This is a genomic window from Sphingobium sp. FW305-3-2-15-F-TSA7 (assembly GCF_058787155.1).
Window position 1 is genome coordinate 1 of the sequence record NZ_JBYSZM010000047.1, and the last position, 48,593, is coordinate 48,593.

Below are 48,593 nucleotides of genomic sequence, written 5' to 3' on the forward strand. Positions count from 1 at the left end.
GGCTGGGACGGGCGATGGCCGCGGCGTTTCATATCATTCCTTGCTGTCGTCGTGATAGCCGAACGGATCGGTCGGCGTGGGTTTGGTGGGGAAGGGCGGGCGCGGCAGCGATTCGGCGCGGTTCGCGGCATTGAGCAGCATGCTTGCCAGGATCACCGCATTCTGCCGCAGGTCTTCGGCTTTCAGATGGTCGAACGTGTCGACGCTCGAATGGTGGGTGCGGGTGCCATAGTCCAGCGGATCCTGGATGAACTGGAAACCGGGCAGGCCGACATATTGCATATAGACATGATCGGTGGCGCCGGTCTTCGCGATCGCCACCGTGTTCGCACCCATGCTGGCAAAGGGGGCCAGCCATTCCTTGAAGATCGGCACGACCGCCGGGTTGTTCTCGGCATAAAGGCCGCGGAAACGGCCCGAGCCGTTGTCCATGTTGAAATAGGCGCCAAGGTCCTTGTGGCCGGGCTTGGGCGTGATCGGCCAGGCCTGGCGCAGCAGGATCGCTTCCTCGCGCGTATTGATGCCGCTCTGCGTGATCGTCGGGAAATTGGCGAGATATTTGCCGACGTAGGAAAGCGATCCGCGCAGGCCTTGTTCCTCGCCGCTCCACAGCGCGAAGCGGATGGTGCGCTTCGGCCGCACGCCCAGCTTCGCCAGGATGCGCGCTGCCTCCATGATCACGGCGCTGCCCGCGGCATTGTCGGTCGCGCCGTCGCCGGCGACCCAGCTGTCGAGATGCGCGCCGGCCATCACATAGCCGGCCGAGGGATCGCTGCCGGGGATATCGGCCAGGATATTATAGGCGTTCAGATCCTCGTCGTGCCATTTCACCTGGCTGTCGATCGCGATCACCGGGGCGGGGCCGGCCTTGGCCAGCCGGGCAAGGCGCCGATAGTCCTCGGCGGCCAGCTCGATGCCGGGCACGGCGGGTGTCTGGTCGACGCGAAAGGCGACGCTGCCCGTGCCATGGACGAGCTTGCCGTCGCGATAGGCCATGCGGACCCAGGCGAGCGCGCCTTCCTGTTTCAGGAACGCGTCCATCTCGCGCGCGAAACGGGCCTGTTTCAGGTCGTCCTCGACGGTGTCGGGCGTGTATTTGGGCTGCTGGAACGCATCGAGCTTGGTCAGGTCTTCGGACGACAGCCGCTTGAATGGCGGCGAATCGGGTTCGGATCCGGTGTCGGGCAATGTGATCATCACGATCTTGCCGGCCAGCTTGCCGCGCCATGTATCGAAATCGCGTGCCTTGCGCAGCGGCGCCACGATCACCTCGGCGCTGATCGCGCCGTTGGTGCCCGGCGTCCAGGCCACCGGAATTGCGGTGAGCACGATGTCACGCGGGCTCGTCATCCGCACGCTCGACGCGGTGATCGACCAGCCGCGCCCGAATTCGAACGGATCGGCGCGCACGTTCGACAGGCCGTAACGGCGGAACTGTTCCTGCGTCCATTTCTCCGCCGCGCGCATCGCGGGCGAGTTGGTCATCCGCCCGCCGATGCGATCGGTCAGATATTGCGCGGTCTGCATCACCTCGCTGTGGTTCAGCCCCTCATCGATGATCCGGTTGGTTTCGGCCGACGCACCTTTGTCGGGCGCGGATTTCTGGGCATTTGCCGGGACGATGGCGACGGACGCAAGCAGCAGCGCGGCAAGAACATGACGCATGAAACGGGATCTCCCTCCTGGATGAGTGACCGGTAGGCCGCGGCACGGTTGACAGGCAAGCCCCCTTTCGTCATTGAGCCGCCTTCCTGACATCAGGCGCCCTGGACAGGTGGCCGAGTGGTTAAAGGCAGCAGACTGTAAATCTGCCCGTGCAAGCGTACGCTGGTTCGAATCCAGCCCTGTCCACCATCCTTTGAAATCGAAATGTTTCACCCTCTCCTTGAGGGTGAGTGGCGTGATGGCCATCCGCTCTCGGCGGTGGCGCGGGGCGCCTCCACTCAAACGGTCAGTCTCTCGGTCCTGCGCGCGATGATTGCCCCGGGGCCATTCACGTTTCCGACAGCCGTACGGCGCCAGGGTGACGTTTTACGAGGGAATGACCCATGATCCGGACCGTGGCCGCTGTGTTGTTGGCGTTCTGCGCGCAGGCCGTCCTGTCCTCGCCGGCCGCTGCACAGTCTGCGATCGCCCTGGGGGAACGCCCGATCAAACGGACCGAGGTCGTCGTCTTCGTCAAGCGACAGTTCGCCCAGATGGACACCAATCATGACGGGTATGTGGAGCCGGCGGAATTCGAGGCGTATCGCGCGGCCCAGGGCGACAAGGCCGGTGCCGGGCTCGGCTATATCGGTCGCCGCTGGTTCGAGCGTGCGGATAGCAATGGCGACGGTCGCGTGACGATCGAAGAGGCGCAGGTCCGGCCGCTGCAATTGTTCGACATGGCCGACGTCAATCGCGACGGCATTGCAAGCCTCCAGGAACAGTCGCTCGCAACGCTTTTCGTCGGCAAATAGAGCATTTTCGAGTTGACCGTTTACGGTCAACGGCTCGGAAAATGCGACCGCGAAAGATAGGAGCGTTTCCGCTCATTGTGGAAACGCTCTGGTCTCGGCCCGGCCATTTCGTTTGCGCTCCTTCCGGAGCGATGTGTCGTTCGGCGGACTCATCGATCGACTCGATAAGACCGTCAGCGGCTACCGGGCACCTGGACTGCTGGTGAGGCGGTTTCGACCAGCGGCTTTCCGGACAATGCGGCCTCGAAAAAGGCGATGCTCTCGTCCAGCACCGGCGCTCTGCCGCGGAACGGCTTCGAGATCGCCATGATGATGTCGTTGTGCGTGCGTCCGGGATAGATGCACAGGATTGTGGTCCGGTTGCCGAGCGCCCGTTCGCGTGCGGCGAGCGCTGTGGAATTGCGCGGCTTGACCTCCGTGTCGGCGTCGCCCGTCGCCAGCCACAGGGGCGGTGCGTTGCGTCGCGCGAAGCTGATCGGCTGGGTGAGGCGCGGATCCGGCGCATTCCCCATCGCCGCGATCGCGCGCGGTGAATCGAACGGGTAGAAATCATAGGGCCCCGCCAGCCCGGCCACGGCGCGGACACTCGCCGGATCGACCCCGGCCGCCGTCAGGTAATTGTGGTCGAGCGCGAGCATCACCGCGATATAGGCGCCCGCCGAATGACCGGCGAGCAGGATCCTGTCGGGATCGCCGCCGAAACGCGCGATATTGTCGCGTGTCCAGCGGATCGCGGCGGCGCCATCCTCGATAAAGCCCGGAAAACGGACCGCGGGAACTTTGCGATAATCGGCCAGCACCACGACGAAGCCGCGCGCCGCATAGGCCCTGGCGACGAAGCCATAATCCTCTCGACGCCCCTTCACCCAGGCGCCGCCATAGAAGAAGACGAGCACCGGTTTGGCGTGGCCGGCAACCGGACTTGCGGACCAGATATCGAGGCCGCCATTCTCGCCGGGCCTGAACGCGGCCGACGCCACACGGCTGACACCGGCGTCGCCGGGAAAGGCCATGTCGAGGACGTCGAGTGCCTTGGGCGGCGAATAAAGATAGATCGCCCCCGCTATGGCCGACAGGGCGAGCACAAGCCCGATGACGATGAGGATGATCATCCTCGCCAAGATATGCTGCCCATGATCCGCCGCATCGCCCGCATCTCCCCTCGCTCTCCACCCTATCCGAGAAGCGGTGTATGGAGCGAGGGCTATCGGGCGGAAATATGGGCCTTACCTGTGGTCGGCGCCGGTTTGGTCGACCGGCAATTGCTCCCGCTTATCGGGTTGCTGGCGCGGCCGGACCAGGAATGGGCCGACAGCGCTTGAGTCATATTCGAAAATAATATTTCGAAAACGAATATAGCGCGCTATGAGTCCGGCTCGAGCGGGCGTCTTCGGCACATTGCCGTGAAGATCCCGGAGCAAGGATGGTGAAGTGATCGATAGCGTCTTTTCGAAATCGAGCCGCTCTTATGGTTGAGCGGAAGCGTGTTTTGATCGTCGGCGGGGGCATAGCCGGCATGTCGCTCGCCTATGAGACGGCATTGTCGCATGACGTGGTGGTGGTCGAGGCGGAGCGCGCCGCGGGCTATCATGCGACCGGGCGATCGGCGGCGATGTACGTTGCCAATTACGGCAATGCCGCGATCCGCGGTCTGACCCGCGCGAGCCGGGGCTTTCTCCGGACTCCGCCGACCGGCTTTGCCGAGACCCCGATCCTGCGCCCGCGCGACACGCTCTATATTGCGAGCGAAGACCAGGCGGCGGCGCTGGCGCGGCCCGAATATGAGATGCTGGATCTGCTGTCCGCCGATGCGGTGAGGATATGTGCGCCGCTGCTGCGTCCGGGGGCGGCGGTGGCGGGCAGGATCGATCGCGAGAGCGCCGAGATCGAGGTCGATCTTTTGCATCGATGCTATGCGCGCGGCGCCAAGGCGCGCGGGATGCAGCTATCGGTCGATGCGCGCGTCGAGGCCGCGGACTGGACGGGCATGTCCTGGTCGGTCCGGACCTCGGCCGGCGTCTATTCGGCCGATATCGTCGTCAACGCTGCCGGCGCCTGGGCCGATACTGTCGCGCGCATCTTCGGTGCCGCGCCGCTTGGCCTTGTCCCGATGCGCCGCACCGCCATGCTCGTCGATCCGCCCCGGGGCCTCGATCTCGATGCATTGCCGATGGTGATGACGGCCGAGGAAGAGCTTTATTTCAAGCCCGATGCCGGGCTCCTGATGGTCTCTCCCGCCGACGAAACTCCGGTCGATCCGTCCGATGTCCAGGCCGACGAATGGGATGTCGCCGTCGCGATCGACCGGCTGCAGCGCTATTGCGACATCGAGGTGCGCCACGTCCGGCATCGCTGGGCCGGGCTGCGGACATTCGCGCCCGATCGGACCCCCGTCATGGGTTACGACACCATGCAACCCGGCTTCTTCTGGTTTGCCGGGCAGGGTGGTTACGGCATCCAGATCGCGCCCGCATTGGCTCGGCTGGGTGGGATGCTTCTCGGAGACGACAAGGTCGCGGACGCCGCCAGCCGCGAATGCCTCAAGCTGGCCGATTTCTCTCCGCAGCGCTTCGCCCAACCATAATCCGAAAATCCGTTCTGAGGAGATCTCCCGCAACCGGATTATTGCGAAAACGATAGAATATGCGAATACGAAAAAAACATTTCGTATAATGAATTCTCGGTGATATCGTCAAAATGACGGGACTCGGGAAGCGCCGATCGGCCCGTGCGCATTCGAAGCAAAAAAGGGGAGAAGCATGCGATCGAACACAAGCCTGACCGTGCGTTGCCGGTCGACGACATCCTTGAGCGCGATCCTGTTCGCGGCCCTGGCTGTGCCCGGCATTGCCCTGGCTCAGGATCCGGCCGCGCAAGCTGCCCGGGCGGCCGCGGATGACGAGGCCGAGCAGGCCCAAGAGATCACGGTCACCGGTTCGCGCATCGAGCGCAGCGGCTTCGTCGCGCCCACGCCGACATCGGTGGTCACTGCCGAGGAACTCGGCATGGCCGGCGTCACGACGATCGGCGATATCGCGCTGAAGCTTCCGCAATTTCGTTCGGGGCGCAGCTCCTTTGCCTCGCATACCGGCGGCAATGTCGGCGGCAATTATTTCAACCTGCGCGGCCTGAGCGGATATCCGGGGCCAAGCCGGACTCTCACTCTGGTCGATGGCCGCCGGCCGACCCCGACCGGAAATGACGAATCCTTCGACGTGAACGTGATTCCGTCGGGCATCATCGATCGCGTCGAGATCGTGACGGGCGGCGCATCCGCCGCATATGGCTCAGATGCCGTGGCGGGCGTCGTCAACATCCTGCTGCGCAAGGATCTGGTGGGTATCGAGGGATCGGTGCAGGCCGGCCAGACATTCCGCTATGCCGATGCGCGAGAGATCAAGGGTACGCTGAGCTACGGCACGCGGTTTGCCGACGATCGCGGCCATGTGATGCTGTCGGGCGAATATTACGACAATAAAGGCATCGGCCAGGTGAACTCGCGCAAATGGGCCAAGCCCAATTGGGGGCTCATCGCCAATCCCGCTTATGCGCCGGGCAATGGCCAGCCCGCGGTGCTGATGGGCCGCGACGCGCGCATGGCCAACGCCACCTATGGTGGACTGATCGTCAACGGCGCGCTGAAGGGAACCGAATTTCTGCCCGGCGGGATTCCGGCGACGTTCGATCCCGGTATCGCCAGCGTCGGTGCGGCGGGCACGTTCGGCGGTGACGGCCCCAATGTCGGCGCGACCTTGAAACTGCTGGTGCCGACCGAGCGGATCACGCTGTTCGGACGTGCATCCTATGATCTGAGCGATGATGTCACCCTCTGGGCCGAGGGCGGCTATGCCCGGCTCTATGGCGACGACCGCGCGACGATCCCGTCGTTCAATTTCGGCAATATCGTCATCCAGCGCGACAATGCCTATCTGCCCGAATCGCTGCGCACCGCGCTGACCGCCGCCGGCCAGACCAGCTTCGCGATGAGCCGGCTGAACTCCGATTTCGGCTTTTACGGCAACAGCGCGCTTTCGAAGCATCGCCAGGTTTCGGCGGGGCTCACCGGCAAGTTCGGCGGCAGCTGGAAATGGGATGTCAGCGCCAGCTACGGCAAATATGATCAGCGCCAGAATTATGTGAACGACACGATCACCCGCAATCTCGCGCTGGCGACCGATGCGGTGCTCGATCCGGCCAGCGGCCGCATCGTCTGCCGCTCGACGCTCACCGCACCCGGCAATGGCTGCGTGCCGATCAACCTGTTCGGTTCGGGCTCACCCTCGCAGCAGGCGATCGATTACGTCACCGACGATTTCACGCATCGGCAGCGCGTACGCCAGACGAGTGTCGCCGCCAGCATCCAGGGCGAACCCTTCTCGCTGTGGGCCGGTCCGGTCTCGGTCGCGGTCGGTGGCGAGTATCGCGACGAGACGGTGTCGCTGACCGTGGCGCCGCTGACCGCGGCGTTCGGCCACGGCATCTTCAACGGCCCTTCGGCGGGCCCGGGCACGATCAAGGTCAAGGAAGCATTCGCCGAAACCGTCGTGCCGCTGCTCCGCGATGTGCCCTTCTTCAGGCGCCTCGATCTCAACGGCGCGATCCGCGTGACCGACTATAACACGACGGGCACGGTCGCCACCTGGAAGGTCGGCGTCACCAACGAGATCACCAGCGATCTCCGTCTGCGTGCGACCTTGTCGCGCGACATCCGCGCGCCCAATTTCAGCGAGCTCGCGGCGACCGGCGCCGCCAGCTTCTTTCCGGTCATCGATCTGAATGGTGAGGCGGTGACGGTCGCCGTGCCGACCAACCCCAATCCGTTCCTGCGGCCGGAAATCGCCAAGACGCTGACGGTCGGCCTCGGCTATCAACCATCATGGGCGGGCAATCTGCGTATCTCGGTCGATTATTTCGACATCAAGATCGACGGTGCCATCACCACGCTGACCGCGCAGCAAATCATCAACGGCTGCGGCGGCGGTCAGGCCGATCTCTGTTCGCGCCTCGTGCGCGATGGCGCAGGCAAGCTGACCCGGGTGATCAATGGCCGGTTCAATGCGCAGACGCTCCAGACCAACGGCGTGGATATCGAAGTCGCCTATTCGTTGCCGCTGGAGCGGATTGCCGCCAAGATGGACGGAAAATTGGGGTTCCGGGGCAGCGCCAGCTATACCGACAGCTATGAATCTCGGTTGCTGGGACAGGTCATCCAGTCGGCCGGCGTCATCTTTCCGCACTGGAATGCGACGGGCGCGATCACCTATTCCAACGATAGCTGGGATCTCCAGCTTTCGGGTCAGTATGTCGGCAGCGTCCAGTATAATGGCACGCCGGGCAGCAGCCAGCCGATCGGTCTGAACGTCGATCGATTCCCCGATCGCTTCTATCTCGACGCCTCGTTCCAGCATCAGCTGGTCCCGGGCGTCCAGATCTTCGGCAATATCGAGAATCTGCTCGACAAGGACCCGCCGATCATCCCGACGTTCGTGGGCCCGGTCAGTCCGATCGCATCGAACTATACGCTTTACGACCCGATCGGCCGCCGCTTCACGCTCGGGGTACGGTTCAAGATGTGAGCGCGACCGGGACGGCCGGAACCCGAACATTCCCGTCATTCCCGCTCTCGCTGGAATGACGGGATTTGGTCCAATCCAGCCGGATCAGGCTCCGGGCGTCGGAGGCGGCGTCATACCGGGCCGCGAGGGGCGTCGATCGCCGGTTCGGCGGCGCGTGACGAGATCCAGAGGATTTCGGCTTCGGTCTCGCCGACCGAGGTGCAGGCATGACCGATCGTGCTGTCGAAATAGCAGCTGTCCCCCGCTTCGAGGCGGGTCGGCTCATAATGGTCGGTATGCAGTTCGACGACACCGGAGAGGACATAGATGAACTCTTCCCCGTCATGCCGGGTCAATTCGGGAAAATCGCGGATATCATGGGCGTTGATGGTCGCGCGCAACGGAATGAACTGCTTGCGCGCCAGATCGGGGCATAGCAGCTCATAGTCATATTGCGGCGACGAATAACGGCTGCCCTGATCGCTGCGCGTGATGCTGCGGCGTCCCGACATGGCGGGAAGGGTGGCGCTGCTGTCGAACAAGGCGGCGAGGTCGACGTTGAGGCCGTCCGCCAGCCGCAGGATCGTTTCATAGCTTGGCGAGAGTTGCGCATTCTCGATTTTCGAAATTGTCGAGGGCGCCAGCCCGCTTCGGTCGCCAAGGCTTTGCAGCGTGTCCCCCGAGCGGCGGCGAAGCTCCCGCACGATCGCCGCGAAACGTTCGGCTTTCTGGGCATATCGTGCGTCCATCGCGGCTTCGTTGCTCGCCATCCAATTTCCTAAACTAAAGATTGTTCGCTGATCCGAGTTTCTAATCAGCCTCTCGATCTTCCGCAATCTGCGCCCAGATCGCGATTTTTGAAGGATTTTTCGATCAGGCGCGGCCTGTCCGATAATTGACTATAGGAAAAATCATTCACTATACGATATTCGGCAGTGGAAGGAGTCGGGATGGCAGCTTTGTTCGAGCAGACGGTCAGAGAAAGCGCTGCTGCTGCGTCCAACGCCCCGGTGTCCGCCATTCTTTCGGCGGAGCATACCGCTGCGCTCTTGCCCTACCGGCAATTGGTGCCGGCATTGCGGCAGGCGGCATCGGACCTGCGCAGCGGCGCGCTGCTGGCGCCGCACCGGCTGACGGTGGCGGGCAATGATGGCGCGGTGATGTGCATGCCGGCGCTCGCCGGCGATATCGGTATCGTCAAGACGATCACCGTTCACCCGGAAAATCGCCATAAGGGGCTGCCGAGCATCCAGGGCGAAGTCGTCATATTCGACGCCGGGACGGGCCGTCGGCTGGCCTGGCTGGATGCGGCAACCGTCACGGCCCGGCGGACCGCGGCCCTGTCACTGCTCGGCATCGAACGCGTCGGACCGGCTAAGACCGATCGCGTTCTGCTGATCGGCACCGGCGCCCAGGCCCATGCCCATGCCGACGCCTTTGCTGAACATCTCGGCATCCGGCATTTCGGCATCGCTGCCCGGGATGTGGACAAGGCACGATCCTTCACGGCCGATCTGACCGCGCGTTTCGCGCATGTCGACGCGCAAGCGATCGACCTGAGCGCGCTCGATCGATCGGCGCTTGCGGGATATGACGTCGTCGTCGCGCTGACGTCGGCGCTCTCTCCGGTCGTTCCCGAGCATGTGCCGGCGGAGACGCTGGTGATCGGGGTCGGCGCCTATCGTCCGGACATGGCCGAGATCCCCGCATCGTTGCTGCACGGGCGCCGGATCATCGTCGATCACCTTCCCGGCGCACGCACCGAAGCCGGCGATCTGATCCGTGCGGGCATCGACTGGGATTCGGTGATCGATTTTGCCGAGCCCGAGCTGCCGGCCAGCGCGGGCAATGGCTGGGTCGTCAAGACCGTCGGCCATGCGAGCTGGGATCTCGCAGCGGCGCGCACGGCCATCGCATCACTGGCGGATTGACCGGGGCCTGAGCCCACAGCGCGCGCCGCCGATCGCGCCGCATATTACAGACCATCGCACGATCGGTCCGTCGCCATCCGACAGCATGGCCGGATCGATCGCGACGCGTGCTGCCCCGCGACCATATGCAAATTTTTTGAGCGTCAGCGGACGGTCATCGACAGCGTTGGCCGGGCGAACCGCATCATATCATAAGATTTTTTGTATTACTCAAAATTTGAGTTGACGTGAATGTTTGAGTTTGTGACTTTGATGCCCAGAGAGATCAAGAATCATCGCCAAGGGGGGTCAAATGAAACCATCAGTCCGGGTCGCGTGCCGTTCCGCCATGGCGGTCATGCTGTGCGGTGCTTCGCACATCGCCATCGCCCAGGAGCAACCGGCCGACGACGGAGAGATCATCGTCACCGCGCGATTGCGGTCTGAATCGCTTCAGGACGTGCCGGCCTCGATCTCGGTCTTCGGTGCCAAGGAAATCGAGAACGCCAAGATCGATCGCCCCGCCGATTTCGTCGCGCTGACGCCCAATGTGACGTTCAATACCGCGCAGGATGCCGGAACGACCTATCTGGTCGTACGCGGCGTGACCCAGGTGCCAAATGGCGAGACGCCCGTCGCAGTCTCGGTCGACGGCGTGCTTCAGACCAGCGCGTTCCAGTTCAACCAGGAACTGTTCGATATCCAGCAGATCGAAGTGCTCAAGGGGCCGCAGGGCGCGCTTTACGGGCGCAACGCCATTGCCGGTGCGATCAACATCACCACCAAGCCGGTCACCAACGAGTATGAAGGCCGCGTGGCGTTCGGTTATGGCAACGGCAATGCGACCCGCGCCGAGGCATCGGTTTCCGGACCGATCGTCAAGGACAAGCTGCTGTTCCGCGCCGCCGTCTCGCATCGTCAGGCGGATGGCTGGATCACCAACACCTTCCTCGACAAGAAGGTCGACGATTTCCGCAATTTCACCGGCGATCTGAAGTTGCTGTTCAAGCCCAGCGACGTGCTGAGCTTCGACCTGCGCGGTCATTATGGCCGCACCACGGGCGGGGCCGCCTATTTCGTGCGATCGAGCAACGCCAATCTGAACGGCACCGTCATTTCCGACGCGCATGGCGTCGCCAACACCGTCATCGCGCCGACCAGCAACAATCTCGGCTATAACCGCCGCACACTGAAGAATATCTCGCTGAAGGCGGAATATGACACGGGCATCGGCATGCTGTCGTCGATCACGTCCTATGACGAGATCGCGATGCTGACGACGTTCGACGGCTATGATTATTCGGACAATCAGAACTGTTTCGAACTGACCGCGCCGCTATCGACGCCCTATCGCTGCGCCGTGCCGCGGATCACATTCGGTGGGCTGGGCGGCGGAACGCCGTTCTTCGTCGCACCGTTCAACACGACGTTCCAAACCTATGGCCAGAAGAATTTCAGCCAGGAAATCCGTTTCACCAGCCCGTCGGACAAGCCGTTCCGCTACATCGTCGGCGCCTATTTCCTGAAGCGCAAGCGCAGCCTGGTCACCGCGACGCAGGAGGACAAGGGTTTCGGCATCATTCCGCAGCTCGATTTCAATCCGGCGACGCCGAACCAGACCCGCGCCTATTTCGAGGAACGCAACGACGACAAGGCCTATGCGGTCTTCGCGCAGGCGAATTACGACGTCACCGATACGATCGAACTGTCGGCGGCCATGCGCTATGATACCGATCACCGCGAACAGACCGATCCGCGCCCGGACATCTACCGGCTCGACGGGCTGGGCCGCCCGATCACCGATCCGCGCACCCGATCGCAGAAGTTCGATTCCTGGCAGCCGAAATTCACCGTCAATTATCGGCCGATGCGGACGCTGTCCTTTTACATGAGCTATGCCAAGGGTTTCCGCTCGGGCGGTTTCAATGCCGCGGGGACCGAGTTCGATCCGTATAGCGGCAGCCGTATCGCCGACCCCATCTTCCGCAAGGAAATCTCCGAGAATTACGAAGCCGGTTTCAAGGCGCAGCCGTTGGGGCGGACGCTCTCGATCAGCGGTGCCGTCTTCCGCACCGAAGCCGACGATCTCCAGGTCTTCAACTTCAACGGCGCGGTCAACGCGCAGATCGTCAACAATATCGACAAGGCGCGGATCACCGGCGCCGAACTCGAGCTTCGGGCCTTGCTGCCCGCCGGTTTCGAACTGGTCGGCGGCGTCGGCTACATCGATTCCGAGATATTGCGCTACGATGCGAGCCCGATCACCGAGGGCAATCAGCTGCCCAACATCACCAAGTTCAAGAGCAACGTCTCGCTACAATATTCGGCCGATCTCGGCGGCGGCCTCGGCCTGCTGGTCCGCGGCGACTGGGAGCATCGCGGCAAGACCTATTTCCACGAAGGCGGCACCGCGATCGGCGTGCCGGTGCGCGATGCGCTCGATCTGTTCAACGGCCAGATCCGCCTCAATCTCGACGGCGGCTGGAGCGCGTCGCTCTGGGGCAAGAACCTGTCGAACAAGAGATATTACGACAAGGTTGTCGTGCCCGACTATAATTTTCAGGCACGTCCACGCAGCTTTGGCATCGACGTCGTCAAGACGTTCTGAGCGCATGCCGGATGTGGAGCATGAACAGTTGAAAGGCCGCAAGACCATGGTGAAGGCAAATGCGTTGGCTCCGACAAGCGATCCGATGATGTCGTTCGGAGAGCTGCTGCGGAACCGCCGCAAGAAGCTGCGCCTCACGCTCAACGAGGTGGCGCTGCAATCGGGCCTGTCGGTATCCTTCATATCGCTCGCCGAACGCGGCAAGGCGACGCCGTCGATCGTGTCGCTGTCGCGGATCGCTCAGGCGCTCGACGTCAATATCAGCTATTTCCTGGCGCCGCCGCAGACCAACAACATCATGCACCGGGCGGCGGAACCGGAATATTATCCGCTCGACTCTCCGGTGACCTACATCCGGCTCAGTGCCGGGCATGCCAATCAGAAGATGGACAGTTTCATCTTCGTCATTCCGCCGGGGCCGATCTTTCCGCGCGTCCACCGCGACGGCGAATCCTTCTATTATGTGCTCGAGGGCGAGCTGCATTTCGAGGTCGGCGACGACGGTTTCGATCTCGGCCCGGGCGACAATCTGCATTTCGACGCGCGCCACAGCTACACGATGCAGAATCGCGGCGAACAGCCGGTGAAGGTCCTCTGGGTCGGCACGCCCGTGCTGTTCCCGCCCGGCGAGGATGCGGAGACCCCTGCGTGAAAGTGTTTCCCGCGATCCTGGCCGAGGATGGCGATGCGGATGCGGCCGATCATGGCACAGCGCGTTGCCGCACCATCATATCGAGCTTCGCTGCCGGGCTCCGCATCCCCGAGACCGGATTCAGCACCCATGACGTGACCGAGATATCGCTGATCCTGTCGGGCGTGTTCGATCTCGAAAGCGGCGGCCAGAGCGCGCGGCTGAGCGCGGGCGATCTCGTCATCGTCCCGCCCGGCGAACCGCATTTCTTCCATGTTCGTGCCGACACACGGATCTTCACTTTGACCATCGGCGACGCCTGACCGGCGCGTCCGCAAGTTCGGGAGTTTTACCATGCGCGTGGCCACCGACGTTGGAGGCACTTTCACCGACCTCGTCTGCTATGACGTCGATCCGTCGAGCGGACGCGTGGTGGGGCTCCGGACCGCCAAGACCGACACGACCTATCCCCAGTTCGACCAGGGGGTGATGAACGCGATCGCCAAGGCGGGACTGGACCCGGCCGGTTTCGATTTCTTCGCGCATGGCACGACGGTGGTCATCAACGCGCTGCTGTCGCGCAAGGGATCGAAGACCGCGCTGATCACCACCAAGGGGTTCCGCGACGTGCTCGAAATCGCGCGCGGCAACCGCCCCGACCTGTTCAACCTGGCGTTCCAGAAGCCCGAACCCTTTGTGCCGCGCTATCTGCGCCGTGAAGTCGACGAACGCAGCACCTATCAGGGCAATGTGACGACGCGCCTCGATCCCACCGGGCTCGACGCGATCCTGGACGATTTCCGCAAGGAAGGGGTGGAGGCCATCGCGCTGTGTTTCCTCCATGCCTATGTCTCGCCCGAAAACGAGGTCATCGCGCGCGATTATATCCGCGCCGCCTGGCCCGAAGTGTCGGTGATCGCGTCGCATGAGATCTCACGCGAGTGGCGCGAATATGAACGGACGTCGACAGCGGTGCTGACCGCCTATGTCCACCCCGCCGCCAAGCGCTATCTCGAAACGCTCGGGCGCAGCTTGGGCGAAGCGGGCTATCCCCATCCGCCCTATATCATGCAGTCGAACGGCGGCATCGACACCGTCCAGGGTGCGGTGCGCAATCCGATCGCCATGGTGGAATCGGGCCCGGCCAGCGGCGTGCTCGGCGCGGCGGCGCTTGGCCGGCTGCTCAGCGAAAACAGGATCATCGCGCTCGATATCGGCGGCACCACCGCGAAATGCTCGCTGATCGAGAATGCACAGACACGGATCACCACCGAATATCGGATCGAATGGACCCGCACCAATCCGGGCTACCCCATCCGCACGCCGGTGATCGAGATCGTCGAGATCGGCAATGGCGGTGGATCGATCGCCGGCATCGACAAGGGCGGACGGCTTTATGTGGGGCCGGAGAGCGCCGGCGCTTCGCCGGGGCCGGCGGCCTATGGACGCGGCGGCACGCGCCCGACCACGACCGACGCCAATCTCGTCACCGGCCGGATCAACCCCGCCAATTTCCTGGGTGGAGAGATCGAACCCGACATGGTGAATGTGAAGCAGGCCTTCGCACCGCTGGTCGAGGCGCTGGGCGGCGACATTGCCGAAGTGGCACGCGGCATCATCCGGATCGCCAATGCCAATATGGTCAATGCGCTCAAGCTGGTCTCGCTCAACAAGGGCTATGATCCGCGCGAGTTCACCTTGGTCGCTTATGGCGGCGGCGGCGCGATGCACGCGGTGATGCTCGCCGAAGAGCTGCAGATTCCCAAGGTGATCATCCCCACCAACTCGTCGGTCTTTTCGGCCTGGGGCATGTTGATGACCGATATGCGGCGCGATTTCGTGCAAACGCAGGTCGTGCCGCTCGCCGTCCAGAATAGCGAGCGGATCGAGACGCTGTTCGTCGAGATGGCCGACGCGGCGAAGGCCAGCTTCGCGGCGGAAGCGAACGCGGGCAAGCTGCCGCTGCGGCTGCAGCGTTTCGCGGACATGCGCTATCTCGGCCAGGAGCATACGGTGAAGGTGGAGCTTCCCGATATCGCCTTCGACAGCGCGACGGTGGCGGAAGCGGCGGAACGCTTCCACGCCACCCATGCGCGGGAATATACCTTCCGCCTCGACCTGCCCGTCGAGATCGTCAATTTCCATCTCGTCGCGCTGGGCGATGTGCCCAAGCACGAACCCGAGAAACTGACCGCCACCGGCAAGGTGCCCCAGGCCGCGATCGTCAGCCGGCGCACCGTCGATTTCGACGAGCATGGCGTCCATGACGCAGACATCTACGATCGCGATCAACTCGAACCGGGCATGGCGTTCACCGGCCCGTGCATCGTCGAGGAAGCCGCGGCGACATTGGTCGTCACGCCCGGCCGCCGCGTCGTCGTCGACGATTATGGCAACCTCCATGTCCATCTGAACGGATGAAGGGTCTTCCCATGAAAACCGATCCCTATACGCTCGAGATCATCAAGAGCGCGCTGGTCGCCATCGGCGACGAGATGTTCCTCACCATGGCGCGGACCAGCATGAGCCCGATTATCTACGAGGCGCTCGATTTCTCCGTCGGCATCACCGATGCGAAGGGCGAGTTGATCGCGCAGGGGCAGGGCACCACCGTCCTGCTCGCGATGATCGACAGCTTCGTCCGCGATATCCTCGAAAAATTCGGCGAGGGCCGGATCTGCGACGGCGACGTGTTCATCGGCAACGATCCCTATCGCGGCGGCGGCACCCATCTTTCCGATTTCGGCATCGCCACGCCGATCTTCCATGACGGCGTTCTGGTCGCCTTTGCGGTGAACAAGGCGCATTGGCTGGATGTCGGCGGCGCGGTGCCGGGCAGTTTCTCGACCAATGCCACCGAGATCTTCCAGGAAGGCATCCAGATGCCGATCTGCAAGATCATCGAGGGCGGCACGCTGCGCCAGGACATTTTCGACATCATCATGGCCAATATCCGCCTGCCGCAGGAAAGCGCGGGCGACATGTGGGCGGGCGTCGCGGCGAACGGCGTCGCCGAGCGCCGCGTGCGCGAACTGTTCGACAAATACGGGCATGACGCGGTGCTCGCCGCGAAGGAGGAATTGCTCGATTATGGCGAGACGATGGCGAAGCACGAGCTTGCCGGCCTGATGAAGGGGGAGTTCTTCGCCGAGGATCTGATCGACGACGACGGGCTGAGCGATACCCCGCTCAAGGTGATGGTGAAGGTGACGATCACCGACGACAAGTTCGTCGCCGATTTCACGGGCAGCGCGCCGCAAACCTTGGGGCCGATCAACAATTCGCGCACCGGCCTGACCTCGGCGGTCCGCCTGATCTTCAAGGCGATCACCAATCCCCAGATTCCGGCGAACAGCGGATCCTTCCGTCCGATCGAGATCATCTGCCCCGACCGGACGGTCTTCACTGCGGAGCGGCCGGCGCCGGTATCGACCTATTGGGAAACGCTGATGTACGGCGTCGATCTGATCTGGCGCGCGCTGGCGCCGCATGTGACCGAGCGGCTGGGGGCGGGGCATATGCTGTCGGTCTGCTCGGTGGTGTTCGCCGGCACCCATGCGGATACCGGCAAGAGCACGATCCTGGTGCAGCCGCTGGTCGGCGGCTGGGGCGGCAGCGAGGAGAAGGACGGCGAGTCCGGCCAGTTCGCGGCCGCCGATGGCGAAACCTATAATGTGCCGATCGAGATCACCGAGGCCCGCTATGGTGTGCAGGTCGATCAATATGCCTTCCACAACGAGGATGGCGGCCATGGCGAATTTCGCGGCGGCAAGGGCGTCGTGCTCGATTATCGCATGCGGACCGACGATTTCGTCGCGACCGGCAGTTTCGGACGCTTCAAATTTCCGCCCTGGGGCATGGCCGGCGGGCTCGACGGATCGCCCAACCATCTCGACATCATCCGCGCCGACGGGACGCGCGAGGTCCATGGCAAGGTGACCGGCACGAGGCTGGCCAAGGGCGATGTGGTGCGCATGGTGACCGCGACCGGCGGGGGCTGGGGCGATCCGAAGAAGCGCTCCAAGGCCGCATTGGCGGAGGATCTGCGCAACGGCTTCCTGACCCAGGAGCAGATCGATCTTCATTATGGCGGCCTGACCGGCTGAACGGAGCGCGCGTGACTCTCATCCTCAACAACTGCACCGTCTTTGACGGTGTGGACGATGGCCTGCTGCCCGGTCGCAGCCTGGTGATCCGCGACGGGCGGATCGCCGAGATCCATGATCGGGCACAGCATGCCGAGGCGGCGACCGTAATCGATCTGGGCGGCAGAACGGTCATGCCCGGGCTGATCGACGCGCATTTCCATGCCTATGCGGCAGAGGTGAATATCGGCGCTCTCGATCGCATGCGGCCGGGGTTGCGGGCGCTCTATGCACGACGCGCACTCGAAGAGGCGCTTCAACGCGGCTTCACCTCGGTCCGCGATGCGGCCGGCGGCGATATCGCGCTGGCCATCGGCATCGAGCGCGGGCTGATCCAGGGGCCGCGCTTCTTCTATTCCGGCCTCGCGCTCAGCCAGACGGGCGGGCATGGCGACATGCGCGGCTCGGGGCTCGAATGCGGCTGTGCCTATTGCGGATCGCTGACCGTGCTCGCCGATGGCGTCGACGAAGTGCGCAAGGCGGCCCGCGAACAGCTTCGCCTGGGCGCGACGCAAGTGAAGCTGTTCCTCTCCGGCGGAGTGGCGTCGCCCTCCGACCCCTATTGGATGGCGCAATATTGCGACGAGGAGATCGCCGCCGCCGTTCACGAGGCGCGCACGCGGCGCAGCTATGTGATGGCGCATGCTCATACCTCGGACGCGGCGATGCGCTGCATCCGATCCGGCGTGCGCTCGATCGAGCATGCGACGTTGATCGATGGCGAGACGGCGGATGCCATCGCCGCGGCCGATGACGTCTATGTCGTGCCGACGCTGATCACCTTGCGCGCGCTTGTCGAGGACGGCGCGGCGCTCGGCCTCTCTCCGGTCAGTCTTGCCAAGACGATCGAGGTCGAGCGGCATGCACTGCGATCGCTCGACCTGCTGTATCGCGGCAAGGCGCGCATCGGCTTCGGCACCGATCTGCTCGGGCCGTTGATGGTACAGCAATCGGCGGAGTTCCGGCTGCGGCGGGAGGTGATGCCGGCTGTCGACATCCTGCGTTCGGCGACGTCGATCAATGCGGCGCTGATCAACATGGCGGACGAGCTCGGCGCGATCCGGCCCGGCTTCCTGGCCGATCTGATCGTCGTCGACGGCGATCCATTGACCGATATCGAGCTACTCGCGCGTCCCGAGGCATTGATGATGGTGATGAAGGGCGGGGTCGTGCAGAAAAACGCCTTGCCGGCATGAACGAGGATCCGGCCGATGGTTCCCGCGTTCGCATCGTTACCGCGCTCGGCGAAATGGTGCTGGGTATCGACACGCATCGGGCGCCGGCGACGGCGGCCTATTTCCTCGACGACGTCGCTTCCGGCCGTTTCGACGGCTCCAGCTTCTATCGCATCGCGACGGGCGCCAATCGCGACGAGGATCAGTCGGTGACGATCGAGGTGATCCAGGGCGGCGACCCGCAACCGGCGACGGCCCCACCGCCCAGCTTGCGCCATGAATCGACCGCCAGCACGGGCCTTCGGCATCGGCGCGGGACCATTTCGCTCGCCCGCTTCGAGCCCGGCGCCGTCTATCACAGCTTCTTCATCTGCGGGCGCGACGAACCCTCACTCGACTTTGGTGGCGCGCGGCAGCCGGATGGACAGGGTTTTCCCGCATTCGGCGGGATCATAGTGGGCTTCGACGTGCTCGACCGTCTGTTCGATGCTGCCGGGCCGCGCGAACGGCTCGCGCGCGAAATTCCGATCGAGCGGATCGTGCTCTTATGAGTGCGATCCCCTATATCGATGCCGTGTCGGTCGATCGTTTGCTGGATTATCCGGCGCTGATCGAGGCGCTGCGCGCGGCCTTTGTCGATCCGCCGATCACGGCGGAGCGCATCTCGATCGGCTATGGCGCGTCGGGTGACCGGCATTTGCTGGTGATGCCCGCGATCAATCCGGACGGGCTGGTCGGCGTGAAGCTGGTGAGCGTGCACCCCGCACTCGCCGCGCGGCCGGGTGGTGCGGTGCGGGCGCTCTATGTCGCGATCGATGCGGCGACCGGCGAACCACGGGCGCTCATCGACGGCGCGGCGCTCACCGAACGCCGCACGGCCGCCGCGTCGGTGTTGGCCGCCCAGGCGCTTGCCCGATCCGATGCGTCGACATTGCTGATCGTCGGCACCGGCCAGATCGCCCATGCGCTGTGCCGCTGCTATCGGGAAACGCTGCGGCCGGCACGTATCATGATCTGGGGGCGCCGTGCCGAGGCGGCCGAGGCGATGGTTGCCCGGCTGGGCGCTGAGGGGATCCGCGCGACGGCGGTGCACGATCTCGGCGCCGCGGTGCGCAGCGCCGATATCGTCAGCGTCGCGACATTGTCGAAAGCGCCGCTGATCCATAGCGCGGATGTCCGTCCCGGTACGCATGTCGATCTGGTCGGCGGGTTCACGCCGGTGATGCGCGAAGCCGATGATGCGCTGATGGCGCGCGCGCGCATCGTGATCGACGGTCCCGGCGCGCTGGCGACGGCGGGCGACCTGACCCAGCCGATCGCCGCGGGGATCGTACGGGCCGCCGATACCAACCTGCTGGCCGACATACTTGCCCGCCGCGTGGCCGGGCGCGGATGGCCCGACGATGTCACGCTCTTCAAGTCGGTCGGTGTCGCGCTCGAGGATCTTGCCGCCGCCGAACTGCTGCTTGCGCAACCGTCACGCGCTTGAGCGCGTCAGGCCGCAGCGTCGCGGGCCATGTCGAGAGCGACGTCGACGATCATGTCCTCCTGACCACCGACCATCCGCCGGCGACCGAGCTCGACCAGGATCGCACGGGTATCGACGCCGTGATCCCGCGACGCCTTTTCCGCGTGGCGCAGGAAGCTCGAATAGACGCCGGCATAGCCGAGGCTGAGCGTCTCGCGGTCGACGCGGACGGGGCGGTCCTGCAACGGGCGGACAAGATCCTCGGCGGCGTCCATCAGCTTGAACAGGTCGCAGCCATGCTGCCAGCCCTTGCGGTCGGCGGCGGCGATGAACACCTCGAGCGGCGCATTGCCCGCGCCCGCGCCCATGCCGGCCAGGCTGGCATCGACGCGGATCGCGCCGGCCTGGACCGCGACCATCGAATTGGCGACGCCCAGCGAGAGATTGTGGTGGGCGTGCACGCCGCGCTCGGTCTCGGGCTTGAGCACACGGTCATAGGCTTCCAGCCGTGCGCGATAGCCGTCCATGTCGAGCGCGCCGCCGCTGTCGGTCACATAGACGCAGGTCGCGCCATAGCTTTCCATCAGCTTGGCTTGTCCCGCGAGCGCTTCGGGCTCGATCATATGGCTCATCATCAGGAAGCCGATCGTGTCCATGCCCAGGTCGCGCGCCGCCGCGATATGCTGTTTCGCGACATCGGCCTCGGTGCAATGCGTCGCGATGCGGACCGAACGCACGCCCAGGTCATAGGCCTGTTTCAGGTCGTGGACGGTGCCGATGCCGGGCAGCAACAGGGTGGTGACGACGCTCTTCTCGACGGCGTCGGCGACCGCCTCGATCCATTCCCAGTCGGTATGCGCGCCGAAGCCGTAGTTGAAGCTGGAACCGTTGATGCCGTCGCCATGCGCGATCTCGATCGCATCGACACCCGCTTCGTCGAGCGCGCGGGCGATGGCACGGACATGATCGAGCCCGTAGCGATGCCGGATCGCGTGCATGCCGTCGCGCAGCGTCACGTCCTGGATATAGAGCTTCGTCTGGGTGGGGTCGAAAACCATCATGCGGCCTCCTTCATCATGCGGCGGCGAGCGATCTTCTCCGCGGTCGCCAGCCCGGCGGAGGTCATGATGTCGAGATTGCCGGCATAGGCAGGCAAGTAATGCGCGGCCCCTTCGACTTCGAGGAAGACGGTGGTCTTGATGCCTTCGAAGCTGCCGAGCCCCGGAATGGCGACGGGATTGTTCGATCCGAACCGCTCGAACTGGACCTTCTGCTTCAACCGATAGCCGGGCACATAGGCGTTGACCCTGGCGACCATCGCCTCGACCGCCGCCGCGATCTCGGCCTCGTCCGCGCCGGACGACAAGGTGAACACCGTGTCGCGCATGATCATCGGCGGCTCGGCCGGATTGAGCACGATGATCGCCTTGCCGCGTGCGGCGCCGCCGACCTGCTCGATCCCGCGCGACGTGGTCTCGGTGAATTCGTCGATATTGGCGCGCGTGCCGGGGCCGGCGCTTTTCGACGAGATCGACGCGACGATCTCGGCATAATGCACCGTCGCCACCGACGATACGGCGGCGACGATCGGGATGGTCGCCTGGCCGCCGCACGTCACCATGTTGACGTTCTCGGCGTCGAGGTGATCGTCGCCATTGACGACGGGGATCACATAGGGGCCGATCGCGGCCGGAGTCAGGTCGACCATCACCTTGCCTGCGCCGGTCACGACGTCGCTATGATGCTTGTGCGCGCCGGCAGACGTCGCGTCGAACACGACGCCGATCTCCGGCCAGACGGGCAGACGCTGCAATCCTTCAATGCCCTCCGCCGTGGTCGCGACGCCCATCCGCTCGGCGCGCGCCAGCCCGTCGGACGCGGGGTCGATCCCCACCATCGCGCCGACCTCCAGCACCTCGGAGGTGCGCATGATCTTGATCATCAGGTCGGTGCCGATATTGCCCGATCCGATGATCGCGGCCTTCATCTTGGTCATCGTCATGCTCCTTCGAATGTGAAGCCGGCCTCACCCAGGCCGCCGATCTTCGCGACGACATGGTCGCCGCGATTGAGCGCGACCATCGGGCCGAGTGCGCCGGTCAGCAGAATGTCTCCGGCCTTCAGGCCCTCGCCCATCGCGGACAATGTCCGCGCCAGCCACGCTGCGGCGTTGAGCGGATGGCCGAGACACGCGGCACCCGCGCCGAGCGATGCGACCGCGCCGTTCACTTCGAGCGCCATGCCGCATGTGTAGAGATCGAGCCCGTCAAGCGCGCGGCGATCCTTGCCCAGCACGAAAAATGCCGATGATCCGTTGTCGGCCACCGTATCGGCGAATGTGATCTTCCAGTCGGCGATGCGGCTGTCGACGATCTCGATCGCGGCCACCGCATGGTCGGTCGCGGCCGCGATATCGGCGACCGTCGCATCGGGATTGTCGAGATCGCGCGCCAGGATCAGTGCGATTTCTGCTTCCGCCTTGGGCTGGAGCACGGCCGCAGCGGGCAGGATTCCGCCATCGGCGATCTGCATATCGTCGAACAGCACGCCGTAATCGGGCTGTTCGACACCCAGCTGCGCCTGCACCGCCTTGGCGGTCAGGCCGATCTTGCGTCCGACGATGCGACGGCCGGCATCCTGCCAGAACCGCGTATTGATCGTCTGGACGGCATAGGCGCCGCCGGCATCGGTTGGCTCCAACCCGTCGCGCAGCGGCGGTACCGGGCCCGCGGCATAGGCCTCGCGAAGCCGTGCGGCGAGTTGTTCATAGGTGACGGGGTGTTCCATGGTCGGCGTCTCTCCTGTGCCCCTTATGTATCGCGCTGCTTCGGTATCGGGCAATTTACGCAGGCGATTTCTGCTCATATGGTGAGCGGATGAAGGAAAAGGCCCTCACCCATGCCGGCACCGGCGCGCTCGACAAGGGGCTCGATCTGTTGCGGGCGGTGATCGGTGACGATGGCCGCACGCCCGCCGCGACGCTCGCCGCCGCATTCGGCCTGCCGGGCTCGACGGCGCGGCGGCTGCTCGCGGCGCTCGAGCGTCAGGGGCTGATCGCGCGCGTCGCAAAGGGCCGCTATGCCGCGGGCGGGCGCTTCCTCGATCTCGCCCAATCGATCGATCCCCATGCGACGCTGACGCGCGTGGCGCGGCCCTATCTGCGCCGGTTGGCCGCGGCCAATGGCGCGACCGCGCATCTCGGCATCTTCGACGATTTCATGGTGACCTATCTGGTCAAGGAGAGCCCGAAGCCCGCCGGACTGTTCACGCGCGAACTCGGCCAGCTCGAAGCCTATTGCACCGGGGTCGGCAAGGTCCTGCTCGCACATCTCGATGCCGACGAGCTTGCCAGTTTCCTGGCGGGCAGTTTCGTGAGGCTGACCCCGCAGACGATCACCGACCCGCACGCCCTGAAGATCGAGATCGAACGCATCGCCGAGCGCGGCTATGCCATCGACGATCGGGAAATGGCCGAAGACATATTCTGCGTCGCCGTTCCCATCATCGACCGGCGCGCGCGGGCGGTGGCCGCCATATCGCTGTCGGCGACGCCCGAACGGATCGGCCCGGACCGGGTTGACGACCTTGCCAGGGATCTGGCCGCCTGCGCGGCGGACATTGCCGCGCGCGCCGGCCTCGCCTGACGCTCTAAGCCGCGGCTTCGAGGCATTCCTCGAGGTTCAGGAAGCGTGCCGCATTCTTGCCCATCAGCTTGGCGCGCAGATTGGCGTCCAGCCCCTGGTCTTCGCGGATCATCTGGCCGACCACCTGCTCGCCGAGCGGAAAGGGATAATCGGAGCCGAGCACCACGCGATCCTCGCCCATCACCTTGATCAGCATCGCCAGCGCATCCTCGTTGAAGACGGCGGAATCGACGTAGAAGCGGTCGGTGTAGGATGACGGCACATTGGGGCAATCGACGCGGACGATGTCGCGGTTGCGCCAGGCATTGTCGACGCGGCCGAGCAGAAAGGCAAAGCTGCCGCCGCCATGCGCGAAGCACAGCCGCAGCGAGCGCGGCAGCTTTTCGAAGGCGCCCGACAGGATCAGCGACAGGATCGACAATTGCGTCTCTGCGGGCATGCCGACCAGCCACGACATCATATATTTGGGCATGCGCTGCTGTGCCATCATGTCCCAGGGATGGATCAGCACCGCCGCGCCGACATCGGCGCAATGGTGGAGGAAGGTGATGATCCCGGCATCGTCGAGATTGCGGTCGCCGACATGGTTGCCGATCTGCACGCCGATATGCCCCTCGGCCATCGCGATATCGAGTTCGGCGCAGGCGGCGTCGATATCCTGCAGCGGCACCTGGCACAAAGATTTGAGGCGGACCGGATCATGCGCGCAGATCTCGCGCGCTGCGCTGTTGAACAGCCGGGCGACTTCGCGGGCCTGCTCGGCCGGACGGCCATAAGCGAAGAGCAAGGGCGTCGCGGACATCACCTGGACGTCGATGCCATGTTCATCCATCGCCGCGATCCGGCGTTCGCCGCTCCAGCAATCGTCGAGCACCGGGCGGAATTCCTTCTTGCCCAGCATCAGCATCGCCTTGCCCGGGCCGAGCTGTTTCATCCAGGGCCAGTCGGGCGTGCCGAAGCGCGCCTCCAGGTCTGGCCATTGCTCGGGCAGGAAATGACTGTGGATATCGACCGAAAATGACATGATCTTGTCTTACGCCTTACCGGGGTGGACAGTGCCGCAACCGCGGCAGGTTCTGAGCGCTTCGCTCGCGTAGAATTGCGCGAAGAGCGGCGGCAGATCGGTGACGATGCTTTTCAGCTGCACCTCGACACGGTGGACGATCTCGCCGCACGTGTCGCAATACCATTGGAAGGCGTCGATCATGCCGATCGGGCGCTGGCGCTCGATGACGAGGCCGATGCTGCCCGGGACGGGGCGCTGCGGCGAATGCGGCACGCCCGGCGGCAGCAGGAAGATGTCGCCTTCGCGGATCGGCAGATCCTCGGGCTTGCCATCCTTCCAGAGGCGCAGGTTCATGTCGCCTTCGATCTGGTAGAAAAACTCCTCGCAGGGATCGACATGATAGTCGGTGCGCGCATTGGGGCCGCCGACGATCGTCACGATCAGGTCGCTGTCCTGCCAGATCTGCGCATTGCCGACCGGCGGCTTGAGCAGGTCGCGATGCTCCTCGATCCATTTGTGGAAATTGAAAGGGAGGCCGTATGTCAGCATCTCAGTTCGCCTCGTTGCCGTCTTGCCCGCGCGCCTGTGGTGCATGGGCGGTTGCCTTGATCTCGATCAGGAGATGGGGGTGGGGAAGCTGGTGCACCGCCACCGTCGTGCGGGTGGGGCCGTCGGTGCCGAAATATTCGGCATAGACCGTATTGAATCCGCTGAAGTCGTTCATGTTCACCAGGAACACCCCGAGATCGACGATATCCGAAAGTCCCGCGCCCGCATCCGCCAATATGTCGGCGATGTTGCCGATGACCGCGCGGGTCTGCGCCGCGATGTCGAGCGTCGTCGCGCCGAACGCATCGGCTTCGGCGCCGGCGATGCTGTTGTCCGCACGGCGCGCGCTGGTGCCCGAGACGAAGATGAAATCGCCCGCGCGGCGATAATGCGGAAAGGCGCCGCGCGGAACGGCCTTGCTGGGGATCACGCGGCCCCCATTCTTGTCCTCGGCGCTCATGCGATGGCCCCGACGACGCGGAATTCGACCTGGCCCAGCTGCCCGGCATCGAGCGCGACCCTTATGCCCGGCTTCAGCGCTTCCGCCGAAGTGGCGGCGCCGCAAAGCACGATCCAGCCAGCCTCCAGCGTCACGCCCGATGCGGCGGTCAGTCGCGCGGCTTCGACCAGCGACTGGACGGGATCGCCGAGGATCGCTTCGGTCGATCCGGACTGGACCGCCTGTCCGTCGAAACTCAGCGTCATGCCGATATCGGACAGGTCGTCGAACGGCGCCTGCCATGGGCCGATGACGAAGGCCGAGGACGAGGAATTGTCGGCGACGACATCGGTCAGCGCGAAGCGGAAATCGGCATAGCGGCTGTCGATGATCTCGATCGCGGGCGCGATCTCGCCGATCGCGGCACGGGCCTCGGCCAATGTCACGCTTCCGGACAGCGGCGCCTTCAGCCGGAACGCGATTTCGGGCTCTGAGCGGGGATGGACGAAGCGGGCGATGTCGAGTTCGCCGCCATCGGCGATCTCCATCGCGTCGGTGAGGCGACCCCAGATGAGGTCGGATACGCCCATCTGCGCCATCTTCGCGCGGCTGGTGAAGCCCATCTTCATGCCGACCAGCTTTTCGCCGCGCGCGATGCGGCGATCGATCAGGCGCTGCTGGACGACATAGGCATCCGCCAGCGAAAAATCCGGATGCTCGGCGGTGATCTGCCCCGTCGAACGCGCGGTGCGTGCTGCGGTATCGAGCCGTTCGGCGATGAGATCCAGATCGGGCATGGACGTGCTCACAATTTGATGCAGATGTTCATGGGTTCGGAATAGAAGGCCAGCGAATGTTCGCCGCCCTCGCGGCCGATGCCCGACAGCTTCACCCCGCCGAACGGCGTGCGGAGGTCGCGCAGGAACCAGTCATTGACCCAGACCACGCCGGTTTCCATGCGCGCCGCGACGCGGTGCGCGCGGCCGACGTCGCGCGTCCAGATCGCGGCGGCCAGGCCGTAGCGCGAGTCATTGGCCATCGCGACCACCGCATCCTCGTCATCGAAGGGGGCGATGTGGCAGATGGGGCCGAAAATCTCCTCGCGCACGCAGCGCGCGGTTTCGGGCAGGCCGGTCAGAATCGTCGGTTCGACGAAGAAGCCTTTGGCGATGTCGCCACCCACCGCAGGCACGCCGCCGCCTGCCGCCACCGTCGCACCCTCTTCGACCGCAAGCCGGTAATAGCCGAGCACCTTGTCGCGATGCTGGGCGGAGATCAGCGGCCCCATATCGGCACCGTCGAACGGATCGCCGACCTTCAGCGCCTTTGCCCGCGCCGCGAGTTCGGCGACGAAGCGATCGAAGATCGGGCGCTCGACATAGACGCGCTCGGAACACAGGCAGACCTGCCCGCAATTGGAGAAGACCGAGCGCATCGTGCCCGCGATCGCCGCGTCGAAATCGGCATCGGCGAAGACGATCGCGGCGTTCTTGCCGCCCAGTTCGAACGAGAGCGGCTTCACCCCGTCGGCGGCGCCGCGCATGATCGTGGAGCCGGTGGCGGATTCGCCGGTGAAGGTGATCGCGTCGATATCGGGATGGCCGACCAGCCATTCGCCGGTCGATCCACCACCAAAGCCGTGGACGAGATTGAACACGCCGGCGGGCAGGCCGACCTGGTCCATCACTTCGGCGAGCAGGGTCGCGGTCGAGGGGGTTTCTTCCGACGGCTTGGCGACGATGGTGTTGCCGCACGCCAGCGCGGGCGCCACTTTCCAGGTGAGCAGCAGCAAAGGCAGGTTCCAGGGGGAAACCACCGCGACCACGCCCAGCGGGCGGGCGATGCTGTAATTGATCGCGCCACGGCCGTCGGGCGTATCGCTCTGGAAGCTGGTCATGGCGCGTGCCTGGGCGAGTGCCGCGAAGCTGCGGAAATTGGCGGCGCCGCGCGGAATATCGATCGTCGTCGCCTGAAGCAGCGACTTGCCGGTGTCGGCGATCTCGGCGGCGACGAATTCGTCGAACCGCGCTTCGATCGCGTCGGCGATCGCAACGAGCATCGCGGTGCGCGCCGCCAGCGTCATCCGCGCCCATGGTCCTTTCAGCGCGCGTTTCGCCGCCGCGACCGCCGCATCGACCGCCGCCTTGTCCGCCAGGGCGACGTTTCCGATCGCCTGGCCGGTCACGGGATCGATCACCGGAAAGGTCGTTTCCGATCCGACGAACGCGCCATCAATGTAATTGGGAAGCGTGCGATCGGCGAACGGATAGGGACTTTTCGTCATTCTTTTTCCAACGATCGGCTACGAGAACGGGCCAAAACTATGGATTGTTTTTATAATGCGAAAATAATATTTTGAGGGCGTTGTATAACTTTAATGTGATAGGAAGACGATGGCTGGGGAGGCGACGCCACAGGTCGTGGAGAACCGGCTGCTTGCGCGGCTGAAGCTGCGGCAGTTGAAATTGCTGATCACCGTCGGCGAGCAGCGCAACATCCTGCGCGCCGCCACATTGCTCAACGTCGCCCAGCCCGCGGCGACCAAGATGATCCGCGATCTCGAAGCGACGCTCGGCATGCAATTGTTCGAACGCTCGTCGCGCGGCGTGACCCCGACGCTTTATGGCGACGTCATCATCCGCCACGCCAAGCTGATCCTGGCACAGGTCCGCCATGCCAGCGAGGAACTGCTGTCGCTGCGCGAGGGCACGACGGGCAAGATCGCGGTCGGCACCTTGCTGGCGGCGGCGCCGAGCCTGTTGCCGCGCAGCATCGTCGCGCTGAAGCGCGAGCGGCCCGGGATCACCGTGTCGGTGGTCGAAGGCACCAACGACAAGCTGATGCCGATGCTGCGCGTCGGCGATCTCGATCTCGTCGTCGGTCGACTGCCCGAATATCGCGAGCGCGAGGGCCTGGTTCAGGAGATACTCTATGACGAACCGGTTTCGATCGTGGTGCGCAAGGGGCATCCGCTGACCAAGCTGTCGGTGGTCAGATTGTCCGACCTCCAGGCACAGGACTGGATCATGCCGCCGCCCGAAACCTCGCTGCGCCGGCAGCTTGAGGAATGTTTCCGCAAGGCCAAGCTCGAGCTTCCCGTCCGCGCGGTGGAATCGGTATCGATCCTGGCCAATTACACGATCCTGCGTGAGACCGACATGGTCGCGGCCGTGCCCTATCAGGTCGCGGATTCGCAGCTCGATCTCGTGCGGCTGCCGGTCAATCTCGATATTGGCTATGGTGCGATCGGCGTGACGCTGAGGGAGGGTGTCGACCGGTCGCCGGCGACCAACTATTTCGTCGCGGTGCTCAAGCGCATCGCCGAGGAGTCGGTCGCCGACCATGCGCTGGCGTGACGCCTGCGTTTGGAGTTTGATCCACTGCCTCGAAACACCAACCATCGTGTCATTCCCGCGCACGCGGGAATCCAGCTTCTTCTTCTTTCTGATGCACCACGGAATAGCTGGATTCCCGCGTTCGCGGGAATGACAAGATGAGTTAATCGAGCTGGATCAGACTCTAGGTGACGGCCTCGACCGCGGCGAAGGCCGGATCGCTCCATGCACCGGTCGTCATGATGTCGTGCAGGATCTCCACCGCATCCCAGATATCGACATAGCGCAGATAGAGCGGCGAGAAGCCGAAGCGGATCGATGAAGGCGCCCGGAAATCGCCGATCACGCCGCGGCTGATCAGCGCCTTCATGATCGGATAACCGCTGGGATGTTCGTAGGCGATATGCCCGCCGCGCGCATCCGGGTCGGCGGGGCTGCCGAGCGTGAAGCCCGCATCGCCCAGCCGCACCGCGACCAGTTGCTGGAACAATGCGCCGAGTGCGCGCGATTTGGTGCGGCCGCGTTCCAGCCCGGCGCGTTCGGCGATATCGATCCCGGCTTCGGCGGCGACCATGCTCAAAATGGGCTGGGTGCCGGTGAGCATCCGGCCGATGCCGGCGGCGGGCGCATAGTCGCGGTCGAAGGCGAAGGGTGCGCCATGCCCCCACCAGCCGGTCAGCGGCTGGACGAGATCGGCGTGATGGCGCTTGGCGGCGAACAGGAAAGCGGGGCTGCCGGGCCCGCCGTTCAGATATTTATAAGTGCAGCCGACCGCGAGGTCGGCGTTGCAGCCATTGAGATCGACGGGGATCGCGCCCGCGCTGTGGCACAGATCCCAGACGGCGAGCGCGCCGGCGGCGTGTGCCTGCGCCGTGATCGTGGTCATGTCGAGGATATGGCCGGTCTTGTAATGGGTCTGGGTCAGCACGACCGCGGCGACGTCATCCCCGATCGCGGCGGCGATCTCGTCCTTTTCGGCGAAGCGGATGACATGGCCCTGGCCGAGCGTGGCGATCAGGCCCTGGACGACATAATTGTCGGTCGGGAAATTGCTGCCCTCCATCACGATCACGCGACGGTCGGGCCGCATCGCGAGCGCGGTGGCGACGATCCGGAACAGGTTGATGCTGGTGCCGTCGGTCATCACGACCTCGCCTGCATTGGCACCGATCAGCCCTGCTATCCGGTCGCCCAGCCGATAGGGCAGCTGGAACCAGCCCGAGCGATTCCAGCTGGTGATCAGCCGCCGGCTCCATTCCTCGTTCGCCGATTCGGCGACGCGCACCAGCGCCGCGCTGGGGCTCGGCCCGAGCGAGTTGCCGTTGAGATAGATGGTGGCTTCGGGCAGCGTGAACTCGCCGATGAAGCCGGCAAGCGGATCGGCCGCATCGTGCGCGAGCGCGGCGTCGCGCGAAAGGTCGGAGGGAAGGGGCGCCATAAGGGTCAGGCCGGCCTGGGCTTGAAGGTGGCGGTGCCCACCCAGCCGCGCTCGGAAACGTCCATCATCACGCCCTCGGGACCGGTCATCTTATATTCGGCATTGTCCTTGGCGGGGTTCATGCCGAGTCCCTGCGCGATATTGACGTCGTGACGCGGCGCAAAGCCGGAATTCTCGAACCGGTCGACGATCTCCTCGATATCCTCGCACTGGAAGCCGAGATGGTGGAGGCCGGTATAGCCCTCGCCGAACTCCATGCCGGCGGCCGGCCGGTTCTTGAAATTGAGCAGCGCGATGTTGATCGTGCCGTCGGTGACGTAATAGCCGAGCGCGTTGCGGCTATCGATGCGGCCGGCGATCGTCCAGCCAAGGACTTCGACGAAGAATTTGGAGGCGTTGTCGGGATCGGCGGAGGCGATCGCGACGTGCTTGAGATGAACGGGCATGGGTTTCCTTTTCTGATTGGATTTCAGCTGCCGACGCGCAGCGGGGCGGTCAGGCCGCGCAACGCCGCGATCATGCTGAGTGCGGTGATCCGGCCGGTGCCGGGATTTTCGTCGGTGGGAATATTCTCGATCTCGAGGCCGAGGCGCGCGCTGTCCGACTCCACGTCGATGCGATGGCAGTTGCGGACCTTGCCGGGGTCCGCCCAGATTTCGAGCTCGGTGCGGTCGGGGCCGATGCCGGCCAGGCCGAGGGCCGCGGCGACATTGACGTTCGACGGAAAGGCGCGTGCGCCTTCGCGCGCGCTGCCGCTGAACAGCAGCAAGGGCTCGGTCAGCGTGTCGAGATCGATCTGGTTCTCGACGACATATTTTGCGGTGCGCAGCGAGCGCGGTGGCTTGCGCGTGACCATGCGCACCGAATGGATGACGCCCTCGGCCGCGGCGCGCACCGCGTCGAAGCCGAGCAGGGCACCGGTCGCCAGGATGATCTGGCCTTTGCCGCGCCGCGCATGCTCGACGATATCGGGATGCTGGAGGATCGCCGCACCGCTGACAGTGACGAGGATCCGGCCTGCCGCCAGCGCCGGCTCCGCGATTGAAGCGAAGGCCGCGGTCGGCGCGCATTCGACGACGATGTCGCAACGTTCGGCGAGCTCGGCGGGGGAAACCAGCGGGACGGCGATGCCGAGCGCGGCCATGCGCGCTTCGGCGGTTTCGCGCCGCCCCGAACTGATCGCCGCAAGCGTCAGGCCGGGCAGGTCGTCGACAAGCCGCGCGGCGACGACTGCGCCGATGGTTCCGAAACCCGCAATGCCGACTCTGTAATCCATATACGATGCTCTTCCGCTGATCAGGCGGACAGCATAGGGGAATGGAGTATCACTGAAATATAGAAATCGGGTGGCTCGCTATATGGTGCAGGAATAGCGTCGGCTTGGCCCCATTATTCCGAAAGCGAATATGGGGAGGTGTTTTTTATAGGTTTCTCGATGATCGGACGGCGCTAGCGCGAAGGTGGCGGACGGTCGTGATCCATGGCCGACGCGCAGCGGGGAATGATCGATGGATATATCGTACATGCTGACTCTGGCGGCGGCGATGCTGGCGACCGGACTGATCGGCGGAGTGATCGCCGGAATGCTCGGGGTTGGCGGCGGTATCGTCGTCGTGCCGATCCTCGATGTCGCGCTCGGTTTTCTGAAGGTCGATCCGGCGATCCGGATGCATGTCGCGGTCGCGACATCGCTGGCGACGATCATCCCCACCTCGATCTCCTCGTCGCGGGCGCATCGGGCAAAAGGCGCAGTCGATGGCGATCTCGTCCGTCGCTGGGGTGTCGCGATCTTCCTGGGCGCGATCGCGGGCACGTTGATCGCGTCGCATGTCCATGGCGTGGTGCTGTCGGCGGTCTTCGCAGGCGTCGCCTTCCTCGTCGCGGCGAAGATGCTGCTGCCGCTCGACCATGTGACGCTTGCCGACGACGTGCCGCGCGGAATTGTCGCACAGCCGCTGCCCTTCGCGGTCGGCGCGACCTCGTCGATGATGGGCATTGGCGGCGGCACGCTGAGCGTGCCGATCCTGACATTGGTCAATTATCCGATCCATCGCGCGGTCGGCACCGCGGCATTGTTCGGGCTGCTGATCAGCATTCCCGGGACGATCGGCTATATTCTCGGCGGCTGGGGCGATCCGCGCCTGCCGCTGGCGAGCCTGGGCTATGTCAATGCGATCGGTTTCCTGCTGATCGCACCGATGACATGGATTTCGGCACCCTGGGGGGCGGCGCTGGCGCACCGCCTGTCGAAGCGCCAACTCGGCGTCGCATTCGGGATTTTCCTGCTGATCGTCGCGCTGCGCATGGCGTGGCGTGTGATCACCGCTTGAGCGCGGGGCATGGCCATCGAGCCGCTCACCTATAGGAAAATCGCGACTCGATATTCCAAAGTGATATTATGATTGCGTCCCGTTATGCCTTTTATTGATCCAGAGACGATGATCCGCCGATCCGGCCCGCGAACGGGCGACGGCGCAGTTTTTGGAGACGGCAATGACGGCACCCTGGTTCGCGCTCGCACGCTATTCGGCGTCGGGTGCCGTGCGATCCGCACTCGTGCTGGACGATGCGCTCCACGATCTTGCCGCGATCGCGGAGCAGGTGCCGGTCAGCGAAGCGCTTGCGGCGCGGATCGGTTCGGTCGATGCGCTGATTCGCGATTGGGACCTGGTCGGCGCCGAACTGGCCGAGCTGGCCGATCGTGCGCGGGCCCTGGGGCTCGCCCCGGTCGCCGCCGCACCGCTGGCGCCGTTCACGCCGCATCGCCTGTTCGGCGCGGCCTCCAACTATATCGAGCATGCCGATGAAATGGCGACCAAGCTCGCGGCCAAGGCGGACAGCCAGCCCTATATCTTCCTGAAGACGCCCGACAGCGTCATCGGCCCCGGCGATACCGTGTTCCTGCCGCCCGAGAGCCGGAAGGTCGACTGGGAAGTCGAGCTTGGCGTCGTGATCGGTCGCGGCGGCCGCCGCATTCCCGTCGAACAGGCTTATGATCACATTGCCGGCTATGTGATTGTCAACGACATCTCGGCCCGCGACATGACGCGCCGCACCGACTTTCCATTCTCGCACGACTGGTTCCGCGGCAAGAGCTTCGACAGCTTCACCCCGATGGGGCCGTGGTTCGTGCCGCGCGATTGCCTGGGCGATCCGCACGACCTTCGCCTTACGCTCAGCGTCAATGACGAGATGATGCAGGACGGCAATTCGGGCGAGATGATCTTCAACGCTTTCGAACAGATCGCCTATCTTTCGACGCTGCTGGCGTTGAAGCCCGGCGATGTGATCGCGACCGGCACGCCCGCGGGCGTCGGAATGGGGCGGGGCATCTTCCTGATGGACGGCGACCATATGGTCGCGACGATCGATGGGATCGGCACGCTTGCCAATCCCGTGCGTGCGGAGGTGGTGTGATGGGCAAGCGACCGATCGGCGCCGCGTTGGCGGCCATTGCGCTCGCTCTGGCCGGCTGCGGCGGAAGCGGCGACGCGGGCAAGGAGAAAGTGACCTTCAACATGTCGTGGTTGCCGCAAGGCAGCATGAGCGGCGTGGTCGCGGCCATCGACAAGGGCTATTATGCCGAGGTCGGCCTCGACGTGAATGTCGTTCGCGGTTTCGGCGGTATCCGCACCGCGAACGAGCTCGACCAAGGCATGTTCGAGTTCGGCTATGGCGATCCGATCTCGGTGGTGCTCAACCGCAACAATGGCGGCAAGACCAAGATGGCCGGCACGATCAACACGCGCTGGCCCGCCGGGCTTTGCTACATCAAGGAACGCCACGCCATCGCCAAGCCCGCCGATCTGGCGGGGCTGACCGTGGGCGGCGGGCAAAGCTCGCCGATGCAGGCGCTCGTTCCCGCCTGGCTGACGCGCAACGGCGTCGACAAGGCGAAGGTGAAGCTGCTCCAGCTCGATCCCGCTCTGGTCGTGACCTCGCTGGTCGAGGGCAAGATCGACGCGGGCGAATGCTGGGAAGGCAACAGCCTGCCGCTGTTCCGCAAGCGCGCGAAGGAAGCCGGTGTGACGCTCGGCTGGCTGCCCTATTCGGCCTTCGGGCTCGACATCTATGGCAGCGGCATCCTGACCACCGAAAAGATGCTGACCGAACGCGCGGCGACGGTGAAGAAGTTCCTCGACGCCACGTATCGCGGCTATGCTTATTCCGCCGCCAACTCCGACGAGGTGGTGGCGATGATGGTCAAGCGTTTCCCGATGCTCGACGCCGCGATCACCAAGCAGCAGATGATCGAAACGACCGCGCTGATGAAAGATGGCGCAGGCCAGTTCGATGCGGCGCGGGTCGCGAGCACGCTCGATTTCCTGAAACAGGCCTATCCGCTCAAGGCCGATCTTGCGCCCGGCGACGTCTTCGCCGGCGCCAAATAGGGGAGTGTTGCGATGTACCGCCCCCGACCGACCAAGCTCGGCCATCTCGTCCTGAAAGTGCGCGACGTCCAGGCGTCGCTTGCCTTCTACCAGGATGTGATCGGCCTTGACGTTTCCGACTGGATCGACGACCGTATGGTCTTCCTGCGCAGCGGCCAGGATCATCATGATCTGGCCTTGCTCCAGATGACGCCCGAGGAAATCGCGCGGCACGAACCCGGCCGTTCGCCGGTCGAGCATTTCTCCTATCATGTCGAAAGCGTCGCCGAGATCGAGGCGATCGCCGCGATGCTCGTCGAGCGCGGCGTCGCGATCGATCGCGGCATCGGCAAGCATGGCCCGGGCGGCAACAGCTTCCTCGTCTTCCGCGATCCCGACGGCAACAATGTCGAATTCTATTCGGATATGATCCAGATCGGCCCGGACTTCCCGCCGCACGATCCGCAGGTCTGGGACGGCAAGGCGATGGAGACCTTCGATCGCTGGTCGCTCGAACATTTCCTGGTGCCGCCGCCCGAACGGATCGCGAAGATCCTGAACCCGCGCAAGGACGACTGATCGTGGCCGTGCAGGAAAGATCGCGGTCCAATCCGCTCGTCGCCGGTGCCTTCTTCGTCGCGCTGGCGCTGGTCTGGGAATTCAGCGTCCGCTGGTTCGGCATCAAGGCCTATCTGCTGCCGTCGCTCAGCGATATCGGCGTGGCCTTTTGGAACGCACGCGCGCTGCTGCTCGAACATGGGCTGGTGACATTGGGCGAAGTGCTCAGCGGCTTCGTCGCGGCGGCGGTGCTCGGCGTCGCGCTGGCCGCACTGATCCATGTCGTGCCGATCGCGCGATCGACGCTCTATCCGATGCTGATCGCGCTGCAGAGCATTCCCAAGATCGGCCTCGCGCCGCTGATGGTGGTGTGGCTGGGCTATGGTTTCGGATCGAAGCTGGTGATGGCGTTCCTCTTCGCCTTTTTCCCGATCGTCATCGCGACATTGGGCGGGCTGGCGGGCGTGCCGGCCAATCTGGAGGAGCATTTCCGCGCATTGGGCGCCGGCCGCTGGACGATGTTCCGCCGACTTCAGGTGCCCGCGGCGATGCCCAATTTCATGGATGGCTGCAAAGTGGCGATGCCGCTTGCCGTCATCGGCGCGATCGTCGGCGAATTCGTCGGATCGAATAACGGGCTGGGCAATGTCATCCTGCTCGCGACCGGGTCGTCGCAGACCGCGCTCACTTTCGCGGCACTCTTGGCGGTGACCCTGCTTTCGCTCGCGCTCTTCTACGTCGTCGAGCTGGTGTCCAAACTTGTCTGGTGGCGGGCGATATGAGCGATGCTGCGATCCGGGTCGGCGGACTGACCAAATATTATGGCGGCCCCAGCGGGACCAAGGCGCTCGAGGATGTCGATCTCGCGATCGGGGATTGCGAGTTCGTCTCGATCATCGGGCCATCGGGCTGCGGCAAGAGCACATTGCTGCGCATCCTGGCGGGGCTCAATCCCTATGATGCGGGATCGGCGGAGCTGTTCGGCGACGCGGTCGGCGCGCCGCGCGACGATGTCGGCGTGGTCTTCCAGACCTCGAACCTGCTGCCCTGGCTGACGGTGCGGCGGAACCTGACGCTCGCGCTCGAGATCCGGCGCGGCAAGGCGGCCGCCGACGCGGCGGATGTCGCCGCGATGATCGAACTGCTCAACCTGAAGGGGTTCGAGGACAAGTTTCCGCACGAATTGTCGGGGGGCATGAAGCACCGCGTCGCGATCGGCCAGGCGCTGATGCAGAATCCGCGCGTGCTGCTGATGGACGAGCCCTTCGGCGCGCTCGACGCCTTGACCCGCGACCGGCTCAACATCGAGCTGCTGCGGCTGTGGCAGCGCGACCGCAAGACGGTGGTGCTGATCACCCACAGCATTTCGGAGGCGGTGCTGCTCTCCGATCGCGTGCTGGTCCTCTCCGAGCGGCCCGGCCGGCTGATCGCCGATCTCCGTATCGATCTGCCGCGCCCGCGCGATCCATCCATCACCCGCGACCTTCCGGCGTTCGGCGACCATGTCGTCGAGCTCAGCCGGATCATGGGCGTCGTCTAGACCAGGAAAATACAATGCCTCTCCTGCCGATCGGCCAGAGCGAACTCTATTATGAAGACCAGGGCGAAGGGCCTGTCATCGTGCTCGCGCACGGTATCGGCGGCAATCATGCGAGCTGGTTCCAGCAATTGCCCGTCTTCGCCCTATCCTATCGCGTCGTGACGTTCGACCATCGCGGCTTCGGGCGTTCGAGCGACGTCGAGACTGCGGGGCGGAGCGCATTCGTTTCCGATCTGCTGGCGCTGCTCGATCATCTCGGCATCGATCAGGCGGTGCTTGTCGGCCAGTCGATGGGCGGCGGAACCTGCATCGGCTTTGCCGCCGCCTATCCCGAGCGTGTGCGTGCGCTGGTGCTTGCCGCCTCGCTCCACGCGATCACGGAGGATGGCGAGGTCGCCGCGCTGATGGATGCCGCGCGATCGGCGACCGACGATCTCGACCAGCTCGATCGCGTCCTCGATCCGGTTTTCCGTGAGGCCAGCCCGGCCCAGGCGGTGCTCTATTCGGCGATCGCCAGCTTCAACCGCACCGATCGCCACAGCCTGACCGGCGCATGGCCGGCGCGGCTCGCGCCCGAAGCGGTGGGTGGTGGCAGGCCCGTGCTGTTCCTGGCGGGCACGCGCGACCCGTTATTCCCCATCGCGGCGATCCGGTGCGTGCAGGCGCGCGTGCCGGGATCGTTTCTCGTCGAGGTCGATGCCGGCCATTCGGTGTTTTTCGAGCATGCGACCGAATTCAACGACAGCGTGCTGAGTTTCCTCACCGCATGCGGCATCCGTGGACGCCGGCGCAGCGCGCACAGCAATGCCGCGGGCTATGTCGCCCCGACCGCCCAGAATTGAGCCTCAGAATTGAAGGATAGATCATGACCGCTACCACCGTAGCCCAGGCACTGGTGACGTCCCTCAGGGACATGGGTGTGCGTCACGTCTTCGGCGTGCCCAGCGGCGGCTGGGTCGATTATATGGAAGCTTTGCGCACGACCGACGGCATCGATTTCGTGCTGACCAGCCATGAAGGCGGCGCAAGCTTCATGGCCGATATCTGCGGCCGGCTGACCGGCGTCCCCGGCGTGTGCTTCGGTACCTTCGGGCCGGGGGCGACCAATTTGTCCACCGGCGTCGGCGGCGCCTATCTCGATCGTTCGCCGATGATCGCGCTGACCGACGAGATGCCGGAGGCGCTGCGCAGCCGCACCGTCCAGATGGGCATCGATCATCAGGCGCTGTTCCGGCCGATCACCAAATGGACGACGCGGCTGGCTGCGGACACGGTCGGCGAGACGCTGGCCGAAGCCGCCGGCGTCGCGGTTTCGGGGCGGCCGGGATCGGTGCATATCGGATTGCCGGTCGGGTTGAGCGCGGCGGAAACCGTCTCGGCCAGCGCCGGCCCGGTGGTCGCGGCCTCTCCCGCCCGCGCGGATGCGGCGGCGATCGATGCGCTTGTCGAGGCATTCGGTGCGGCGCGGAAACCGATCCTCGCGGTGGGGCTGGGCGCGGTCCATGCCCGGGTCCAGGACAGGATCGTCGCCCTTGCCGAGCGCTTCGGCCTGCCCGTCATACTGACGCCGATGGCCAAGGGCATGGTCCCTGAAAACCATCCAAGCTATGCGGGCGTGCTGTTTCATGCCTTGAGCGACCTTGTCGGCCGGACCCATGCCGAGGCCGATCTGGTCGTCGCGATCGGCTATGATCCCGTCGAGTTCAATTTCGAAGGCTGGATGCGCGACGGGCTTGCCGTCGCCAGCATCGACGTCGCGCCGGTCGATATCGATGCCGCCAAGCATCCCGTTGCCGCCGATGCCGTCGGCGATATCGGCGCGAGCCTCGATGCGCTGCTCGCGCTCAATGCCGCGCCCAAGGATTGGGACATGCGCGTTGTCGCCGCCCGCACCGCCGAGCTGTTCGCGCGGCTGGCGCCCGACAGCAATCGTTTCGGCCCCTGCGCAGCACTCGACGTGCTGCGCGAGGTGCTGCCCGAAAATGGCATCATGACCTGCGATGTCGGCGCGCATACCCATTTGATCGGCCAGAAATGGCCGACGCCCGGCACTGGCCTGCAAATCATGTCGAATGGCTGGTCGTCGATGGGCTTCGGCCTGCCCGCGGCGATCGCCGCCAAGCTCTGCCGGCCCGATACGCCGGTCTGCACCGTTGTCGGTGACGGTGGTTTCCTGATGACTGTCGGCGAGCTCGCGACCGCGGTGCGCGAAAAGCTGCCCATCGTCATCCTCGTCTTCACCGACAATGACCTCGCGCTGATCCGGATCAAGCAGGAGAAGAAAGCCAATCCGATCTATGGCACGCCGGTGCGCGCCGAAGGCACGATCGGCGGCCCGTCGCTGTTCGGCGTTCCCGTCGTCACCGTTGCCGATCCCGATGCCCTGCGTGCCGCGCTGAGCGATGCCTTTGCGGCCGACGGGCCGGTCATCGTCGAGGCCTTGCTCGACAGCCGCGAATATGACGGCCTCGTCCTCCACAAGGACAAGCCGTGATGCTCATGCCGGTCGAGGTGAAGCGCTCGCTGCTGATCGGAGGCGAATGGCGCGGCGCTGCGGCTGGCATGGAGATCGACAATCCCTATAGCGGCGACGTGATTGCGCGTGTCGCCTGCGCGACGCCGGATGACGTCGCCGCAGCGGTCGCGAGCGCGGTGCGCGGGCAGCGTCTCTTGGTCGCGCTGGGGACCGGCACGCGCGCCGCGATCCTGCACCGCGCCGCCGATGCCCTCGCCAGCCAGTCCGGGCGCTTTGCCGCGACGATCACCGCGGAGACGGGCAAGACGATCACGGCGTCGACCAAGGAAGCGTCGCGCGCGGTGAACACGTTGCGCCTGTCCGCCGAGGAAGCGACCCGGCTGACCGGCGAGACCATCGCGTTCGACAGCTTCGCCGGCGGCGAGGGGCGCAGCGGCTATTATGTCCATGAACCCGTCGGGGTGATCGCCGCGATCACGCCGTTCAACGATCCGCTCAACCTGGCCTGCCATAAATTGGGGCCGGCCATTGCCGCGGGCAATGCGGTGGTGCTCAAGCCCGCCGATCAGGCGCCGCTGACCGCGATCATGCTCGCCGAACTGCTGCTCGACGCCGGGGTGCCCGGCGAAGCACTCAACCTGCTCACCGGCCATGGCCGCGATTTCGGCGATGCGCTGGTGTCGGCGGAGGATGTCGCGATGGTCTCGTTCACCGGTGGCGAACGGGTGGGCGCAGAGATTGCGCGCACGGCCGGCATCAAGCGGATCGGCATGGAACTCGGCGCGAATTCACCGGTGATCGTGACCGCGAGCGCGAACCTCGAAAAGGCCGCCAGGGCGTGCGTTTCGGGGGCCTTCTGGGCGGCGGGGCAGAATTGCATCGGCGTGCAGCGGATCTTCGTCGAACGAAGCGTCTATGCGGCGTTTCGCGATCTGTTCGTCGCCGGCACGGCCGCGCTGGTCGCCGGCGATCCGATGTCGCCGGACACGGATATCGGCCCGATGATCTCGGCGCATGAGGCCGAAAGGCTGCTCGACTGGACCGGTGAGGCGATGGCGGCCGGCGCGCGATTGCTTGCCGGCGGCCGGCGCGACAATGCGCTGCTCCATCCGACCGTGCTCGAAGATGTCCCAGCCGATGCCCGGCTCGTCTGCCGCGAAGCCTTTGGCCCCGTGGTCAGCCTTTTTCCCTATGACGCGCTGGACGCCGCGATCGCGGCAGCGAACCGGGGCGATTATGCGATCCACGCGGCGATCTTCACCGAGAGCATCCGCGAGGCACACCATGCGGCACGCACGCTGCAGGCGGCTGGGGTCATGATCAACGATTCCACCGATTATCGTCTCGACGCGATGCCCTTTGGCGGCGCCAAGCGCGGCAATATGGGGCGCGAAGGCGTGCGTTTCGCCATCCGCGAAATGTCCCAGACCAAGGTCGTCTGCTTCAACGACGCATAGTCGTCGTCCGAAGCGAAGATGCTCGGACAAGGTTCGGCGATGCCGTCCGGCGTCGATGCCGTATATTGCATTACAGGATCTTGACCGCCGAGCCTGTCGCCTGACGATTTCATCTTTCAGAATCAATCGATTGAAGCCGGATTGCCCAATCGATTCCATAGCGGGTTCGATATCGCGAAAACCTATATCGAGGCACTGCAATATTATTATTCACATATGGTCTTGGGGCATAGCTTCCACTTGATCGAAGCTGCCGACAGATAGAAGACCCGATAAGCGCTCGTACGAATGGCGCAATGGTCCGCTGGCGGTGAATTAGGGAAGGGGCAACGCCGGTGCGCGATTATTCATATTCGAAGACAATGGGACTGCTGCTTGGGGCCGTGGCGGTCGTCGCCCTGCCCGGGACCGCTTTTGCACAGCAGGCCGCGCCGCAGGCCGGCGGCGCCGAAAGCGGCGGGCTCGAGGAAATCGTCGTCACCGCGCGCAAGCGCGAGGAGACGTTGCAGTCCGCGCCGCTCTCGGTCGCGGCGTTCAGCGGTGACATGCTCGCCAAGGCCGGCATCGACGATTTTTCCGAGATCGCCGCGCGCGTGCCGGGCTTCACGCTCAACCCGGACAATATCTCCGAACCCAATATCTTCCTGCGCGGCATCGGCACCGATATCGAGAGCGCGGCGTCGAGCGCTGCGATCGGTTTCTTCCTCAACGACGTCTATCTGCCGCGTGCCCAGGGCACGGCGATCGAGCTGTTCGATCTTGAGCGTGTCGAGATCGTGCGCGGGCCCCAGGGGACGCTCTATGGCAAGAATGTCGTCGGCGGCGCGATCAACTTCATCACGCGCAAGCCGACCGACACATTCCGTGCGGGCATGGAGGCCGGCATCGGCAATTACGGCGCGATCGAAGTGAAGGGACATGTCGGCGGTGGCATCGGCGAGGGATTGTCGGGCAGCATCGCTGCAAGCTCGCGCATGCGCGACGGCTTCGCCTTCAACACCCATACCGGCAACGATATCGAGAATCTCTCGGTGTTCGGCATACTCGGCCAGCTCCGCTACCAGCCGAGCGACGATCTCGACATATTGCTGACCGGCGACCTCACCCGCCGCCGCGCACGCGGCAAATGGGTCGATATCCAGATTCCGTCGGATCACAACATCCCCTTCGTCAATCCCGATCGCCGCCGCGGACCCAACAATATCGACGGGCGCCAGGATGCCGATCTCGGCGGCATTCATCTCAGTGCGAATTGGGACAGTGGCGCGGGCACGCTGACCTCGGTCACCGCCTATCGCGAAGGAACCTTCGCGGCGAAGGGCAATGACGGCGGCAGCTACATCGATTTCACCCGGCTGGTCTACGATCCCGGCGGGCGGATCAACTTCTTCGCGATCGATCGCGACGCCTTCAACGACGATTATTACGTCAACATCAAGGACGAGAAGGTGAAGAGCTTCTCGCAGGAACTGCGCTTCCGCTCCGAGTTCGAAGGGCCGTTCAATTTCCTCGCCGGCGTCTATTACCAGCATGAGGATGTCGATCGCGTCGAGGATGCCGATTACATCTTCGTCGACTATTTCGCGCAAGGCCGCGAGATCGCCGAGACCCGATTGAAGTCTGACACCTATGCGGCGTTCGTCGAAGGCACGTTCGACATCACCGATGCCCTGGGCGTCACTGCGGGCATCCGCTACACCAAGGATCGCAAGCGTTTCTCGGTCTATCGCGAGACGATCGGCGATTTCCTCGGTGCCGAATTCGAGGACGAAGCGGGCAATTTCACCCGGGCCTTCACCGCGTCGACCAGGCAGAGCTGGGATGCCTGGACGCCGAGCATCAACCTGCACTGGAAGGCGGCGAAGGACGTCTATCTCTATGCGCTGGTGTCCAAGGGCTATAAATCGGGCGGCTGGAATGGCGAGAATGCCACCAATCCGGGCGAGGCGCGCGCATCCTATAATCCCGAATATGCGCTCAACTACGAAGTTGGCGCGAAGACGACATGGCTCGACGATCGGCTGCGCTTCAACATCACCGGCTTCTGGACCGAATATAAGGATCTCCAGACCCAGCAATTCGTGATCTTCGATCCCAATCTGCCCGCCGACAACGTCATTTCCAACGCCGGCAAGGCGCGCGTGCGCGGCATCGAGATCGAGACCGCGGTGGTACCCGTCAAGGGACTGAGCCTGTTCGCCAACTACACCTATATGAAGGCGAAGATCACCGGCGACCTGATCAGCACCGAACTGCAATATGATCCGAGCTGCTTCTGCTCGGTACCGGTGGCGACCAATCTCAAAGGCAATGTGCTGCGCCGTTCGCCCGAAAATTCGTTCAGCCTCGGCGGCGACCTGACCTTGCCGGTGTCCGAGCGTTTCGACGGTTTTCTGCGTGCCGATTACAGCTGGAGCGGCGCCTTCTTCTTCGACAATGAGAACAGCCCGCGCACCCGCCAATCCTCGGTCGGTATCCTCAACGGCTCGTTCGGTCTCGAGACCGGAGACGGCAAATGGCAGCTTTCGGTCTGGGGCAAGAACCTGACCAACAAGCTTTATGAATCGGGCAAGTCGGACGTGATCGGATCGGTCCTCGTCTCCTACGCGCCGCCGCGGACCTACGGCGCCACGCTGACCTGGAAATACTAGGACCGTCGCCATTCAGCCCATACCGGCCTGCGAATGGCGGTTTCCCGCGCTTCCGGTGCTCACGTACTTTAAGTACGCTGCGCTCCGGGTCGCGAAAAACCCCCATTCTCGGCTCGGTCTGAACTGAATGCCGATCGGCCCTAGAGCGCTTTCAACCGTGGGGGGAACGGGCAATGCGCATCGGATTGATCGGGTTCGGTTTCATCGGGGCCGAGATCCATCGGCGCATTGCCCGCGACCATGGGCCGCTCGAACTGGCCTTTGTCCATAATCGCAGCCCCGGCCGTCTGGCCGGCATCGATCCCGCGCTGATCCTCGAGGATCTGGCCGATGCGCGCTGCTTCGCGCCCGATCTGATCGTCGAGATCGCCGGGCCTGAGGTCACGGTGCGGCATGGCGAGGCGCTGCTTGCCATCGCCGATTATATGCCGCTGTCGCTGACCGCATTGGCGGATGACGGCCTGCGCACGCGTCTTGTCGATCGGGCGCACCGCTCGAACCGTTCGCTGTTCGTGGCGCATGGTGCGCTCGTCGGTGCGGACAGTCTGCTCGAATGGCGCGCGATGTGGGATCATGTGTCGATCAGCTTCCGCAAGCCACCCCGCAGCCTCGGTGCTGCGGGCGATGGCATCACCTGCGAGACCGTGATCTTCGACGGCAGCGTGCGGCAGATCGCGCGGCAATTCCCGCACAACGTCAACGCCATGGTCGCCTGCGCGCTCGCAACGACCGGGCTGGACGCATGCCGCGCCCGGCTGGTTGCCGATCCGGCGCTCGATCGCCTCGAATTGATGATCGAGGCGATGGGCAAGGATGGTTCGCATTTGAAGATCGCGCGCAGCCAGCCCGCGATCGGCGTTTCGGGCAGCGAAATGGCGGCGGCGGTCCATCGCTCGATCCTGCGTGCCGCCGGCTTCGCGGGGGCATTGGAGTTCGTCTGAGGAGTTGAGCGTGGCCGATATCTTTCCGTTCCTGTCGCAGACGATCTTCCCGCTGATCATATTCGTCATCATGTTCGGCATGGGGCTGGCGCTGGGGCTTGCCGATTTCCGCGCGATCCTGTCGTCGCCACGCGCCGTTCTGGTCGGTCTCTCGGCACAGATGCTGTTGCTGCCGCTGATCGCGATCGGGCTGGCCTTTGTCCTGCCGATCGGGCCCGAGGTCGCGGTCGGCCTGATCATCCTCGCCGCCAGTCCCGGTGGAGTGACATCCAACGCGATCACGCTCGCGGCACGCGCCGACGTCGCGCTTGCGGTCAGCCTGACCGCGCTGTCGACCTTGCTTGTCGCGATCACCTTGCCGCTCTGGATCGGTTTCGCGCTGCATCGGTTCATGGGGGACATGCGGACGGTCGACATGCCGATGGGGCAGACCGCGATGACGCTCGGGCTGCTCACCATAGTGCCCGTCGTGCTCGGCATGATGGTCCGTGCGGTCGCGCCCGCGCTGGCATCGCGCGGCGTCGAGATCGGGCGGCGGCTGTCCGTCGTGCTGATCCTGTTCATGTGCCTCACCACCACCGGCTTCAACTGGCATCATCTGGCGGGATGGCGCGTCCTCCTGGAGAGTTTCGGCGTCTGCCTGGCGCTGATGCTGCTGGCGATGGTAGCGAGCCATGCGCTGGCGTGGGCGGCACGGCTGGGACCGCTCCAGCGATTGACGATCGTGATCGAAGTCGGCGTGCACAATCTGGCAATAGCGCTGCTCGCGTCGGTGACGCTGATCGACATGCCCGCCATCGCGCGCCTGCCACTGGCCTATGGCTTGCTGATGATCACCATACCATGGCTGTTCATCCGCTGGGAAAGGGCGCGTCAGGCGCGGGCCGAAGCCGGCAATGCCGCGTCTTCCCGCCTCGCGGACACGCCTTCGATTATATGAAACGGGAATAGAGACCGCTCAAAACATTATTTTGTGGATATAATGCGGGGTTCTAGCCTCGCCGAAGAACAGACCAGCCAAGGAGTGCTTCGTTGAGCCCGATCGCGAACAAATCCGCCTTGCCCCGCGTCAGGGCCGTCATCCTGACATGCTGCGCCGGTGCCGCACTGACGCTGGGATCCGCGGCGCGATCGTCGGAGGAGAAACAGGAGCAACCGAAGATCGACATTCGCGATCCGGTGGTGAAGCAATGGCACGATCTGACCTATGACCGGAAACCGCCGCCGCCTCAGCCCGGCGTCGATTACGGCATCGATCCGAAGACCGGCGTGTTCGTCCATCCCAAGGCGACGCCGCTGCACGAGGGGCGTGCGCCGTTCCCGGGCCAGCTCGGTTACTGGGATCAGAAATCCTACGCCAAGAATATGGAGGTCGTCGCTTTCTACCCCCAGGTCGCCTCGCCCTTTCACACCTGGCAGAATATCGCGGACTTCGACGGCAAGCGGTATCTCTACGTCTATGACCGCCACAATCTGAAGGTATTCGACATCACCGATCCGGCCAAGGCCCGGCTGCTCGTGACCAAGGGGCAGACCTGGACGGGCAAGGGCGGCGGAACGCCGGTCAATCCCTTTCCCGAAGGCGAGATGATCGGTGCATCCTCGATCCAGTGGGACAAGGCGCGCGGCAAATACATCATGGTCCAGTCGAACGAGGTCCAGCGCTTCGGCGTCTTCGAAGAGAAGATGAACGAGCCCGACGGCGTGCAGAAGATCCGCGACTGGCGGTATAATAAAGGCTTCAACGTCTATGTGATGAACGGCCCGCTGCCCGATCAGTGGGAAAGGATCGCGACGCGCACCACCGACTATAAGCATCCCGATGCCAAGCCCGGCCATCAGCAGGGCTCGGGCTCGCTCGACGTTCCCGCCTGGTTCGGCGGCAAATACATGTTCCTGTCGTCCGCCCCCGACGACAGTTTCGGCCTCACCGAATATCCCAATTATCTCTATTCGCCGGGATACCAGTCATGGGACATGTCGGATCCGGCGAACCCGAAATTCCTTCAGCAATTCTCGGTGCCGGGCCAGATCGTCGGCGATAAGGCGGAGGGCGACGCCTATCTCAAGAACCCGCGCGCGGGCAATCGCACCTCATGGATGGGATCGCGCATGCCGATCTTCATTCCCAAACCGGTGGAGAAGGGCGGCACGATCGGCTTCGCGGCGATGGGCGGGCTCGGCTTCTACGTGCTCGACATCTCCGATCCCGCGCACATGAAAGTGATCAGCCATCTCGACATGGTGCCCAAATTCGCGGGCACCGAAGCCGACAATATCGATGTCAGCCAATATGAGCGCACCGGCTATATCTTCATGAACGGCTATCCGATGAACGATGACTGTTACGAGCCGTACAAGGACATTTTCGTCATCGATGTCCGCGATCTCAAGAACCCGAAGATCGTCAACACCTTCCCGCGCCCGACGCCGCCCAAGGATGCAGCGTTCAAGGATTTCTGCGAGCGCCGCGGCAGCTTCGGTCCCAAGCGACCGGGCTATTTCACCCAGCCGGGCCGCTCACGCGAGGGGCTGGTGCCCTATGCCTTCTACAATGCCGGGGTGCAGCTGTTCGACGTGCGCGATCCGACCAGGCCCGAGATCGCGGCCTATTATGTGCCGCGCTTCCCGACCGATGCGGAGACGCCCGATTATGTGAAGGGCAATCTCGGCTTCGGCATCTATGTCGAATATGATCGCAACATCATCTGGATGTTCACCAATCACGGCTTCTACGCACTGAAGAGCCCATTGCTCGGCGAACCGAAAAAGGGCGTTCCCGCCAAATCCTGGCCGCCGCGCGACTGATCGGCCGGACATGGCGATCCCGATCAGCCGGACGGTGGACGGCCTGCCGGTCACGGCCTTCCACATCCGGCTGCTGATCCTGGTCGGGGCGATCATCCTGCTCGACGGCTTCGACGTGCAGGTGGCGGCATTCGCCGCGCCGGCCATCCTGGCTGACTGGCACGTCACCGCTGGCATGCTCGCGCCCGCCATGGCGGCGGCGCTGGTCGGCATGGCGGTCGGCACCGGCCTGGGCGGGATCGCCGGCGACCGGATCGGCCGCCGCCCCGCGCTGATCGGCAGTGTGCTGTTCTTCGGTGCGCTGTCGATGCTGGCGGCGTTTGCGCCGGGCGTCACCGAACTGGCGATCCTGCGTTTCCTGACCGGCATCGGGCTCGGCGCCGCCGTACCCAACGCGACCGCACTCGTCGCCGAATGGATGCCCGCCAGGGTTCGCAACTATGCGGTGACCGCGATCATCGTCGCGGTGCCGTGCGGTGGCATGATCGGCGCTGGCTTCGCATCCTGGCTTATCCCTGCCTATGGTTGGCGACTCTGCTTCCTGTTCGGCGGCCTGCTGCCGCTGCTGCTCGCGCTCGAAATGTGGCGCAGCCTGCCCGAATCCCCGATGATGCTGGCGCGCCGGCCCGCCGGCGGCCCGGCGCTGGCGGCGTTGCTCGATCGTGCAGGCGCTCGCCTTCCCGCCGAAACCGTCTTTGCGGTGGAGGCGCCGATCGAAAACGGCGAGCATGCGGGCGTCTATGCCGGTGCGCTGCGCCGTTCGGGCATCGGCCTCGCCATCGCCTTCTTCGCGAGCATGCTCGCGCTCTATGCCTATCTCAGCTGGATTCCGGTGCTGCTCGCCGGCGCGGGTTTTCCGATGGATCGCGCGATCCAGGGCTCTTTGATCTTCAACCTGTGCGGCGTGCTGGCTTCCTTCGGCGCGGCCTGGGCAACGCCGCGTTTCGGTTCGCGGCGGACATTGATCGCCGCCTGTTCGGCCGCGCTGCTCGCGACGGCGGGTTGCGCCTATATGATGGGCAGCGGCGATGCATCCCCGGCGCAAATCCTGATCGCGCTCGGAGCAGCGGGTGCCGGTGCCTTTGCGGTTCAGGTGACGCTGTACAGCCTGGCCGTGCACGTCTTTCCGGCATCTTGCCGTGCCGCGGGCATCGGCTATTCGGCGAGTATCGGCCGGCTGGGTGCGATCTCGAGCGCGTTCGGCGCCGGGATATTGCTCGGCATGCCGACGGGCCGGCCGGTCTATTTCGTGCTGATCGGCGTCGCGCTGATCGTATCGGCAGTGGGGGTGATGATCGTCGACCGCCATTCGCGCCGGCGGGTGGTATAACGGGAAGGTAGGGGCTCCTATTGCGCCATTCCTGCGTGCGGATTGCACAATCCCTCTCCCCCTTCAGGGGGAGAGGGTGGTCGAGTGTAGCGAGATCGGG

General features: G+C 64.5%; 42 protein-coding genes and 1 tRNA gene. 29 read left to right on the forward strand and 14 right to left on the reverse strand.

Features of this window, described 5'->3' with window-relative positions:
- Positions 1-33: 33 nt before the first annotated feature.
- Positions 34-1,665 carry a M20/M25/M40 family metallo-hydrolase gene (locus AC3WN8_RS27215; protein ID WP_492672652.1) on the reverse strand — a complete coding sequence of 544 codons (1,632 nt, stop codon included), beginning with the start codon at positions 1,663-1,665 and terminating at the stop codon, positions 34-36.
- Positions 1,666-1,768: 103 nt separating this feature from the next.
- Between AC3WN8_RS27215 and AC3WN8_RS27220 the strand changes: the two genes are divergently transcribed.
- Positions 1,769-1,854, forward strand: a tRNA-Tyr gene (locus tag AC3WN8_RS27220).
- Between the two features lie 194 nt (positions 1,855-2,048).
- Positions 2,049-2,459 carry an EF-hand domain-containing protein gene (locus AC3WN8_RS27225; protein WP_492672653.1) on the forward strand — a complete coding sequence of 137 codons (411 nt, stop codon included), beginning with the start codon at positions 2,049-2,051 and terminating at the stop codon, positions 2,457-2,459.
- Between the two features lie 173 nt (positions 2,460-2,632).
- On the opposite strand, the gene AC3WN8_RS27230 is transcribed toward AC3WN8_RS27225, so the two are convergent.
- The gene (locus AC3WN8_RS27230) at positions 2,633-3,571 is read right to left on the reverse strand and encodes an alpha/beta hydrolase (protein ID WP_492672691.1); all 939 of its coding nucleotides are present in this window, start codon (positions 3,569-3,571) and stop codon (positions 2,633-2,635) included.
- Positions 3,572-3,927: 356 nt separating this feature from the next.
- Between AC3WN8_RS27230 and AC3WN8_RS27235 the strand changes: the two genes are divergently transcribed.
- Both AC3WN8_RS27235 and AC3WN8_RS27240 read left to right on the forward strand, forming a co-directional pair.
- Positions 3,928-5,043 carry an NAD(P)/FAD-dependent oxidoreductase gene (locus AC3WN8_RS27235; RefSeq protein WP_492672654.1) on the forward strand — a complete coding sequence of 372 codons (1,116 nt, stop codon included), beginning with the start codon at positions 3,928-3,930 and terminating at the stop codon, positions 5,041-5,043.
- 175 nt (positions 5,044-5,218) lie between these two features.
- Entirely contained in the window at positions 5,219-8,035 is a 2,817-nt protein-coding gene (locus AC3WN8_RS27240; RefSeq protein ID WP_492672655.1) for a TonB-dependent receptor plug domain-containing protein, read from the forward strand.
- Between the two features lie 110 nt (positions 8,036-8,145).
- On the opposite strand, the gene AC3WN8_RS27245 is transcribed toward AC3WN8_RS27240, so the two are convergent.
- Positions 8,146-8,784 carry a helix-turn-helix domain-containing protein gene (locus AC3WN8_RS27245; protein ID WP_492672656.1) on the reverse strand — a complete coding sequence of 213 codons (639 nt, stop codon included), beginning with the start codon at positions 8,782-8,784 and terminating at the stop codon, positions 8,146-8,148.
- A gap of 180 nt (positions 8,785-8,964) precedes the next feature.
- Here AC3WN8_RS27245 and AC3WN8_RS27250 point away from each other — a divergent pair, with 180 nt between their 5' ends.
- From AC3WN8_RS27250 to AC3WN8_RS27290, 9 genes are all read left to right on the forward strand, one after another.
- Positions 8,965-9,945: a delta(1)-pyrroline-2-carboxylate reductase family protein gene (locus AC3WN8_RS27250; protein ID WP_492672657.1), complete on the forward strand. Its 981-nt coding sequence runs from the start codon at positions 8,965-8,967 to the stop codon at positions 9,943-9,945.
- A 292-nt stretch (positions 9,946-10,237) separates the two neighbouring features.
- Entirely contained in the window at positions 10,238-12,532 is a 2,295-nt protein-coding gene (locus tag AC3WN8_RS27255; protein WP_492672658.1) for a TonB-dependent receptor, read from the forward strand.
- A gap of 64 nt (positions 12,533-12,596) precedes the next feature.
- Positions 12,597-13,184, forward strand: a complete 588-nt coding sequence (locus AC3WN8_RS27260) for a helix-turn-helix domain-containing protein (RefSeq protein ID WP_492672659.1) — start codon at positions 12,597-12,599, stop codon at positions 13,182-13,184.
- The gene (locus AC3WN8_RS27265) at positions 13,181-13,486 is read left to right on the forward strand and encodes a cupin domain-containing protein (RefSeq protein ID WP_492672660.1); all 306 of its coding nucleotides are present in this window, start codon (positions 13,181-13,183) and stop codon (positions 13,484-13,486) included. The genes AC3WN8_RS27260 and AC3WN8_RS27265 overlap by 4 nt, the downstream gene beginning before the upstream one ends.
- Before the next feature lie 31 nt (positions 13,487-13,517).
- Positions 13,518-15,584: a hydantoinase/oxoprolinase family protein gene (locus AC3WN8_RS27270; protein ID WP_492672661.1), complete on the forward strand. Its 2,067-nt coding sequence runs from the start codon at positions 13,518-13,520 to the stop codon at positions 15,582-15,584.
- An 11-nt stretch (positions 15,585-15,595) separates the two neighbouring features.
- Positions 15,596-17,269: a hydantoinase B/oxoprolinase family protein gene (locus AC3WN8_RS27275; protein WP_492672662.1), complete on the forward strand. Its 1,674-nt coding sequence runs from the start codon at positions 15,596-15,598 to the stop codon at positions 17,267-17,269.
- Between the two features lie 11 nt (positions 17,270-17,280).
- Positions 17,281-18,504, forward strand: coding sequence for a metal-dependent hydrolase family protein (locus AC3WN8_RS27280; RefSeq protein ID WP_492672663.1), 1,224 nt, complete (start codon positions 17,281-17,283; stop codon positions 18,502-18,504).
- Positions 18,501-19,034 (forward strand): peptidylprolyl isomerase, encoded by a 534-nt coding sequence (locus AC3WN8_RS27285; protein ID WP_492672664.1) that lies wholly within the window; start codon positions 18,501-18,503, stop codon positions 19,032-19,034. The genes AC3WN8_RS27280 and AC3WN8_RS27285 overlap by 4 nt, the downstream gene beginning before the upstream one ends.
- The gene (locus AC3WN8_RS27290) at positions 19,031-19,972 is read left to right on the forward strand and encodes an ornithine cyclodeaminase family protein (RefSeq protein WP_492672665.1); all 942 of its coding nucleotides are present in this window, start codon (positions 19,031-19,033) and stop codon (positions 19,970-19,972) included. Before AC3WN8_RS27285 ends, AC3WN8_RS27290 begins: the two co-directional genes overlap by 4 nt.
- A gap of 5 nt (positions 19,973-19,977) precedes the next feature.
- On the opposite strand, the gene dmpG is transcribed toward AC3WN8_RS27290, so the two are convergent.
- The 3 genes from dmpG to AC3WN8_RS27305 are packed head-to-tail and all read right to left on the reverse strand — an operon-like array spanning position 19,978 to position 22,738.
- Entirely contained in the window at positions 19,978-21,009 is a 1,032-nt protein-coding gene (dmpG, locus tag AC3WN8_RS27295; protein WP_492672692.1) for a 4-hydroxy-2-oxovalerate aldolase, read from the reverse strand.
- Positions 21,009-21,947, reverse strand: a complete 939-nt coding sequence (locus AC3WN8_RS27300) for an acetaldehyde dehydrogenase (acetylating) (RefSeq protein ID WP_492672666.1) — start codon at positions 21,945-21,947, stop codon at positions 21,009-21,011. Before AC3WN8_RS27300 ends, dmpG begins: the two co-directional genes overlap by 1 nt.
- Positions 21,948-21,949: 2 nt before the next feature.
- A complete protein-coding gene (locus tag AC3WN8_RS27305) occupies positions 21,950-22,738 on the reverse strand; it encodes a 2-keto-4-pentenoate hydratase (protein ID WP_492672667.1) in 789 nt (262 codons plus the stop codon).
- A gap of 89 nt (positions 22,739-22,827) precedes the next feature.
- On the opposite strand from AC3WN8_RS27305, the gene AC3WN8_RS27310 reads away from it, so the two are divergent.
- Positions 22,828-23,595, forward strand: a complete 768-nt coding sequence (locus tag AC3WN8_RS27310; protein WP_492672668.1) for an IclR family transcriptional regulator — start codon at positions 22,828-22,830, stop codon at positions 23,593-23,595.
- A 4-nt stretch (positions 23,596-23,599) separates the two neighbouring features.
- Here the strand turns inward: AC3WN8_RS27310 and AC3WN8_RS27315 are convergent, their stop codons facing one another.
- From AC3WN8_RS27315 to AC3WN8_RS27335, 5 genes are read right to left on the reverse strand one after another with little or no spacing between them, the layout of a single operon-like run.
- Complete coding sequence (locus AC3WN8_RS27315) at positions 23,600-24,619, reverse strand: amidohydrolase family protein (protein ID WP_492672669.1); 1,020 nt, start codon at positions 24,617-24,619, stop codon at positions 23,600-23,602.
- A 9-nt stretch (positions 24,620-24,628) separates the two neighbouring features.
- Positions 24,629-25,150: a 3-hydroxyanthranilate 3,4-dioxygenase gene (locus AC3WN8_RS27320; protein WP_492672670.1), complete on the reverse strand. Its 522-nt coding sequence runs from the start codon at positions 25,148-25,150 to the stop codon at positions 24,629-24,631.
- A 1-nt stretch (position 25,151) separates the two neighbouring features.
- Positions 25,152-25,610: a RidA family protein gene (locus AC3WN8_RS27325; RefSeq protein ID WP_492672671.1), complete on the reverse strand. Its 459-nt coding sequence runs from the start codon at positions 25,608-25,610 to the stop codon at positions 25,152-25,154.
- Positions 25,607-26,386, reverse strand: a complete 780-nt coding sequence (locus AC3WN8_RS27330) for a 2-keto-4-pentenoate hydratase (RefSeq protein ID WP_492672672.1) — start codon at positions 26,384-26,386, stop codon at positions 25,607-25,609. The genes AC3WN8_RS27325 and AC3WN8_RS27330 overlap by 4 nt, the downstream gene beginning before the upstream one ends.
- Before the next feature lie 8 nt (positions 26,387-26,394).
- Complete coding sequence (locus AC3WN8_RS27335; protein ID WP_492672673.1) at positions 26,395-27,873, reverse strand: 2-hydroxymuconic semialdehyde dehydrogenase; 1,479 nt, start codon at positions 27,871-27,873, stop codon at positions 26,395-26,397.
- A 109-nt stretch (positions 27,874-27,982) separates the two neighbouring features.
- Between AC3WN8_RS27335 and AC3WN8_RS27340 the strand changes: the two genes are divergently transcribed.
- On the forward strand, positions 27,983-28,945 hold the full coding sequence (locus AC3WN8_RS27340; RefSeq protein WP_492672674.1) for a LysR substrate-binding domain-containing protein: 963 nt from the start codon (positions 27,983-27,985) through the stop codon (positions 28,943-28,945).
- Positions 28,946-29,108: 163 nt separating this feature from the next.
- On the opposite strand, the gene kynU is transcribed toward AC3WN8_RS27340, so the two are convergent.
- The 3 genes from kynU to AC3WN8_RS27355 are packed head-to-tail and all read right to left on the reverse strand — an operon-like array spanning position 29,109 to position 31,638.
- On the reverse strand, positions 29,109-30,362 hold the full coding sequence (kynU, locus tag AC3WN8_RS27345; RefSeq protein WP_492672675.1) for a kynureninase: 1,254 nt from the start codon (positions 30,360-30,362) through the stop codon (positions 29,109-29,111).
- Between the two features lie 5 nt (positions 30,363-30,367).
- Positions 30,368-30,808: a VOC family protein gene (locus AC3WN8_RS27350; RefSeq protein WP_492672676.1), complete on the reverse strand. Its 441-nt coding sequence runs from the start codon at positions 30,806-30,808 to the stop codon at positions 30,368-30,370.
- Between the two features lie 23 nt (positions 30,809-30,831).
- Complete coding sequence (locus AC3WN8_RS27355) at positions 30,832-31,638, reverse strand: aspartate dehydrogenase (RefSeq protein ID WP_492672677.1); 807 nt, start codon at positions 31,636-31,638, stop codon at positions 30,832-30,834.
- Between the two features lie 232 nt (positions 31,639-31,870).
- Here AC3WN8_RS27355 and AC3WN8_RS27360 point away from each other — a divergent pair, with 232 nt between their 5' ends.
- From AC3WN8_RS27360 to AC3WN8_RS27425, 14 genes are all read left to right on the forward strand, one after another.
- Entirely contained in the window at positions 31,871-32,692 is an 822-nt protein-coding gene (locus AC3WN8_RS27360) for a sulfite exporter TauE/SafE family protein (RefSeq protein ID WP_492672678.1), read from the forward strand.
- Between the two features lie 163 nt (positions 32,693-32,855).
- Complete coding sequence (locus AC3WN8_RS27365) at positions 32,856-33,779, forward strand: fumarylacetoacetate hydrolase family protein (protein ID WP_492672679.1); 924 nt, start codon at positions 32,856-32,858, stop codon at positions 33,777-33,779.
- Positions 33,779-34,753 carry an ABC transporter substrate-binding protein gene (locus AC3WN8_RS27370; RefSeq protein WP_492672680.1) on the forward strand — a complete coding sequence of 325 codons (975 nt, stop codon included), beginning with the start codon at positions 33,779-33,781 and terminating at the stop codon, positions 34,751-34,753. Before AC3WN8_RS27365 ends, AC3WN8_RS27370 begins: the two co-directional genes overlap by 1 nt.
- 12 nt (positions 34,754-34,765) lie before the next feature.
- Entirely contained in the window at positions 34,766-35,311 is a 546-nt protein-coding gene (locus AC3WN8_RS27375) for a VOC family protein (RefSeq protein WP_492672681.1), read from the forward strand.
- Positions 35,312-35,313: 2 nt separating this feature from the next.
- Positions 35,314-36,072, forward strand: coding sequence for an ABC transporter permease (locus tag AC3WN8_RS27380; RefSeq protein ID WP_492672682.1), 759 nt, complete (start codon positions 35,314-35,316; stop codon positions 36,070-36,072).
- Positions 36,069-36,830 carry an ABC transporter ATP-binding protein gene (locus AC3WN8_RS27385; protein WP_492672683.1) on the forward strand — a complete coding sequence of 254 codons (762 nt, stop codon included), beginning with the start codon at positions 36,069-36,071 and terminating at the stop codon, positions 36,828-36,830. The genes AC3WN8_RS27380 and AC3WN8_RS27385 overlap by 4 nt, the downstream gene beginning before the upstream one ends.
- A gap of 14 nt (positions 36,831-36,844) precedes the next feature.
- Positions 36,845-37,672: an alpha/beta fold hydrolase gene (locus AC3WN8_RS27390; protein ID WP_492672684.1), complete on the forward strand. Its 828-nt coding sequence runs from the start codon at positions 36,845-36,847 to the stop codon at positions 37,670-37,672.
- Between the two features lie 23 nt (positions 37,673-37,695).
- Positions 37,696-39,324: a thiamine pyrophosphate-binding protein gene (locus AC3WN8_RS27395; RefSeq protein WP_492672685.1), complete on the forward strand. Its 1,629-nt coding sequence runs from the start codon at positions 37,696-37,698 to the stop codon at positions 39,322-39,324.
- Positions 39,324-40,763 carry an aldehyde dehydrogenase family protein gene (locus AC3WN8_RS27400; RefSeq protein ID WP_492672693.1) on the forward strand — a complete coding sequence of 480 codons (1,440 nt, stop codon included), beginning with the start codon at positions 39,324-39,326 and terminating at the stop codon, positions 40,761-40,763. The genes AC3WN8_RS27395 and AC3WN8_RS27400 overlap by 1 nt, the downstream gene beginning before the upstream one ends.
- Before the next feature lie 335 nt (positions 40,764-41,098).
- A complete protein-coding gene (locus AC3WN8_RS27405; RefSeq protein WP_492672686.1) occupies positions 41,099-43,414 on the forward strand; it encodes a TonB-dependent receptor in 2,316 nt (771 codons plus the stop codon).
- 173 nt (positions 43,415-43,587) lie between these two features.
- Complete coding sequence (locus AC3WN8_RS27410; protein ID WP_492672687.1) at positions 43,588-44,355, forward strand: aspartate dehydrogenase domain-containing protein; 768 nt, start codon at positions 43,588-43,590, stop codon at positions 44,353-44,355.
- A gap of 10 nt (positions 44,356-44,365) precedes the next feature.
- Positions 44,366-45,295 (forward strand): bile acid:sodium symporter family protein, encoded by a 930-nt coding sequence (locus AC3WN8_RS27415; RefSeq protein WP_492672688.1) that lies wholly within the window; start codon positions 44,366-44,368, stop codon positions 45,293-45,295.
- 92 nt (positions 45,296-45,387) lie between these two features.
- Entirely contained in the window at positions 45,388-47,163 is a 1,776-nt protein-coding gene (locus AC3WN8_RS27420; RefSeq protein WP_492672689.1) for an LVIVD repeat-containing protein, read from the forward strand.
- A 10-nt stretch (positions 47,164-47,173) separates the two neighbouring features.
- On the forward strand, positions 47,174-48,493 hold the full coding sequence (locus AC3WN8_RS27425) for an MFS transporter (RefSeq protein WP_492672690.1): 1,320 nt from the start codon (positions 47,174-47,176) through the stop codon (positions 48,491-48,493).
- The last annotated feature ends 100 nt before the right edge of the window (positions 48,494-48,593 follow it).

What these genes read in the sequence shown, in the direction of transcription:
- AC3WN8_RS27375 (WP_492672681.1), top strand. Translation starts at nt 34,766, where the DNA reads ATGTACCGCCCCCGACCGACCAAGCTCGGCCATCTCGTCCTGAAAGTG.
- AC3WN8_RS27340 (WP_492672674.1), top strand. Translation starts at nt 27,983, where the DNA reads ATGGCTGGGGAGGCGACGCCACAGGTCGTGGAGAACCGGCTGCTTGCG.
- AC3WN8_RS27285 (WP_492672664.1), top strand. Translation starts at nt 18,501, where the DNA reads ATGAACGAGGATCCGGCCGATGGTTCCCGCGTTCGCATCGTTACCGCG.
- AC3WN8_RS27325 (WP_492672671.1), bottom strand. Translation starts at nt 25,610, where the DNA reads ATGAGCGCCGAGGACAAGAATGGGGGCCGCGTGATCCCCAGCAAGGCC.
- AC3WN8_RS27230 (WP_492672691.1), bottom strand. Translation starts at nt 3,571, where the DNA reads ATGATCATCCTCATCGTCATCGGGCTTGTGCTCGCCCTGTCGGCCATA.
- AC3WN8_RS27395 (WP_492672685.1), top strand. Translation starts at nt 37,696, where the DNA reads ATGACCGCTACCACCGTAGCCCAGGCACTGGTGACGTCCCTCAGGGAC.
- AC3WN8_RS27400 (WP_492672693.1), top strand. Translation starts at nt 39,324, where the DNA reads ATGCTCATGCCGGTCGAGGTGAAGCGCTCGCTGCTGATCGGAGGCGAA.
- AC3WN8_RS27385 (WP_492672683.1), top strand. Translation starts at nt 36,069, where the DNA reads ATGAGCGATGCTGCGATCCGGGTCGGCGGACTGACCAAATATTATGGC.
- AC3WN8_RS27240 (WP_492672655.1), top strand. Translation starts at nt 5,219, where the DNA reads ATGCGATCGAACACAAGCCTGACCGTGCGTTGCCGGTCGACGACATCC.
- AC3WN8_RS27255 (WP_492672658.1), top strand. Translation starts at nt 10,238, where the DNA reads ATGAAACCATCAGTCCGGGTCGCGTGCCGTTCCGCCATGGCGGTCATG.
- AC3WN8_RS27225 (WP_492672653.1), top strand. Translation starts at nt 2,049, where the DNA reads ATGATCCGGACCGTGGCCGCTGTGTTGTTGGCGTTCTGCGCGCAGGCC.
- AC3WN8_RS27355 (WP_492672677.1), bottom strand. Translation starts at nt 31,638, where the DNA reads ATGGATTACAGAGTCGGCATTGCGGGTTTCGGAACCATCGGCGCAGTC.
- AC3WN8_RS27310 (WP_492672668.1), top strand. Translation starts at nt 22,828, where the DNA reads ATGAAGGAAAAGGCCCTCACCCATGCCGGCACCGGCGCGCTCGACAAG.
- AC3WN8_RS27245 (WP_492672656.1), bottom strand. Translation starts at nt 8,784, where the DNA reads ATGGCGAGCAACGAAGCCGCGATGGACGCACGATATGCCCAGAAAGCC.
- AC3WN8_RS27360 (WP_492672678.1), top strand. Translation starts at nt 31,871, where the DNA reads ATGGATATATCGTACATGCTGACTCTGGCGGCGGCGATGCTGGCGACC.
- AC3WN8_RS27410 (WP_492672687.1), top strand. Translation starts at nt 43,588, where the DNA reads ATGCGCATCGGATTGATCGGGTTCGGTTTCATCGGGGCCGAGATCCAT.
- AC3WN8_RS27350 (WP_492672676.1), bottom strand. Translation starts at nt 30,808, where the DNA reads ATGCCCGTTCATCTCAAGCACGTCGCGATCGCCTCCGCCGATCCCGAC.
- AC3WN8_RS27305 (WP_492672667.1), bottom strand. Translation starts at nt 22,738, where the DNA reads ATGGAACACCCCGTCACCTATGAACAACTCGCCGCACGGCTTCGCGAG.
- AC3WN8_RS27335 (WP_492672673.1), bottom strand. Translation starts at nt 27,873, where the DNA reads ATGACGAAAAGTCCCTATCCGTTCGCCGATCGCACGCTTCCCAATTAC.
- kynU (WP_492672675.1), bottom strand. Translation starts at nt 30,362, where the DNA reads ATGGCGCCCCTTCCCTCCGACCTTTCGCGCGACGCCGCGCTCGCGCAC.
- AC3WN8_RS27290 (WP_492672665.1), top strand. Translation starts at nt 19,031, where the DNA reads ATGAGTGCGATCCCCTATATCGATGCCGTGTCGGTCGATCGTTTGCTG.
- AC3WN8_RS27275 (WP_492672662.1), top strand. Translation starts at nt 15,596, where the DNA reads ATGAAAACCGATCCCTATACGCTCGAGATCATCAAGAGCGCGCTGGTC.
- AC3WN8_RS27320 (WP_492672670.1), bottom strand. Translation starts at nt 25,150, where the DNA reads ATGCTGACATACGGCCTCCCTTTCAATTTCCACAAATGGATCGAGGAG.
- AC3WN8_RS27270 (WP_492672661.1), top strand. Translation starts at nt 13,518, where the DNA reads ATGCGCGTGGCCACCGACGTTGGAGGCACTTTCACCGACCTCGTCTGC.
- AC3WN8_RS27330 (WP_492672672.1), bottom strand. Translation starts at nt 26,386, where the DNA reads ATGCCCGATCTGGATCTCATCGCCGAACGGCTCGATACCGCAGCACGC.
- AC3WN8_RS27365 (WP_492672679.1), top strand. Translation starts at nt 32,856, where the DNA reads ATGACGGCACCCTGGTTCGCGCTCGCACGCTATTCGGCGTCGGGTGCC.
- dmpG (WP_492672692.1), bottom strand. Translation starts at nt 21,009, where the DNA reads ATGGTTTTCGACCCCACCCAGACGAAGCTCTATATCCAGGACGTGACG.
- AC3WN8_RS27215 (WP_492672652.1), bottom strand. Translation starts at nt 1,665, where the DNA reads ATGCGTCATGTTCTTGCCGCGCTGCTGCTTGCGTCCGTCGCCATCGTC.
- AC3WN8_RS27235 (WP_492672654.1), top strand. Translation starts at nt 3,928, where the DNA reads ATGGTTGAGCGGAAGCGTGTTTTGATCGTCGGCGGGGGCATAGCCGGC.
- AC3WN8_RS27370 (WP_492672680.1), top strand. Translation starts at nt 33,779, where the DNA reads ATGGGCAAGCGACCGATCGGCGCCGCGTTGGCGGCCATTGCGCTCGCT.
- AC3WN8_RS27250 (WP_492672657.1), top strand. Translation starts at nt 8,965, where the DNA reads ATGGCAGCTTTGTTCGAGCAGACGGTCAGAGAAAGCGCTGCTGCTGCG.
- AC3WN8_RS27300 (WP_492672666.1), bottom strand. Translation starts at nt 21,947, where the DNA reads ATGACCAAGATGAAGGCCGCGATCATCGGATCGGGCAATATCGGCACC.
- AC3WN8_RS27390 (WP_492672684.1), top strand. Translation starts at nt 36,845, where the DNA reads ATGCCTCTCCTGCCGATCGGCCAGAGCGAACTCTATTATGAAGACCAG.
- AC3WN8_RS27315 (WP_492672669.1), bottom strand. Translation starts at nt 24,619, where the DNA reads ATGTCATTTTCGGTCGATATCCACAGTCATTTCCTGCCCGAGCAATGG.
- AC3WN8_RS27425 (WP_492672690.1), top strand. Translation starts at nt 47,174, where the DNA reads ATGGCGATCCCGATCAGCCGGACGGTGGACGGCCTGCCGGTCACGGCC.